The 56,175-nt window shown below is 70.3% G+C and carries 54 protein-coding genes; 26 read left to right on the forward strand and 28 right to left on the reverse strand.

All coding sequences use genetic code 11. From position 1 onward, the window contains the following. Window positions 1–47: 47 nt before the first annotated feature. Complete coding sequence (locus IEY79_RS12520; RefSeq protein ID WP_189107512.1) at window positions 48–260, reverse strand: DUF397 domain-containing protein; 213 nt, start codon at window positions 258–260, stop codon at window positions 48–50. Next, complete coding sequence (locus tag IEY79_RS12525) at window positions 247–1,071, reverse strand: helix-turn-helix domain-containing protein (RefSeq protein WP_189107513.1); 825 nt, start codon at window positions 1,069–1,071, stop codon at window positions 247–249. The genes IEY79_RS12520 and IEY79_RS12525 overlap by 14 nt, the downstream gene beginning before the upstream one ends. A 119-nt stretch (window positions 1,072–1,190) precedes the next feature. On the opposite strand from IEY79_RS12525, the gene IEY79_RS12530 reads away from it, so the two are divergent. Further along, window positions 1,191–1,601, forward strand: coding sequence for an ATP-binding protein (locus tag IEY79_RS12530; RefSeq protein WP_229700837.1), 411 nt, complete (start codon window positions 1,191–1,193; stop codon window positions 1,599–1,601). A gap of 122 nt (window positions 1,602–1,723) precedes the next feature. On the opposite strand, the gene leuE is transcribed toward IEY79_RS12530, so the two are convergent. Beyond that, the gene (gene leuE, locus IEY79_RS12535; RefSeq protein WP_189107514.1) at window positions 1,724–2,386 is read right to left on the reverse strand and encodes a leucine efflux protein LeuE; all 663 of its coding nucleotides are present in this window, start codon (window positions 2,384–2,386) and stop codon (window positions 1,724–1,726) included. A gap of 116 nt (window positions 2,387–2,502) precedes the next feature. Here leuE and IEY79_RS12540 point away from each other — a divergent pair, with 116 nt between their 5' ends. Next, window positions 2,503–2,817, forward strand: coding sequence for an ArsR/SmtB family transcription factor (locus IEY79_RS12540; protein WP_189107515.1), 315 nt, complete (start codon window positions 2,503–2,505; stop codon window positions 2,815–2,817). After that, window positions 2,814–3,206: a VOC family protein gene (locus IEY79_RS12545; protein WP_189107516.1), complete on the forward strand. Its 393-nt coding sequence runs from the start codon at window positions 2,814–2,816 to the stop codon at window positions 3,204–3,206. Before IEY79_RS12540 ends, IEY79_RS12545 begins: the two co-directional genes overlap by 4 nt. A 27-nt stretch (window positions 3,207–3,233) precedes the next feature. Here the strand turns inward: IEY79_RS12545 and IEY79_RS12550 are convergent, their stop codons facing one another. Together IEY79_RS12550 and IEY79_RS12555 are read right to left on the reverse strand one after the other, a co-directional pair. Further along, entirely contained in the window at window positions 3,234–4,841 is a 1,608-nt protein-coding gene (locus IEY79_RS12550) for an acyl-CoA mutase large subunit family protein (RefSeq protein WP_189107517.1), read from the reverse strand. A gap of 65 nt (window positions 4,842–4,906) precedes the next feature. Continuing rightward, window positions 4,907–5,824: a class I SAM-dependent methyltransferase gene (locus tag IEY79_RS12555; protein WP_189107518.1), complete on the reverse strand. Its 918-nt coding sequence runs from the start codon at window positions 5,822–5,824 to the stop codon at window positions 4,907–4,909. A 370-nt stretch (window positions 5,825–6,194) separates the two neighbouring features. Here IEY79_RS12555 and IEY79_RS12560 point away from each other — a divergent pair, with 370 nt between their 5' ends. Then, window positions 6,195–7,070, forward strand: coding sequence for a L,D-transpeptidase family protein (locus tag IEY79_RS12560; RefSeq protein WP_373292526.1), 876 nt, complete (start codon window positions 6,195–6,197; stop codon window positions 7,068–7,070). A 335-nt stretch (window positions 7,071–7,405) separates the two neighbouring features. On the opposite strand, the gene IEY79_RS12565 is transcribed toward IEY79_RS12560, so the two are convergent. The 4 genes from IEY79_RS12565 to IEY79_RS12580 all read right to left on the reverse strand — a co-directional run bounded on the left by IEY79_RS12565 (window position 7,406) and on the right by IEY79_RS12580 (window position 12,337). Then, a complete protein-coding gene (locus IEY79_RS12565) occupies window positions 7,406–8,710 on the reverse strand; it encodes a hypothetical protein (RefSeq protein ID WP_189107519.1) in 1,305 nt (434 codons plus the stop codon). Next, window positions 8,710–9,468 (reverse strand): RNA polymerase sigma factor, encoded by a 759-nt coding sequence (locus IEY79_RS12570; protein WP_189107520.1) that lies wholly within the window; start codon window positions 9,466–9,468, stop codon window positions 8,710–8,712. The genes IEY79_RS12565 and IEY79_RS12570 overlap by 1 nt, the downstream gene beginning before the upstream one ends. Window positions 9,469–9,824: 356 nt before the next feature. Further along, the gene (locus tag IEY79_RS12575; protein WP_189107521.1) at window positions 9,825–10,448 is read right to left on the reverse strand and encodes a hypothetical protein; all 624 of its coding nucleotides are present in this window, start codon (window positions 10,446–10,448) and stop codon (window positions 9,825–9,827) included. Between the two features lie 248 nt (window positions 10,449–10,696). After that, window positions 10,697–12,337: a beta-N-acetylhexosaminidase gene (locus tag IEY79_RS12580; RefSeq protein WP_189107522.1), complete on the reverse strand. Its 1,641-nt coding sequence runs from the start codon at window positions 12,335–12,337 to the stop codon at window positions 10,697–10,699. A 335-nt stretch (window positions 12,338–12,672) separates the two neighbouring features. Here IEY79_RS12580 and IEY79_RS12585 point away from each other — a divergent pair, with 335 nt between their 5' ends. The 6 genes from IEY79_RS12585 to IEY79_RS12610 all read left to right on the forward strand — a co-directional run bounded on the left by IEY79_RS12585 (window position 12,673) and on the right by IEY79_RS12610 (window position 17,468). Continuing rightward, window positions 12,673–13,191 (forward strand): 2-oxo-4-hydroxy-4-carboxy-5-ureidoimidazoline decarboxylase, encoded by a 519-nt coding sequence (locus tag IEY79_RS12585; protein WP_373292535.1) that lies wholly within the window; start codon window positions 12,673–12,675, stop codon window positions 13,189–13,191. 169 nt (window positions 13,192–13,360) lie between these two features. Further along, the gene (gene sdhC, locus IEY79_RS12590; RefSeq protein WP_189107523.1) at window positions 13,361–13,741 is read left to right on the forward strand and encodes a succinate dehydrogenase, cytochrome b556 subunit; all 381 of its coding nucleotides are present in this window, start codon (window positions 13,361–13,363) and stop codon (window positions 13,739–13,741) included. A 3-nt stretch (window positions 13,742–13,744) separates the two neighbouring features. Beyond that, window positions 13,745–14,236, forward strand: a complete 492-nt coding sequence (locus tag IEY79_RS12595) for a succinate dehydrogenase hydrophobic membrane anchor subunit (protein WP_189107524.1) — start codon at window positions 13,745–13,747, stop codon at window positions 14,234–14,236. 21 nt (window positions 14,237–14,257) lie between these two features. Next, window positions 14,258–16,012, forward strand: a complete 1,755-nt coding sequence (gene sdhA, locus IEY79_RS12600; protein ID WP_189107525.1) for a succinate dehydrogenase flavoprotein subunit — start codon at window positions 14,258–14,260, stop codon at window positions 16,010–16,012. Beyond that, window positions 16,012–16,791, forward strand: a complete 780-nt coding sequence (locus IEY79_RS12605) for a succinate dehydrogenase iron-sulfur subunit (RefSeq protein ID WP_189107526.1) — start codon at window positions 16,012–16,014, stop codon at window positions 16,789–16,791. Before sdhA ends, IEY79_RS12605 begins: the two co-directional genes overlap by 1 nt. Before the next feature lie 152 nt (window positions 16,792–16,943). Beyond that, a complete protein-coding gene (locus tag IEY79_RS12610; protein ID WP_189107527.1) occupies window positions 16,944–17,468 on the forward strand; it encodes a hypothetical protein in 525 nt (174 codons plus the stop codon). On the opposite strand, the gene IEY79_RS12615 is transcribed toward IEY79_RS12610, so the two are convergent. Further along, window positions 17,455–18,243, reverse strand: a complete 789-nt coding sequence (locus IEY79_RS12615) for a cold-shock protein (RefSeq protein WP_189107528.1) — start codon at window positions 18,241–18,243, stop codon at window positions 17,455–17,457. The two genes, IEY79_RS12610 and IEY79_RS12615, sit on opposite strands and share 14 nt — an antisense overlap. A gap of 134 nt (window positions 18,244–18,377) precedes the next feature. Between IEY79_RS12615 and IEY79_RS12620 the strand changes: the two genes are divergently transcribed. Next, window positions 18,378–19,067 carry a TetR family transcriptional regulator gene (locus tag IEY79_RS12620; protein WP_229700861.1) on the forward strand — a complete coding sequence of 230 codons (690 nt, stop codon included), beginning with the start codon at window positions 18,378–18,380 and terminating at the stop codon, window positions 19,065–19,067. Here the strand turns inward: IEY79_RS12620 and IEY79_RS12625 are convergent. After that, window positions 19,027–21,534, reverse strand: a complete 2,508-nt coding sequence (locus IEY79_RS12625) for an MMPL family transporter (RefSeq protein ID WP_189107529.1) — start codon at window positions 21,532–21,534, stop codon at window positions 19,027–19,029. The genes IEY79_RS12620 and IEY79_RS12625 overlap by 41 nt on opposite strands. A gap of 150 nt (window positions 21,535–21,684) precedes the next feature. Here IEY79_RS12625 and IEY79_RS12630 point away from each other — a divergent pair, with 150 nt between their 5' ends. Together IEY79_RS12630 and IEY79_RS12635 are read left to right on the forward strand one after the other, a co-directional pair. Then, window positions 21,685–22,416: a response regulator transcription factor gene (locus IEY79_RS12630; RefSeq protein WP_189107530.1), complete on the forward strand. Its 732-nt coding sequence runs from the start codon at window positions 21,685–21,687 to the stop codon at window positions 22,414–22,416. Beyond that, window positions 22,413–23,921: a sensor histidine kinase gene (locus tag IEY79_RS12635; protein ID WP_189107531.1), complete on the forward strand. Its 1,509-nt coding sequence runs from the start codon at window positions 22,413–22,415 to the stop codon at window positions 23,919–23,921. Before IEY79_RS12630 ends, IEY79_RS12635 begins: the two co-directional genes overlap by 4 nt. Before the next feature lie 109 nt (window positions 23,922–24,030). On the opposite strand, the gene IEY79_RS12640 is transcribed toward IEY79_RS12635, so the two are convergent. Continuing rightward, window positions 24,031–25,317 carry a metallophosphoesterase gene (locus tag IEY79_RS12640; RefSeq protein ID WP_189107807.1) on the reverse strand — a complete coding sequence of 429 codons (1,287 nt, stop codon included), beginning with the start codon at window positions 25,315–25,317 and terminating at the stop codon, window positions 24,031–24,033. 35 nt (window positions 25,318–25,352) lie between these two features. Beyond that, window positions 25,353–25,643 carry an SCO4848 family membrane protein gene (locus IEY79_RS12645; RefSeq protein ID WP_189107532.1) on the reverse strand — a complete coding sequence of 97 codons (291 nt, stop codon included), beginning with the start codon at window positions 25,641–25,643 and terminating at the stop codon, window positions 25,353–25,355. 181 nt (window positions 25,644–25,824) lie between these two features. Between IEY79_RS12645 and IEY79_RS12650 the strand changes: the two genes are divergently transcribed. Continuing rightward, complete coding sequence (locus IEY79_RS12650; protein WP_373292528.1) at window positions 25,825–27,114, forward strand: D-alanyl-D-alanine carboxypeptidase family protein; 1,290 nt, start codon at window positions 25,825–25,827, stop codon at window positions 27,112–27,114. Here IEY79_RS12650 and IEY79_RS12655 read toward each other — a convergent pair. Beyond that, window positions 27,111–28,076, reverse strand: coding sequence for a YihY/virulence factor BrkB family protein (locus tag IEY79_RS12655; RefSeq protein ID WP_189107534.1), 966 nt, complete (start codon window positions 28,074–28,076; stop codon window positions 27,111–27,113). The genes IEY79_RS12650 and IEY79_RS12655 overlap by 4 nt on opposite strands. 166 nt (window positions 28,077–28,242) lie before the next feature. Here IEY79_RS12655 and IEY79_RS12660 point away from each other — a divergent pair, with 166 nt between their 5' ends. Together IEY79_RS12660 and dprE2 are read left to right on the forward strand one after the other, a co-directional pair. Then, window positions 28,243–29,682 (forward strand): FAD-binding oxidoreductase, encoded by a 1,440-nt coding sequence (locus tag IEY79_RS12660; RefSeq protein ID WP_189107535.1) that lies wholly within the window; start codon window positions 28,243–28,245, stop codon window positions 29,680–29,682. A gap of 80 nt (window positions 29,683–29,762) precedes the next feature. Next, window positions 29,763–30,518, forward strand: coding sequence for a decaprenylphospho-beta-D-erythro-pentofuranosid-2-ulose 2-reductase (dprE2, locus tag IEY79_RS12665; RefSeq protein ID WP_189107536.1), 756 nt, complete (start codon window positions 29,763–29,765; stop codon window positions 30,516–30,518). 42 nt (window positions 30,519–30,560) lie between these two features. Here dprE2 and IEY79_RS12670 read toward each other — a convergent pair whose 3' ends face one another. Both IEY79_RS12670 and trpS read right to left on the reverse strand, forming a co-directional pair. After that, window positions 30,561–31,157, reverse strand: coding sequence for a 2'-5' RNA ligase family protein (locus tag IEY79_RS12670; protein WP_189107537.1), 597 nt, complete (start codon window positions 31,155–31,157; stop codon window positions 30,561–30,563). Window positions 31,158–31,407: 250 nt separating this feature from the next. Beyond that, a complete protein-coding gene (gene trpS, locus IEY79_RS12675; protein ID WP_373292529.1) occupies window positions 31,408–32,427 on the reverse strand; it encodes a tryptophan--tRNA ligase in 1,020 nt (339 codons plus the stop codon). Between the two features lie 59 nt (window positions 32,428–32,486). On the opposite strand from trpS, the gene IEY79_RS12680 reads away from it, so the two are divergent. The 4 genes from IEY79_RS12680 (at window position 32,487) to rocD (ending at window position 36,297) form a co-directional block, all read left to right on the forward strand. After that, entirely contained in the window at window positions 32,487–33,119 is a 633-nt protein-coding gene (locus tag IEY79_RS12680; protein ID WP_189107539.1) for an RNA polymerase sigma factor, read from the forward strand. Further along, the gene (locus IEY79_RS12685) at window positions 33,112–34,029 is read left to right on the forward strand and encodes a hypothetical protein (RefSeq protein WP_189107540.1); all 918 of its coding nucleotides are present in this window, start codon (window positions 33,112–33,114) and stop codon (window positions 34,027–34,029) included. The genes IEY79_RS12680 and IEY79_RS12685 overlap by 8 nt, the downstream gene beginning before the upstream one ends. 204 nt (window positions 34,030–34,233) lie before the next feature. Then, a complete protein-coding gene (locus IEY79_RS12690; protein ID WP_189107541.1) occupies window positions 34,234–34,950 on the forward strand; it encodes a hypothetical protein in 717 nt (238 codons plus the stop codon). Between the two features lie 141 nt (window positions 34,951–35,091). Beyond that, window positions 35,092–36,297, forward strand: a complete 1,206-nt coding sequence (gene rocD / locus IEY79_RS12695; protein WP_189107542.1) for an ornithine--oxo-acid transaminase — start codon at window positions 35,092–35,094, stop codon at window positions 36,295–36,297. A 157-nt stretch (window positions 36,298–36,454) separates the two neighbouring features. Here the strand turns inward: rocD and IEY79_RS12700 are convergent, their stop codons facing one another. Next, complete coding sequence (locus tag IEY79_RS12700) at window positions 36,455–37,636, reverse strand: glutathionylspermidine synthase family protein (RefSeq protein ID WP_189107808.1); 1,182 nt, start codon at window positions 37,634–37,636, stop codon at window positions 36,455–36,457. A gap of 21 nt (window positions 37,637–37,657) precedes the next feature. Then, a complete protein-coding gene (locus IEY79_RS12705; protein ID WP_189107543.1) occupies window positions 37,658–37,939 on the reverse strand; it encodes a hypothetical protein in 282 nt (93 codons plus the stop codon). Window positions 37,940–38,217: 278 nt separating this feature from the next. On the opposite strand from IEY79_RS12705, the gene IEY79_RS12710 reads away from it, so the two are divergent. Further along, window positions 38,218–38,877, forward strand: coding sequence for a CatB-related O-acetyltransferase (locus tag IEY79_RS12710; protein ID WP_189107544.1), 660 nt, complete (start codon window positions 38,218–38,220; stop codon window positions 38,875–38,877). Window positions 38,878–38,883: 6 nt separating this feature from the next. Here IEY79_RS12710 and IEY79_RS12715 read toward each other — a convergent pair whose 3' ends face one another. Together IEY79_RS12715 and pdxR are read right to left on the reverse strand one after the other, a co-directional pair. Beyond that, window positions 38,884–39,942 carry a protein kinase family protein gene (locus IEY79_RS12715; RefSeq protein WP_189107809.1) on the reverse strand — a complete coding sequence of 353 codons (1,059 nt, stop codon included), beginning with the start codon at window positions 39,940–39,942 and terminating at the stop codon, window positions 38,884–38,886. A 125-nt stretch (window positions 39,943–40,067) separates the two neighbouring features. Continuing rightward, window positions 40,068–41,474 (reverse strand): MocR-like pyridoxine biosynthesis transcription factor PdxR, encoded by a 1,407-nt coding sequence (gene pdxR / locus IEY79_RS12720; RefSeq protein WP_189107810.1) that lies wholly within the window; start codon window positions 41,472–41,474, stop codon window positions 40,068–40,070. 215 nt (window positions 41,475–41,689) lie between these two features. On the opposite strand from pdxR, the gene IEY79_RS12725 reads away from it, so the two are divergent. The 5 genes from IEY79_RS12725 (at window position 41,690) to IEY79_RS12745 (ending at window position 46,122) form a co-directional block, all read left to right on the forward strand. After that, the gene (locus IEY79_RS12725) at window positions 41,690–42,250 is read left to right on the forward strand and encodes a carboxymuconolactone decarboxylase family protein (protein WP_189107545.1); all 561 of its coding nucleotides are present in this window, start codon (window positions 41,690–41,692) and stop codon (window positions 42,248–42,250) included. Window positions 42,251–42,348: 98 nt separating this feature from the next. Further along, on the forward strand, window positions 42,349–43,083 hold the full coding sequence (locus IEY79_RS12730; protein WP_189107546.1) for an isocitrate lyase/PEP mutase family protein: 735 nt from the start codon (window positions 42,349–42,351) through the stop codon (window positions 43,081–43,083). 412 nt (window positions 43,084–43,495) lie between these two features. Next, a complete protein-coding gene (locus IEY79_RS12735; protein ID WP_229700863.1) occupies window positions 43,496–44,323 on the forward strand; it encodes a DUF1996 domain-containing protein in 828 nt (275 codons plus the stop codon). Between the two features lie 92 nt (window positions 44,324–44,415). Continuing rightward, window positions 44,416–45,009, forward strand: a complete 594-nt coding sequence (locus tag IEY79_RS12740) for a DUF305 domain-containing protein (RefSeq protein ID WP_189107548.1) — start codon at window positions 44,416–44,418, stop codon at window positions 45,007–45,009. A 63-nt stretch (window positions 45,010–45,072) separates the two neighbouring features. Beyond that, window positions 45,073–46,122 (forward strand): LacI family DNA-binding transcriptional regulator, encoded by a 1,050-nt coding sequence (locus IEY79_RS12745; protein ID WP_189107549.1) that lies wholly within the window; start codon window positions 45,073–45,075, stop codon window positions 46,120–46,122. 10 nt (window positions 46,123–46,132) lie between these two features. Here IEY79_RS12745 and IEY79_RS12750 read toward each other — a convergent pair whose 3' ends face one another. From IEY79_RS12750 to IEY79_RS12785, 8 genes are all read right to left on the reverse strand, one after another. Beyond that, window positions 46,133–46,489, reverse strand: a complete 357-nt coding sequence (locus IEY79_RS12750; protein ID WP_189107550.1) for a hypothetical protein — start codon at window positions 46,487–46,489, stop codon at window positions 46,133–46,135. Between the two features lie 134 nt (window positions 46,490–46,623). Then, the gene (locus IEY79_RS12755) at window positions 46,624–47,580 is read right to left on the reverse strand and encodes a glycine betaine ABC transporter substrate-binding protein (RefSeq protein ID WP_373292530.1); all 957 of its coding nucleotides are present in this window, start codon (window positions 47,578–47,580) and stop codon (window positions 46,624–46,626) included. A gap of 79 nt (window positions 47,581–47,659) precedes the next feature. After that, window positions 47,660–49,714, reverse strand: coding sequence for an ABC transporter permease (locus tag IEY79_RS12760; protein ID WP_189107551.1), 2,055 nt, complete (start codon window positions 49,712–49,714; stop codon window positions 47,660–47,662). Continuing rightward, window positions 49,711–50,775 carry a quaternary amine ABC transporter ATP-binding protein gene (locus IEY79_RS12765; RefSeq protein WP_189107552.1) on the reverse strand — a complete coding sequence of 355 codons (1,065 nt, stop codon included), beginning with the start codon at window positions 50,773–50,775 and terminating at the stop codon, window positions 49,711–49,713. Before IEY79_RS12765 ends, IEY79_RS12760 begins: the two co-directional genes overlap by 4 nt. Then, window positions 50,775–52,328, reverse strand: a complete 1,554-nt coding sequence (locus IEY79_RS12770; protein WP_189107553.1) for a GMC family oxidoreductase — start codon at window positions 52,326–52,328, stop codon at window positions 50,775–50,777. The genes IEY79_RS12765 and IEY79_RS12770 overlap by 1 nt, the downstream gene beginning before the upstream one ends. Before the next feature lie 122 nt (window positions 52,329–52,450). Beyond that, window positions 52,451–53,959: an aldehyde dehydrogenase family protein gene (locus tag IEY79_RS12775; RefSeq protein ID WP_189107554.1), complete on the reverse strand. Its 1,509-nt coding sequence runs from the start codon at window positions 53,957–53,959 to the stop codon at window positions 52,451–52,453. Between the two features lie 243 nt (window positions 53,960–54,202). Continuing rightward, window positions 54,203–54,691 (reverse strand): phospholipase, encoded by a 489-nt coding sequence (locus IEY79_RS12780; RefSeq protein ID WP_189107555.1) that lies wholly within the window; start codon window positions 54,689–54,691, stop codon window positions 54,203–54,205. Between the two features lie 333 nt (window positions 54,692–55,024). Further along, window positions 55,025–56,014, reverse strand: coding sequence for a malate dehydrogenase (locus tag IEY79_RS12785; RefSeq protein ID WP_147874257.1), 990 nt, complete (start codon window positions 56,012–56,014; stop codon window positions 55,025–55,027). Window positions 56,015–56,175 lie beyond the last annotated feature (161 nt).

Below are 56,175 nucleotides of genomic sequence, written 5' to 3' on the forward strand. Positions count from 1 at the left end.
GACAGTTCATGGCGACGTATCACGACACCATGATCCACCAGCGGTGATCATTTGAAGACACTGCCTAGAGTCCCCGTCCTGACCGCCGAGACGAACGCGGACCAGCCGGCGGCCGGGAAGACGAGCGCGGGGCCCTGCGGGCGCTTGGAGTCCCGGACGGGGACGACGGGGTGGCCGTCGGCGACCTCCAGGCACTCGCCGTTGCCGCCGCCGCTGTAGCTCGACTTGCGCCACCCCGTGAAGCGCTCACTGCTGATCATGTTCGTGTTCCTCCGCTGCGGCCCGGACCAGGGCCAGTGATTCTCCCTGCGACAACGCGTCGCCCAACGCCAGATCGTAGGCCGTTCGACAGTTGGTCACCAGGGCTGGATCGTCCATCAAGTTCCCGGTGTACATACCCTCTACATACGCGACCGGTGCAGCGTCGTTGAAGCTCATCAAGGTGAGCAAACTTTCCATCAGGGAGTGCTCCCCGACCCCGAACGGCAGCACGTGCAGCCGCAGACGTCCCGTCTCGGCCATGCTCGCGATCTTCCTCAGCTGCGTGGCCATGGCGAGCACTCCTCCAACTCGGCGTCGGAGCACGGCTTCGTCCAGCAGCGTCCACAGTACGGGGCCTGACGTGCCCTCAAGGATCTGCGCCCGGTCCATACGGTTGACGACGCGCCGGTCAACGTCGTCCGTCCGGTAGTTCGGGTTGTACGAGCGGAACAACGCCCTTGCATACGCCTCGGTCTGGAGCAGGCCAGGCACGAGCGTGAGCCCGTACTGGCGGATCTCGGTCGCCTGCTTCTCCAACTCCGCCGCGGCGGCGAAGTGATCGGCGAACTTCGAGTCCAGGTCCTCCAGCCACCGCGCGAAGAATCCGTCCGTCCCCAGCGCCTTGTCCAACCGCTTCGCGTCCGCAGGGCTCGGCAGCCGCCTACCCGCCTCGTAGTGGCTGATCAGGGTCGGGGAGCACATCATCTCCCGAGCTACAGCCTCCTGCGTCATGCCCGCCGCGATACGTCGCAGTTTCAGCTCCTCCCCGTACTTCTCCCGGGGACCGCGCGGCACCCGCCCCTCCAGCATGCGTTCAACTCCCGCCCTTGAACTGTGCGTTGTCAAGATCGAACCCCTTCCACGGTAGCGCCCATCACCCCACTCTGTAAGTGAAATGTCACAGAGAGCGACTTGGAGGTGACTTCCCCATGCTGATGAACCCCGATCAAGGGGATTCGGTGGTGCTGCGCTGGAGCCGGCATCCTCGCTGCGTCGGACTCGCCCGGTGGGAGCTGCGGAAGGCCCTCGCCAGGTGGGGGCTCGCTCCGCTCGAAGAGTCCGCCGTGCTCGTACTGTCCGAGCTGCTGACCAACGCCGCGCGGCACGCTTGCGTTTCCCCGGGGCGGGAGATCGAGACCTGGTACCTGCGGCTGTCCGACACGCTCCGTATCGAGGTCCACGACGCCTCGTCCGACTGGCCCGAGGTCCGCGAGCCGGACCTGGAGGCGCCCGGCGGCAGAGGACTCACGCTCGTCGCCGCGCTCGCGGACAGTTGGGGGGTCAAGGACCGCAACGGGCCCGGCAAATCGGTCTGGGCGGAGCTGTCACTTCACCAATGACCCGCCACCGGGTCAACGAGAGGATCCGGCCACGCACCCTGGAGGTACTCGACGACCCGCGTGTCATCCACCCCACGCAGAGGACCAGGCCCGGATACGTATCCGAGCGCGCCCCTGCGCGCCTACGCGCCGCTCAGCGACAGCTTCGCCGCGAAGCCCAGGAACAGCGCGCCGATCGCCGAGGTGGCCGCGGCCGAGAGGCGCTTGCGGCGGCGGAAGGCGGTGGACAGAGCGGTGCCGCCGAAGATCAGCGCCGTCAGGTACAGCAGGCTGACCACCTGCGCTATCACGCCGAGCACCAGGAACGACAGCGCCGGATAGGCGTACGCCGGGTCGACGAACTGCACGAAGAAGGAGACGAAGAAAAGTATCGCCTTCGGGTTGAAGAGACAGATCACGAAGGCGCGCCGGAACGGCCGCTCGTCGTCGCTCGAAACCCCGGGGGCCTCACCCACCGGCTCGTCCCTGACGCCGTCGTGCCGCGTCCGCCACATCGACCAGGCCGTCCGCATCATGCCGACGGCCAGATAGACGAGATAGCCGGCGCCCGTGTACTTCACGACGGAGAAGGCCAGTTCGTTGGCCTGGAGCAGCGAGGCGACGCCCGCCGCCGACAGGACCATCAGCACGGTGTCTCCGCAGAAGACCCCGGCCGCGCCTTTGTAGCCCTCGCGCACGCCCCGTCGGGCGGCCAGCGACAGCACATAGATCGAGTTCGGTCCCGGCAGCAGAATGATCATGACGACGCCGACGACATAGGTCGGCAGATCCGTGGCACCCAGCATGCGGCGGAGTATGGCATGTGCCCCGGAGCCGCAACGAGGGAGTTTCGTCCCCCGGGCGGGCCACCCGTCGGCACCCCGACTTGATAGGCAAGTGCAGGCTTGCCTATGCTGTGGACGTGGCCGACGACCTCTTCAAAGCCTTGGCCGACCCGACCCGCCGCACCATCCTCGACGAGCTCACGGAGAAGTCCGGACAGACCCTGTTCGAGATCTGCTCACGGCTGAGCATGAAGCACCACCTGGGCATCTCGCGCCAGGCGGTCTCCCAGCACCTCGCCGTGCTGGAATCCGCCGGGCTCGTCGAGACCAGGCGGGAAGGCCGCTACAAGTTCCACGACCTGAACACCGCCCCGCTGCGGCAGATCGCCGAGCGATGGCCCGTGCCCCGCACATCCCCCCGACCATCCGCACCGGAGGAGAGCACCCCATGAGAATCCATCTGACCAGCGTCTTCGTCGACGACCAGGCCAAAGCCCTGAGCTTCTACACCGAGATCCTCGGATTCGTGAAGAAGCACGACGTCCCGCTGGGCGAGAAGGACCGGTGGCTGACCGTCGTCTCACCCGACGAGCCCGGCGGCACCGAACTCCTCCTGGAGCCCGCCGGCCACCCGGCCGTCGAGCCGTACCGCTCCACGCTCATCACGGACGGCATCCCGCTCGCCCAGTTCGCCGTCGACGACGTGACGGCGGAGTACGAGCGTCTGAGCGGCCTCGGCGTGCGCTTCACCCAGGAGCCCCTGGAGATGGGCCCCGTCACCACCGCCGTCTTCGACGACACCTGCGGCAACCTGATCCAGATCGCGTCGGCGCCCCGGTAACACCCAAGGCTGATCCGTGGGAGGCGGTCAGAACGTCTCCGTCGGCACATACGCGCCCCACACCTCCCGCAGCGCGTCGCACACCTCCCCCACCGTGGCCCGCGCCTTGAGCGCCCGCTTCATCGGGTGGAGCACATTGCTCGTACCCTCCGCCGCCCGCCGCAGCCCGGCGAGCGCCGCGTCCACCTCACCCCGGTCACGCTCCGCGCGCAACGTGGCCAGCCGGGCCGCCTGCTGGGCCTCGATCGCCGGGTCGACACGCAGCGGCTCGTACGGGTCCTCCTCGGCCAGCCGGTAGCGGTTGACGCCGACCACGACGCGCTCCCCGCTGTCCTGCTCGCGCGCGACCGCGTACGCGCTCCGCTCGATCTCGCCCTTCTGGAAGCCGCGTTCGATGGCCTCGACCGCGCCGCCGAGCTCCTCGACGCGGGCCATCAGCGCCAGCGTCACCTCCTCCAGATCGTCCGTCATCCTCTCGACGGCGTACGAACCGGCGAACGGGTCCACGGTCGCGGTGACATCCGTCTCGTACGCGAGCACCTGCTGCGTACGCAGCGCGAGCCGCGCCGACGTGTCCGTGGGGAGCGCCATCGCCTCGTCGAAGGAGTTCGTGTGCAGGGACTGCGTACCGCCGAGGACGGCGGCCAGCCCCTGCACCGCCACCCGTACGAGATTCACCTCGGGCTGCTGCGCGGTGAGCTGCACACCCGCCGTCTGGGTGTGGAAGCGGAGCATCAGGGACTTCGGATTCCGCGCACCGAATTCCTCGCGCATCACCCGCGCCCAAATACGGCGCGCGGCACGGAATTTGGCCACTTCTTCGAGTATCGTCGTACGGGCGACGAAGAAGAACGAGAGCCGGGGCGCGAAGTCGTCCACGTCCATTCCGGCGGCGACGGCCGTACGGACGTATTCGATACCGTCCGCCAGCGTGAACGCGATCTCCTGCGCGGGCGTCGCCCCCGCCTCGGCCATGTGATAGCCGGAGATCGAGATCGTGTTCCAGCGGGGAATCTCTGTCCGGCAGTACTGGAAAATGTCCGCGATCAGCCGCAGTGAGGGTTTCGGCGGGAAGATGTAAGTGCCACGAGCGATGTACTCCTTGAGTACGTCGTTCTGCACGGTGCCGGTGAGCGAGGCGGCCGGTACGCCCTGTTCCTCGGCGACCAGTTGGTAAAGGAGGAGCAGAAGCGCGGCCGGCGCGTTGATCGTCATCGACGTGGAGACCTGGTCCAGCGGAATCCCGTCGAAGAGGATCCGCATGTCGTCGATGGAGTCGATCGCGACCCCGACCTTGCCGACCTCGCCGCTCGCGATCGGCGCGTCGCTGTCGTGGCCCATCTGGGTCGGCAGGTCGAAGGCGACGGAGAGCCCGGTCGTGCCGTGTTCGATCAGCTGCCGGTAGCGGGCGTTGGACTCGACGGCGGTGCCGAAGCCCGCGTACTGGCGCATGGTCCACGGGCGGCCGGTGTACATCGACGGGTAGACACCCCTGGTGTACGGGTACGAGCCCGGCTCGCCGAGCCGCTCGGCCGGATCCCACCCGGCCCGCGCGCCGGGGCCGTAGACCGGCTCGATCGGCACCCCGCTCTCCGTTCGCCGGGCCGCTCCCCTCTCGCCGGGCTCGGGTGCCATCCGCTCCGCCTCCATCGCTCGCTCGCGCTCGGGGGTACCGGCCCCGCGCTCGGGGTGCCGTCCCCTTACATCTTGCGGGCGCCCGCCTCCCGCAGCCGTGCACGCGAGCGCATCACGGCGCGTGTCACCAGCGGCGGCAGCAGGTCGATGACGAAGCGGCGCACCCGCGCGCGCGGCGACCGCCGGGCGGGCCCGGGGGCGGGTTCGGGCGCCGGAGGCTCTTCGTAGTACCTGGAGCGGGGGAACGGCGGCGCCTCCATGCCGCGTGCCTTCAGCCGTACGAGTTGGTGCCCGGCGGCCTCCTCGACGCTCACGTCGCAGTCGGTACGGCTGTCGGCCAGGGCGATCATGGCCTTCCGCAGCGGCTCGGGGTCGCCCCAGGTGGCGTACAGCTTCTGTGTGGTCAGACAGACCGGGCGCAGACCGCCGTCGAGCACCGCCTCCCAGGTGGCGAGGGCGACGCCCGGCGTGTGCTCGGAGCGGAAGTCGTCGAGGACGACGATGCCGCCGGGCAGCAGGATGTCGCGGGCGGCGACGATGTCGCCGCGGACGTGCTCGTACAGGTGCGAGGCGTCGATGTGGACGAATCGGCACGACCGCGGCTCGACCTCACCGGGGACGATCGAGCTCGGTCCGTGGAGCACGCGCGGGAGCGTGTCGTGGAAGGAGAGGTAGTTCCGTTCGAATGCCTCGCGCGTGAGCGTCCGGTAGGACCGCGACGTCTCCGCGTTGTTCGCGGCGTCCGGGGCGTCGGACTCGAAGAGATCACAGACGGTGAAGCGGTCGCCGTCGCGCAGATGGTGCCCGAGGAAGATCGCGCTCTTGCCCATGAAGACACCGAGTTCCAGCAGATCACCGGGCTCTCCGCGTTCCTCCTGCCGGTCGAGCAGTGTGCCGAAAATCAGCCGGTCGAGATTGGGGAACCAGCCGCGCACGTCGGCGAGTTCGCCTGGGCGCGGCTTGTCGTCGTGAACTGTCGTCATGGCGATATGAACCTTCGGGTGGTCGGGACGCGCTTCTCGTGGGCTCCGGTCTGGGATTTCCGGTTTCGCATGGTTGCGCGCCACGGCGTCGATCAGGAAGGCTCACGGTCGAGGCATGCTTTTCTTTCGCGGATCGGCAATGTGAAATTCATCTACAGGTAAGTTTTCCGCGACGACGGGACCGTCCGGGCAACCGGAACGGGTCCTGAGTTGTCTCATGAGATACATGCCGGCTCAGCCGGCCCGGAGATAATCGCCATCGGACAGCTCAGTGGCAGACAGGGGGACGAACGTGCCCAGAACATCCACGCGGCCCGGAACGCTGACGCGGACAGAACCGCGGCGACCGCGCACGGCCACGCTCCGCGCCGTGCTCGCCACCGGTGCTGTGCTCGCTGTCACCGTCGGCTGCTCGGCGCAGGTGGTGACCGATCCGGCCGGTGGCGCCGACGACAAGGCGGGCACCGGCAGCGGCGTCCGGATCGAGCCGGCGGGACCGGCGTCGAGCAGCCCCTCGGCGAAGCCCGCCGCGGCGTCGAAGCCGCCGGTCACACCCTCCGCGCAGCCGTCGAAGAGCGCGACCCGGAAACCGGCGCCGCCGAAGCCCGAGCCCAAGACGGTGATGGCGAGCGGCTCCGAGGGCGACCAGGTACGTGAACTCCAGGCCAGGCTCCGGCAGATCGCCCACTTCAACCGCGCGCCCACCGGCTACTACGGCTCGGTCACCGCCGATGCCGTGACGTCGTTCCAGGCCAAGCGCGGCCTGCCGCTCACCGGCACGACCGACACGGTCACCTGGGAGCGGCTGCTGGGGATGACGAAGAAGCCGACCGCCGCCGAGCTGCGTCCGCCGGCGGTGGAGAAGCCCGCGCCCAAGCCGGACCCGCGGTGCATGACGGGCCGGGTGATGTGCATCAGCAAGACGAGCCGGTCGCTGTCCTGGATGATCGACGGCAAGGTGATGTCGACGATGGACGTCCGGTTCGGCTCGCAGTACACGCCGACCCGCGAGGGCACGTTCAAGGTCGGCTGGAAGTCCCGGCACCACGTCTCGACGCTGTACGACACCCCGATGCCGTACGCGATGTTCTTCAGCGGCGGCCAGGCGGTGCACTACTCGGCGGACTTCGCGGCCAGGGGCTACAGCGGGGCCTCGCACGGATGCGTCAACGTACGGGACGAGAAGAAGCTCTCGTCGCTCTTCGACCAGGTGCGGACCGGCGACAAGGTCGTCGTCCACTGGTGACGGTGCCGGTGACGGGCCGGCCGCGGTGTGCGGCCCGGAGTGGTGGGAGTTGAGAGGCGCGGGCGGGACCGGGGGAACGTATCCCGCCCGCGCCAATTGTGCGTCGAGCCGAAGGTACGGGGGGAACCCCGGCTCAGACGCGGCCGATGACCAGTCGGCTCACTCTTTACTGCGTCACTGCGTGGAAAAACGTCACACCCGCGTCCCGGACGCCGATCCTGGCCGAAAATCGAGGGAAGCGCGGGTGGTTCGGGCGGATGCGGGCGCGATGACCGGAATGGGTTTCGGGAGCGGATGACGGGAACCGGCCATGTGAGTGGGTGCCCCGCACAGGGCTACGGGGCCGCTTGGTCCGTACCGGGACCGGAGCCCGCGTCGGAGCCCGTACCGATGTCCGCGCCGGAGTCCGTACCGGCGTCCGGTGTCACCGGGAGCAGGGGCGGCAGGTTCGCCCCCTCGGGGTCCGGGTCCATCCCGATGGTCTCGCCGTAGTCGCCGCCGGGCCAGCCGGTCGAGGGCTCTCCGGAACCGCCGCCGGTGCCACCGCCGTCGGTGCCACCGTCGCCGCCGCCACCGTCCGTGCCGCCGTCGCTGCCGCCGCCGTCGTCGGGGCCGCCGTTCTGCGGCCCGTCGCCACCGCCGCTGCCGCCGTCGCCGCCACCGGTACTGCCGCCGTCGTCGCCGTGGCCGTGACCGGGAGCACCCTCGTAATGGCCGTCGCCGCCCGAGCCGCCGCTCAGCAGTTCGTCACAGAACCGGGTGACACCTGCGGGCCCTTTGGCCACGTCCTCCAGCAGCTTCTTCTTTCCCCCGGCGATCGTGCCGTCGCGGTACTCGTGGCAGGCCTGGACGAGCCTGGCGTACCACTTCTCGCCGTTTCCGCCCTTCCAGCCGTTACCGGAAGCCTGCCCCTTGTCGCCCTTGCCCTTGTCGCCCTTCGGGCCGCCGTCCCCGGCCGTACCGGCCGTCGGGTGCGTGCCCGTGGCGCCGGGCACGACAGAGCCCGCGCCGTCGCCGCCCGACGGCTCGCCCGGAGGGGGCGGCCGGCTGACGCCGGTGCTCGGCGAGTCGGACACCAGGGGTTCGGGAGTCACCGCGCCCGAGACGGAGTTCGCCGGCCGGGGCGAACTCTCACCGGCGGACGGCGCGTACAGATAACCGGCTCCGGCGGCCACCCCGCTCAGCGCGCATCCGGCCATGGCCGCGGCCAGCCCCAGCCGGATCGGGCGTCCGAAGCTCGGCAGACGTACCCGACGGCGCTGTTCGGGGACAAGGCGTACGGTTCCGATCCCGTCGGTGTCGGCGGTGGAGCCGGCGGTGTCCGTGACCCGGTTCCGCGAAACGGCCCGTCCCGCCCCGCCTGTCCCGACGGCCTGCCGGAACGCGGCCAGCGCGGCGGCCTCGCCGGGCAGTTCGCCCGAGGCCGCGGCAGCGCCGGCGCCCGTGTCCCGGCCCTCACTGTCGCCCCCGCCGTCGCCCTCGTTCGGGCTCGGGCTGGCTACGCGCGCGGCTTCCGCCAAAACCCTGGCGAGCCGGTCGGCCTGCGCCTGGGCGTGTTCGTCGGCGGTCTCGACCGGCCTTCCGCGCAGCAGAAGCTCCGCGACGCCGTGGTTGAGCCACGTCTCACGCTCGTGCGCCATCACATGTCCTTCTGCGTCCCCGGCGGCGAATGCGTCACACCAGCGGGTTCGGGAGCGACCTGGTGACGGCCGCGCTGCGGCGGTACGGATCCGAGCTCCAGGCCGTTGACCGCGCCACCGTGCGGGGTGGCACCGTGCGGGATGCGCCCGGCGGGGTCCGCCGAGGTGGAACGGTCGGATCCGTCGGGGCCCTCCAGCGGTTCCGGGTCGTCGGCGCCGAGCAGTTCGGCCAGCCGCTTGAGCCCGCGGTGCGCCGCCGTCCGTACGGCGCCGGGCCGCTTGCCGAGCGTCCGGGCCGCGCTCTTCGCGTCGAGCCCGACCACGACGCGCAGGACGACGGCCTCCGCCTGGTCCTGCGGCAGTTGCGCGATCAGTGCCATGGTCGTGTCGGTGGACAGGGCCTCCATCGCCTCGTCGGCGGTGTCCGAATCGGCGGGCTTGCCGGCGAGCTCGGTCTCGTCGCTGCCGGCCGCCGGGCGCCTGCCGCGCATCCGTATGTGGTCGAGGGCGCGGTTACGGGCGATGCGCGCGGTCCAGCCGCGGAAGCGGTCGGCGTCGCCGCTGAAGCGTTCGAGGTCGCGGGCTATCTGGAGCCAGGCCTCAGAAGCCACGTCCTCGGCATCAGGCTCGCCGACGAGCGTTCGTATATAGGCCAACAACCGCGGGTGCACTGCGCGGTACACAGTCCGGAACGCAGTCTCGTCCCCGTCCTGTGCCGCGAGCACCGCGGCGGTGAGCTCCGCGTCGTCCCCCAGCACTCCACACAACCTGTCTTGAATCGCGGCTGGTCACTGCCGCGCGCCCCCACGCGCTCCTGCACGCTACGGCCTCTCGGATGCCCAAGTCCATAATTTGTACAACTCGCAACAACTACCTGACCGACGCCGGTGTGACAGAAAACGCTCTCCTGACGCTGACATGAGTACGGGGCCGCAGAGCGTCCCCGCCGGAAGACGACCGGGGCCTCTCCTGTGGGGGGTGGCGGCCCCGGTCGTCCTCTCCACCCCCCGCGCGCACAGCCGTGACCCGCACGTCCGCCGATTTCCCGCGGACGTGGAGCGGCCCCCTGGCGCCGCCGACATCCGCGGACGCGCTGACCGTACGAGCCCCCGGGTCAGCCCTGGGCCCTGGTCCGGCGCGAGACGACGGCGCGCAGCACCCGCCGGCCCTCGATCGAAAGGTCGAGCGCCTGGCGCAAGCCCGCCGCGCCGGCTGTCTCGGACAGGATCTCCAGGATCTGGATCTGCCGGCGCAGTTCACCGGAGACCAGCGGCCCGGCGGTGAACGGTCCGATGCCGGGCTTCCCTTCGCCGCCGTCGGCCACTCCCGTACGGCAGCGCTCGACCCAGTCGCTGTAGGCGCCGGCCGCGACGGTGCCAGCCGCGCCGATGGCCCGGTCCCCCACCACGTCGAACTGCTGGTGGATCTCCAGCGCCACCACCGAGCAACTGTCGGACCAGGCGCGCAGCGGTTCGGCCGACCACTCGGAAGGCGCGGCGGCGAGCATCTTCCGTACGAGGACGGCCGTTTCGTCGCTGATGACGGCCGCCTCCATGGTCTCCCTGGCCGCCGCGAGGCGCGGGGCCCAGGTTTCGGCGCCGTCGGCGATGCCCGACCAGAGCGGGCGCAGTACCTCGCCCTCGTCGGCGAGCAGCGGCAGGCAGCGGTCGAGGCAGGCGACGCCACTCGCGGCGAGCCCTCGCTCATCCGCCTGAACGATCAGTTCCACCAGGCTCATTCACGTCTCCCGTCGCGGGCAGAATACTGCTCATTAAAGCGCCCGGCGGCTGAAAAACGTCACTGATGGCTCAGAAAAACCGGTTCGGTTCGCGAGGAAGACACACCCAACGACCGCTACGTCCTCAATCGCCGGACGGGTGCAATCAAGCCCGTCCGGCGACTGAGGACAGAACGCAGCAAGCCCGTCCGGCGACTGAGGACAGAACGCAGCAAGCCCGTCCGGCGACTGAGGACAGAACTCCGGTTCTACTCCGTCACTTCGTTCGCCAGCGATCTGAACTGCGGCCAGGTGAGCCCCGGTTTGACCGGGTTCCACACCTTCTGCGACAGCGCCGCCAGCGGCAGCCGGATGCCGTCCGCCACCTGGTCCTGCGTCTGGGCGGTCGCGATGTCGCCCCACACCGCGAACCGGGCGCCGAGGATCTGCTTCGAGTACTTCTCCGGCACCGGTGTCGTGCCGCGCAGCACGAGCGGGGTCCACTGCTCGTAGATCCGCTGACCCGTCGGGTACACGAAGTCGTTCGGCTGGCCGAGCACGTAGTAGAGGAACTCGTCGTTGAGGTTCACCACCGGCCGGCCCTCGCGCAGATAGTCCAGCGGCGGTCGCGCACCGATCTCCTTGCCGGTCCAGTAGTCGACCTGGAGGTTCTGGTCGGCCTTGACGACACCGCCGGCGAAGAAGCCGTCGTTCCAGGCCTGAACGTCCTTCTTCTTCGCCCGCACGACGGCCGCGCGGTCGTTCATCCAACCGGTCGCCAGGTCCTGGACCTTGGCGTCGGCGCCGTACTTCTTCCGTGCGGCGGCGGCCAGTTGGGGGAAGGACGCCTCGGGGTTCCGGACCACGAGCGCCTGGTACTCGTCCGCGCCGATGTGCCAGAACGGCCCGGGGAACAACGTGTCGTACTCACGCAGCAGTTCGTCCACGATCTTCGCGGACGCGGGCTTCGAGATGTCGATGGCACCGCGGGTGGGCTGCCCGTTCACGTTCCGGAGCTGGAGCTCGGGGTGGGGTGCCATCACGGCGCCCAGATGCCCCGGCGAGTCGATCTCCGGGATGATGTTGATGTGCAGCCGGCCGGCGAGGGCGATGATCCTGCGGACCTGGGCCTTGGTCAGATGCTGCTCCGAGACGATCTCGGGGTGGGTGTCCGACGCGATACGGAAGCCCTGGTCGTCGGAGAAGTGCAGGCCCAGCTGGTTGAGTTTGAGGTCGGCCATCTCGCGCAGCCGGTCCTCGATCCAGCCGGGTGTGTAGTACTTGCGCGCGATGTCCAGGTTGAGTCCCCGCTGCGGGCGGTCGGGGCGGTCCCGTACGACGCCCTCCGGTATCCCCCCGTCGGCGCGTACCGACTGCTTGAGCGTGCGCGTCCCGTAGAAGACCCCGGCCTCGTCCGGCCCGGCGATCCGGACGCGTCCGTCGCGTGCGGTGAGGGTGTACGACTCGGGGCCCGCCTGCTTGCCCGATTGCAGGGCCAGCTCGACATCACCGGCCTTGGCCGCGACCGCGCCCCGGTAGTCGATCTTCAGCTCCGAGGCCAGGAGCTTCCCCTCGTCGGCCAGCTTCGCGCTGTTCTTCGCGATGACGACGCCGCTGCCGCCGCCGGGCCGCCAGCCGGGCCCGCGGGCAGCCTCGTGCTGCCGTACGGAGGGCACGGTGCGCGGGGCTTTGGAGAGCGCGAAGGTGCTTGAGGGGTCCGGTGCGGCCGGACGGGTGTCGGACCGTGCCGACGACGCCTCGCTGGTGGCGGCCGGCGCCGTGGCGGCGGTGCCCGCCGACGCGCCGTGACCGGGCCGGGTGGTGTCGGGCCAGGCCACCACCGTGAGAGTGACGGCGGCCGCCACGACAGCGGCGCCGCCCACCAGAGCCCCCGGGGAGTTCCACCTCATCCGTGACCATCCCTAATAGAAGAAAAAGGAAGGAAGTAGGGCGAACGTCCCATGTCCGCGCCCGTCGCGCGAGCCGGAGACGTCACGTCCGGGTGAAATTCGCGCATCTGTCGGGCGCCCGCCACCGGCCATGGATAGCGTGACGAAACATCCGTCTCGTCCTTATCGGCCCTCACTCCCGCCCCTACTCCTATCACCTCCCGTCACCCGTTCGGCCTGCGGTCCCGCGCCGCCCGAGCTGTGACGCAGCGTCCGAGGAGCCCACGCTGTCCAGCGATTCCCACGCCGGTCTGGCGCGCTTCAACGCCGCCCCGGCAGACACCGTCGAGCACGCGCTGCTTGCCTGCTGCGGAAACCGCCGCTGGGCCCGCCGGCTCGCCGACCACCGCCCGTACCCGACCGTCGACGCGCTCCTCGCCGCCACCGACGAGGCGAGTTACGACCTGTCCCTGGCCGACCTCGCCGGAGCACTCGCCCACGAGACGCCGGCGGAACCGCACCACGGGGTGCCACTCGCCGCCCGGACGGCGCTGCGGGCGGCGCATGCCGCGTACGAGAGCAGTTTCGGCCACGCGTTCGTCATCAGCCTCGACCACCACCGGCCCGAGGAACGCCTGAACCACGTGCTGACCCGGATCCGCGAGCGGCTGGCCCACGACCCCGACGAGGAGCGCGCCGTCGCCGCCGAGGAACTGCGCCGGCTCGCGCACTCCAGGGTCGCGCGCCTGGTGGGCCGGTCCGGGAGCCACCCCGAGGGGCGCGCGGCGGGCCGCCAACCGGAACCGCCCGCTCCCCGCGTTTCGCAGGAATCGAACGACTACGGCCGTCCGGATAGCCCGTCCGTGGCTGTTTGACTGCCTGTTTGATCACACGAGCGGGCCCCCGGGCAATCGAGCCGACAAAGCGTCGCTACGATGGCCAGGGCCGGTGGACCGTACCCGGCCGGGCGCGACCGACACCACTGTGCTTCATCGAGTAGAAGATGGCGGCCGGCCCCGATCCCCGCTCCCGGAGGGCTTTTCCGTGCCGGCTGGAACGCTGTACCGCGGCCGGGAAGGAATGTGGTCATGGGTGGCTCATCGAGTCACCGGCGTCGCCATCTTCTTCTTCCTGTTCGTCCATGTACTGGACACCGCACTCGTCCGCGTCTCCCCCGAGGCCTACGACGATGTCGTAGCGACCTACAAGACGCCCATCGTCGGCGTGTTGGAGTACGGCCTCGTGGCCGCCGTCCTCTTCCACGCGCTCAACGGCCTGCGCGTGATCGCCGTGGACTTCTGGTCCAAGGGCGCGCGCTACCAGAAGCAGATGCTCTGGAGCGTCGTGGGAGTCTGGCTCGTCCTCATGCTGGGCGCCATCTACCCCGTGCTCGGTCATGCCGCACGCGAACTCTGGGGGAGCTGACCGATGTCCGCAGACACCACCGCGACCGGCTCCACGGCCGCGATCAGTCCCGTCGAGAGCGTGAGCGTCTTCGACGTCGACCACCCGGCTCCGCTCATCGAGCCGCCGCGCAAGCGCACCGCGAAGACACCGAAGGCCACACGCGGCAACTTCGAGATGGCCGCCTGGCTGTTCATGCGCCTGTCCGGCGTCGTCCTCGTCGTCCTGGTCATCGGCCATCTGCTCATCCAGCTGGTGCTGGACGGCGGCGTCGCCAGGATCGGGTTCGCCTTCGTGGCCGGCCGCTGGGCGTCCCCGTGGTGGCAGACCTGGGATCTGCTGATGCTGTGGCTGGCGATGCTGCACGGCGGCAACGGCATGCGCACGATCATCAACGACTACGCGGAGCGTGCCAACACCCGCCTGTGGCTCAAGGGTCTGCTGTACACCGCCACGGTGTTCACCATCCTTCTGGGCACGCTGGTGATTTTCACCTTCGACCCGAACATCCGCTAAGGCCCGGGGCTGACGAGAGCAATGAAGATCCACAAGTACGACACCGTCATCGTCGGCGCCGGCGGCGCCGGCATGCGCGCGGCCATCGAGTCGACCAAGCGCAGCCGTACCGCCGTGCTGACGAAGCTGTATCCCACCAGGTCCCACACGGGCGCCGCGCAGGGCGGCATGGCCGCCGCGCTCGCCAACGTGGAGGAGGACAACTGGGAGTGGCACACCTTCGACACGATCAAGGGCGGCGACTACCTGGTCGACCAGGACGCCGCCGAGATCCTTGCGAAGGAGGCCATCGACGCGGTTCTGGACCTGGAGAAGATGGGTCTGCCGTTCAACAGGACGCCGGACGGCACCATCGACCAGCGCCGCTTCGGCGGCCACTCCCGTAACCACGGCGAGGCCCCGGTCCGCAGGTCCTGCTACGCGGCGGACCGCACCGGCCACATGATCCTCCAGACGCTCTACCAGAACTGCGTCAAGGAGGGCGTGGAGTTCTTCAACGAGTTCTACGTCCTGGACCAGTTGATCGTGGACATCGGCGGCGTCAAGACGTCGGCGGGCGTGGTCGCGTACGAGCTGGCCACCGGCGAGATCCATGTCTTCCAGGCGAAGGCGGTCATCTACGCGTCCGGCGGCACCGGCAAGTTCTTCAAGGTGACGTCGAACGCGCACACGCTCACCGGTGACGGCCAGGCGGCCTGCTACCGGCGCGGACTGCCCCTGGAGGACATGGAGTTCTTCCAGTTCCACCCCACGGGCATCTGGCGCATGGGCATCCTCCTCACGGAGGGCGCCCGCGGTGAGGGCGGCATCCTCCGCAACAAGGAGGGCGAGCGCTTCATGGAGAAGTACGCGCCCGTCATGAAGGACCTCGCCTCGCGTGACGTCGTCTCGCGGTCGATCTACACCGAGATCCGCGAGGGCCGCGGCTGCGGTCCCGAGGGCGACCACGTCTACCTCGACCTGACGCACCTGCCGCCGGAGCAACTGGACGCCAAGCTCCCGGACATCACCGAGTTCGCGCGTACGTACCTGGGCATCGAGCCCTACACGGACCCGATCCCGATCCAGCCCACCGCGCACTACGCGATGGGCGGCATCCCGACCAACGTCCAGGGCGAGGTCCTGCGCGACAACACGACGGTCGTACCCGGTCTGTACGCGGCCGGCGAGGTCGCGTGCGTGTCGGTGCACGGCGCCAACCGGCTGGGCACCAACTCGCTGCTCGACATCAACGTCTTCGGCAAGCGCTCCGGCATCGCCGCCGCCGAGTACGCGGCCAAGCACGACCACGTCGAACTCCCGGAGAACCCGGCCGAGCTGGTCGAGGCGCAGGTCGAGCGGCTGCGTTCCTCGACGGGCGACGAGCGGGTGGCGGACATCCGCCGCGAGCTCCAGGAGACCATGGACGCGAACGTCATGGTCTTCCGCACCGAGCAGACGATCAAGACGGCCGTCGAGAAGATCGGCGAGCTGCGCGACCGCTATCTGCGCGTGTCCATCCAGGACAAGGGCCGGCGCTTCAACACGGATCTGCTGGAGGCCGTCGAGCTGGGCAACCTGCTCGACCTGGCCGAGGTGATGGCCGTGTCGGCGCTCGCCCGCAAGGAGTCGCGCGGCGGTCACTACCGCGAGGACTTCCCCAACCGGGACGACGTGAACTTCATGCGCCACACCATGGCGTACCGCGAGGTCGGCGACGACGGCACGGAGTCCATCCGTCTCGACTACAAGCCGGTCGTCCAGACCCGCTACCAGCCGATGGAGCGTAAGTACTGATGGCAACTCCCCTACTGGACAAGGTCGAGGACGAGGCCGCGGCATCGCCGTACATCACGGTCACGCTGCGGATCCGCCGCTTCAACCCGGAGATCTCCGACGAGGCCCGCTGGGAGGACTTCTCGATAGAGATCGATCCCAAGGAGCGTGTGCTCGACGCCCTCCACAAGATCAAGTGGGACGTCGACGGGTCGCTGACCTTCCGGCGCTCCTGCGCGCACGGGATCTGCGGCTCGGACGCGATGCGGATCAACGGCAAGAACCGTCTCGCGTGCAAGACGCTGATCAAGGACATCACGTCGTTCGACAGGAAGACCGGCGCGACGAAGCCGATCACGGTCGAGGCCATAAAGGGCCTCACGGTCCTCAAGGACCTGGTCGTCGACATGGAGCCGTTCTTCCAGGCGTACCGGGACGTGATGCCCTTCCTGGTCACCACCGGGAACGAGCCGACGCGTGAGCGGCTCCAGTCGGCGGAGGACCGCGAGCGGTTCGACGACACGACGAAGTGCATCCTGTGCGCGGCATGCACGTCGTCGTGCCCGGTGTTCTGGAACGACGGGCAGTACTTCGGCCCGGCGGCCATTGTCAACGCGCACCGGTTCATCTTCGACTCGCGTGACGAGGCGGGCGAGCAGCGTCTTGAGATCCTCAACGACAAGGACGGCGTGTGGCGTTGCCGCACGACGTTCAACTGCACCGACGCCTGCCCGCGCGGTATCGAGGTCACCAAGGCGATCCAGGAAGTGAAGCGCGCGCTGATCACCCGGCGCTTCTGAGCACCCGGCGCCCGCCAGCGCGGTGAGGGCCCGTTTCCGTACAAAGCCGTAACGGTCAGTACGGTACGGGCCCTTTCTGTGCCAGGATTCAACTGGGGCCTGTCGTTCGACCCGGGCCCTCGACCAAGCAGGAGCAGGGGAAGCGGGGAGACATGAGCCAGGCGAATCCGAACCCGAATCCCGACGGGGACGGGGCCTATGGATGGGGCCCCACTCAGCCGGGCTACGGGTATCCCAATCCGGCGCCGGGGTACGGCTATCCGGGGCAGGGCGGTCCGGGGTACGACCCGACGCTGGCGGCCGGCCAGCTCGTTCCCACGTCCGGCGGCGGCACGCCGCTGGTGTCGATCGGGGACATCACCGTCATGAACGACGGCATCGTGACGCCGTCCGGCACGCTGCCGCTGCGCGGCGCGGTGTGGAACGCGACGGACATGTCGCGGACCGAGGAGAAGATCCCGACGCACGCCATCATCCTGGCGATCATCTTCTTCATCTTCTGTCTGCTCGGTCTGCTCTTCCTCCTGATGAAGGAGAAGAAGACCACCGGCTTCATCCAGGTCACGGTGACCAGCGGCGGCAAGCACCACTCGACGATGCTCCCCGCGACCGGTCCGGACAGCTTCCAGATCGTCATGGGGCAGATCAGCTACGCCCGTTCGCTCAGCTCGATGTAACGCCGGAGGGCGCGGCGCCGGGGGGTGCCGTGCCTCCGGGCACGGTCCCGTCCGGCGTGGTCCCTTCCGGCGCGGTGCCCTCGGGCCAGACGGCCACCGCACGGCGGCGGTAGCCGTTCCGCTCCGATTCCTCCACGGAGAAGGTGACGGCCTGACCGACCGTCGGCTCCACACAGTCCTCGCCGGCGACGGCCGAGAAGTGCGCCCACACGTCCTCCCGGAGGTTGGCGGCGTCCAGCACGCCCCACCCCTCCTCCTCGTGCCACGCGCGCACCCGCCCGGCCAGCGGTACGCCGAAGTGGTGGTGCAGGGCCAGGACGTCCCGTTCGTCGTCCTCGTCGATCGCGTACCCGGTGTGCGAGGCGATCTGGTACTCCGCCGTGCAGCAGCCGACCCGGCGGCCCCTGACCCGGCCGCTGCCGGTCAGCGACCCCACCGGATAGGGCAGCCCGCCGGGCCCGTGGATCTCGACGCCCCGCTCGTCCGTCCGGGTGGCGCCCAGGTCCACCACGTGGACGTCGACCGTCCGGCCGGCGTCGTCCACCAGCACGTGGTTGTACGGCCCGTCCTCGCGCAGCGGCCGGAAGCCGTGGTCGCGCACCGTCCGTTCGTGGTGGGCCAGGCTCTCGGCCCGTACGACGATGTCCAGGTCGGCGTGCGGGCGGGTCTGCTCGCACAGGAGGGCGTCGACGCCCCAGCCGCCGTCGAGCCAGACCTCGACACCCGCCCGGTCGAGCAGGTCGAGGAAGGCCAGCACATCCTCCGCACGCATCATGGTCCCGACTCTTCCCGAAGAGGCGGCGGACGGCATCATATTTCGACGGGTGGTGCGGTGTGCCTCCACCGTTCAGGCCCGCTCGGCGTGAGGGAAGCGACGAGCCCCCCGAGGAACCGAAGGACAGAGACGACATCAACGCCTCCCGGAGCGAGCAGACCCGCACACTCATCCTCGAAACCGCGCTCCGCCTCTTCGAGGAGAGGGGCTACGACCGGACGACCATGCGGTCCGTCGCCCAGGAGGCCGGCGTCTCCGTCGGGAACGCGTACTACTACTTCTCCTCCAAAGAACATCTCGTCCAGGGCTTCTACGACCGGATAGCCGCCGAGCACGAGGCCGCCGTGAAGCCGGTCCTCGCGGACGAGACCGATCTGGCGGTCCGTCTGACGGGCGTACTGCTGACCTGGCTGGACATCGCGGAGCCGTACCACCGCTTCGCCGCGCAGTTCTTCAAGAACGCCGCCGACCCCGACAGCCCGCTCAGCCCCTTCTCACCGGACTCGGCCCCGGCCCGCGAGGCCGCCGTCGCCATCCACGAGCGGGTGCTCGCCGGGTCGTCGGCCCGGATCGATCCCCAACTGGCCCAGCAGCTGCCGCACCTGCTGTGGCTGATGCAGATGGGTCTGGTCCTGTACTGGGTGTACGACCGGACGGAGGACGCCGGGCGCAGCCGCAGGCTGGTCGTGCGTGCCACCCCGGTGGTCGCCCGCGTCATCTCGCTCTCCCGGTACCGGCTGCTGCGCCCCGTCGTACGTCAACTCCACGAACTGCTGGTGGAGTTCATGCCGGGTGCGACGGTGACGCGGCCTCCGAGGGGCTGAGCGTCAGATCGTGGATCAGGGGCTCGCCGCCGACCAGGATGTGGCGGGTCCACGGTTCATGGTGGTCGGAGGTCACGGCGAGGAGATACGAGCCGCCGGCCGGGGCGCTGAGGATGTACCCGCCGTCGGCGAGGGTCGCGACCCGGTCGAGCTGCTTGCCGGCGGGTGAGACCAGGGTCAGTACGGCGTCGGCGACGGGGGTGCCCTCCTCGTCGAGGACGAAGCCGTGCACGACGGTGATGCCACCGGTGGCCGGGCCCTTGTCCGCGTCCCTGTCGGGAAGCCGAACCGTCGTCAGCGGGGCCGGCTCCGGGGGCTCCACCGCCAGGTGCGGCAGCCGCTCCTCCAGCCACCCCGGCAGCCACCAGTTGGCCCTGCCGAGCAGGTGCATCGCCGCCGGGACCAGCGCCGTACGCAGCACGAACGCGTCGAGGGCGACGGCGGCGGCCAGTCCGACCCCGGCCACGGCTCCCTCGGTGTCGCCGCTCAGTACGAACGCTCCGAAGACGCAGATCATGATGAGGGCGGCGGAGTTGATGACGCGGCTGGTCTCGGCGAGCCCGACCCGTACCGCGCGGGCGTTGTCCTTGGTGTGCACCCACTCCTCGTGCATACGGCTGACGAGGAAGACCTGGTAGTCCATCGAGAGCCCGAAGAGCATCGACAGCATGATCACCGGCAGGAACGCGGTGATCGGGCCCTCCCTCCCGAAGCCGAGCAGTTCGGCGCCCCAGCCCCACTGGAAGATCGCGACCAGTACTCCGAAGGACGCGGCGGCGGCCACCAGGTTCATCACGGCGGCCGTCAGCGGCACCACGACGGAGCGGAAGGCGAGGAGCAGCAGCAGAAAGCCCAGGCCGATGATCGTGGCGATGAACAGGGGCATCCGGTCGGCGGTGACCGAGGAGAAGTCCTTGAACACGGCGGTCACCCCGCCGACATGGGCCTCCATGCCGGAGCCGGGGACGATGTCGTCGCGCAGCCGGTCGATCAGCTGGTCCGTCCGCACGTCCTGCGGCGAGGTGGTGGGGACGACGTTTACGACGGTCACGGAGACCTTCGAGGCGGGCGGCAGGGGCATCGCGGCGGCCATCGCCACCCCGTCGTCGGCGGCGACCCGTTCGACCAGCGCTTCCACGGCCGCTTTCACGTCCGGGTCGCCGGGGGCGCCGAGTCCACCCGTCTCCACGACGAGCTGGAGCGGTCCGTTGAAGCCGGGGCCGAAGCCCTCGGCGAGCAGGTCGTACGCCTGCCGGGTCGTCCGGTCCTCGGGATGGTTGCCCTGGTCGGTCGCGCCGAGCCGCAGCGACAGGACGGGGATCGCCAGCGCGGCCGTCAGGACGACCGCGACGGTGGCGACGGCCCTGGGGCGCTTCTGCAGGGTGGCCGACCAGCGGGCCGCCGCGCCCTTCGCCTCGGCGGGCTCCGGCCCCTCGGCCGCGAGCCTGCGGCGCTGCCGGCGGCTCAGCACCCGCTCGCCGAGGAGTCCGAGCAGCGCGGGCAGCAGGGTGATCGCGGCCAGCACGCTCAGGACGACGGTCAACGACGTGGCGACGACGACGCCTTCGAGAAAGCTCATCCGCGTCACGAGCATGCCGGCGAGCGCGACGCAGACGGTGCCGCCCGCGAAGAGCACCGCGCGGCCGGCCGTGTTGAGCGCCTGGACGGCCGATTCCTCGGGCGATCGGCCGCCGAGGAGGGCTCTTCGGTGCCGGGTGACGATGAACAGCGCGTAGTCGATGCCGACCCCGAGACCGATCAACGAGCCGAGCAGCGAGGCCACTTCGGGCACGTCGACGGCATGGCTCAGCAGCAGGGTCGACATGAGCCCCGTACCGACGCCGAAGATCGCCACGGTGATCGGCAGCAGCATGGAGAAGAGCGAGCCGAAGGCGAGGAAGAGCACGACGCCTGCGGCCAGGATGCCGACCAGCTCGGACATTCCGGTGGGCGGTGCGGAGATGCGGTCGATCGCCTGTCCGCCGAGCTCGACCTGGAGACCGGCGCGCTCGGCGGCCCCCGCGGTGTCCACGACGTCCTGGACCAGCTCCTTCGGTACGGCGTCGGCCTGTTGGGCGAAGGTCACCCGCGCGTACGCCGTCCGCCCGTCCTCGCTGATCTGCGCCGCCCCGCCGGGGCCCGCGCCGTAGGGGCCGACGACGTCACCGACGCCGGGCAGGGAGCCGATGCGGTCGAGTGCCGGTTCGAGCCGGTCGCGTACGGAACTGTCGCCGACAGCCCCCGAGTCGACGCGCCACACCACGTTGACCGTGTCGCCCGCGCTCTGCGGGAAGACCTCGGCCATCCGGTCGTACGCCCGGGAGGAGTCGGTGCCCGGGATGCCGAACATGTTCGCGTAGTTGCCGCCCGCCGCGGTCCCGGCCGCCCCGAGGCCGGCCAGCGCCGACACCCACAGCACCAGGACCAGGAGCTTGTGCCGGTAGCACCACCGTGCCCATGCCTCCACGATCTGTTTCCCTCCGCTGATGGTCGGCCGCTTCGGACAGACCCAGAATCGGCTGGGGGCACCGCCCGGCGCGGTGTCGTCGGCATGACTCTCAAGGAACTCCAAGACGGCGCACGGCGATCGGCGCGGGGGCGCGCGGATACTGGTGCCATGACGGATGCAGCCCTGACGGACGCCGGCACGACGGACGCGGCGGCCACCGTGCTCCTCGTCGAGGACGAGCCGAGCATCGCCGACGTCCTGACCATCGCCCTGCGCTACCACCGGTTCGAGGTGATGGTGGCAGGCTCGGTACGGGAGGCGGCGGAGGCCGTACGGCGCACACGCCCCGACGTGGCACTGCTCGACGTGATGCTCCCGGACGGCGACGGCCGCGACATCGCCCACCAACTACGGCTGTCCCGGCCGGAGATGGCGGTGGTCTTCCTCACCGCGCGGGACGCGCCGGCGGATATCGTCGGCGGGCTGTCCCTCGGAGACGACTACATCACCAAGCCGTTCAACGTGGACGAGGTGGTCGCCCGGGTCCGCGCGGTGCTGCGCAGGACCCTGCCGGGCGACCGGATCGCGGTGCGGCCACCGCTGCGGTACGGCGATCTGGAGCTGGACGAGGCGACGTACACGGTGCGAAGAGCCGGGCGTGCGGTCGACCTGACCCCGACCGAGTACGCGCTGCTGAGGTTCCTGGTGCGCAACGCCGGTGCGGTGGTGACCAAGGAGCAGTTGCTGCGGCATGTCTGGCGGTACGAGCACGCGGCGGAGTCCACGGTGGTGGAGACCTACATCAGCTATCTGCGGCGCAAACTCGACGCGTACGGGCCCCCGTTGATCATGACGAGACGCGGGGTGGGCTACGGTCTCGCAGGCCCGGGTCCGCGATGAGGCGGCCCGCCGTCGCGTGGTGGGGCGTGGTGTCGCGCGGGGCGGGCCGGATCGGCCGTCCGCGGTCCCCGCGCGGGCCCCGGCCCAGTACGCACTCGCTGCGTACGAAGCTGACGCTGATCAACGTGGTGCTGCTCGCTCTGGGCATCACGATAGCGACCGGGGTCAGCCTGTTCGGGCTGCGGCACTATCTGCTCCAGAACATCGACTCCGAACTGACCATGTCCCGCAACGGGTTGCAGCGTACGGAGTTGACGGTCAGTCAGATCGAGTCGCTGAGTTCGCTCGCGACGATAGTGGAGCACATCTCCCCGCGCCGGCCGGGCGCGGGAATGCTGCCGGCCCCCGACTCGGTCTTCGTCCTCGTCGACGCGCAGCGCAGGCCGATCAACTTCGCCGGGGTCGTCGTGACCGAGCGGCAGCGCGCGCTGGCGCGGGCGGTCACCGACCCCACGGCGCTGAGCCAGGAGGGCGGCGTCCGTGACGTGACGGTGGACGGCGACCCGTACCGGGTGGTGGGAGCCCGCCTCAGCGACGGCTCCACCGTGCTGATGTCGACCTCCACCAAGGCGGTGCAGAGGAGTCTCTTCCTGGCGTTCAAGTTCGACGCCGCGATCGGCGGTCTGCTGCTCGTACTGCTCGCCCTGATCACCCTGATGGGCGCGAACCGTACGCTGCGGCCGCTCGGGGACATGGTGGAGACGGCGACGGCCATCGCCGAGGGCGACCTGACCCGCCGGGTGCCGGGCCGCCGCGACCCGGTGACCGAGATCGAACAGCTGCGGCTCGCCCTCAACGCCATGCTCCAGCAGGTCGAGTCCGCGTACGTGACGCGCGAGCGCAGCGAGACGCAACTGCGGCGGTTCGTCGCGGACGCCTCGCACGAGCTGCGTACGCCGCTGTCCGCGATCCGCGGCTACCTCCAGCTGTACGAGAAGGGCATGCTCGGCGAACCGGCGGAACGCACCCGCGCCCTGGCCCGGATGACCGGCGAGGCGGACCGGATGGGCCGCCTCGTCGACGAGCTGCTCACCCTGGCCAGGCTCGACCAGCGGCCGGTGCTGCGGCTGCGCCCGGTGGACCTGAGCCGGCTGGTCCGCGACGCGGCGGACGATCTGCGGGCGCAGCAGCCGGACCGGCCGCTCGACGTGGCGGCGGCGGGCTCGATGCTCGTGCGGGCGGACGAGTCCGGGCTGCGGCAGGTCATCGGCAATCTGCTGGCGAACATCCGCACCCACACACCGGCGGACGCGCCCGTCCGGGTGGAGCTCGACCGCTCCGGCGAGGGCCTGGTGCGGCTGTGCGTCACCGACGACGGCCCGGGGATGACGCACGAGGACGCGGACCGGATATTCGACCGTTTCTTCCGGGCCGGTGGTGGCGGTGCCGGCAGCGGCCTCGGGATGGCGATCGTCCACGCGGTGGTCCGCTCCCACGGCGGCGACGTGGCGATCCGGACGGCACCGGGAGCGGGTCTGGCGGTGACGGTCACGCTGCCGAGATGACGTACGGGGCGCCCCGCCCTCCCCGTACGCCGTCCCCGGCACTCCGCGTGTCGGCGTGTCCGCCTGTCCGCCTGTCCGCCTGTCCGCGTGTCCGCGTGTCCGCGTGTTTCTAGGCCTGGCGGGACGCCAGCTGGACGACCGTGACGTCCGAGGGCGCGCCGACCCGTACCGGCGGGCCCCACGCCCCGGCCCCTCGTGTCACGTAGAGCGCCGTGTCGCCGTACTGCTCCAGACCGGCCAGGGTGGGGTTGGACGCCTGCGCGATGTAGTTCACGGGCCACATCTGACCGCCGTGGGTGTGCCCCGACAGCTGGAGGTCGATGCCGTGTTTCACCGCGTCGTGGATGACGACGGGCTGGTGCGCGAGGAGTACGGATGCCCGCGCCGGGTCACGTCCGTCGAGCGCCTTCTTGAAGTCGGGCCCCTGGCCCTCCTCCTCGCCCGCGAGGTCGTTGACGCCCGCCAGATCGAACCCGGCGATCTCCACGCGGGCGTTCTCCAGCGGGTGCACGCCCAACTCGCGTACGAGGTCGACCCATTCGGCCGCGTCGCCGAAGTACTCGTGGTTCCCGGTGACGAAGTACGAACCGTGCCGGGCCGCCAGCTGGGCCAGCGGCTCGGCGGCCGGACCCAGGTCCGCGACGGTCCCGTCGACCATGTCGCCGACGATCGCGACGAGATCGGGGTTCGTGGAGTTGATCGTGTCCACGACGCGCTGCGCGTGGGCCCTGCCCAGCAGCGGGCCGAGGTGGATGTCGCTGACGACCGCGATCCGGTAGCCGTGCGCGGCGCGGGGCAGCTTCGCGAGCGGCACCGTGACGCGCTTGACGCTGGGGCCGCGCAGCACGTTCGCCGTGCCGTAGCCGACCGTGGCGAGCGCGGCGGCGGCAGCGGCGCCGCCGACGACGCGGGAGACGAAGAGCCGCCGGGAGGGATCGGCCGCCGGGGTGGCCGGAGAGACCTCGGCGGTGTCGGTACCGGGGGCGGGCGGTGCGGTCGACCCGGTCGCGGCGCCGACGGTCACGGGCTCCTCGGCCGGCGCGGTGGCCGTCGCCGTACCCCCCGTACCCCCCGCCGCCCCCGCCGCCGTCGCCGCCCGGCGGTCGAGCACCCGGCTCAGCAGCGGCCGTACGGCTTCGCCCACCAGCAGCGCCAGCAGCAGGTACAGCAGCGTCGCCAGCCACATGTACGCGGGCCAGCCGAAGATCTGCTTCAGGGAGAACGGCACGTCGCCTCGGCCCATCCCCACGCCGGCGAAGGTCAGGACCGGCAGCAGGATGATCACGGCGGTGCCCGTCCTGCGGGCCGTACCTCCCGCCGCCGTCGTGTCGCGGACCAGGCGCCGCCATATGTAGTAATGCGCGCCTGCCACCAGTGCGACGGCGACGAGCGCCATCAGGACTACCACGACGATCACGAGCCGATTCCCCTTTATCCCTGTCGCTGTCTCTGTACTACGTGCTCGTCACCGCGTTCGTTCCTCAACTCGCCCCGCCAGGCGCGGACTCCACGGAACCCCACCGCCCCGACTCCCGTCCCCAGAAGAAAGGACGTGATGGCGAGCAGCAGATGGACCCAGAAGTAGCCCGTGGGGTCGCCGGCGTCGTCGAAGGCGAGTCCGCTGCCGTCCTGCCACAGATTTTTTACGAAAGTGATCCAGATGAACCAGCTCCACACCCCAAAAGCGAGCAGAAACCAGGACACGGGACGGCTGAGCTTCATGGATCCAGTATCGCCGGAGGCCTCCCCGCCGCTTCGCCGGGGGCTGCCCGGCCGGGAGAGCGGAGAGGGCACCGGCGCGGAAGCTCGCCGGTGGCCGGAAAGTGGTCTGTCCCGGCGGTGGAAGCGGCCGGTCCGGCCGCCGGTGTTCGGATCACCCGTCAGGCCATGTACGTTTTCGACCGTGTCCGCATTGAGAAAGACCGCATTGACGGTCCTAGCCGCCGCGTTGCTGCCAGTTCTGACCGCCGGGCCCGTCCTCGCGGACGACGCGAACGCGGAGAAGTCCGAGGACAAGCAGCCGAAGCCACCGGCGGCGATGTCGACGGTCGGCGGCACTCTTCTCGGCAAGCCCGGCACCCAGGTGAATCTCGCGCCCGGCGTGCCCGTCCTGCCGAAGAAGCTGACGGGCAAGTCGTGGATCGTCGCGGACGCCGAGAGCGGCGAGGTACTCGCCTCGCACAACGCGCACTGGCAGCTGCCGCCCGCGTCGACTCTCAAGATGCTCTTCGCCGACACGGTCCTGCCCGTGCTGCCCAAGACCCAGTCCCACAAGGTGACGCCCGAGGACCTCGCGGGAATCGGCGAGGGCAGCAGTCTGGTCGGGGTGAAGGAGAACAGCACGTACACCGTCCACGATCTGTGGATGGGTGTCTTCCTGCGCTCGGGCAACGACGCGGTGCACGTGCTGTCCCAGATGAACGGCGGCGTCCGCAAGACGGTCGCCGACATGAACAAGCACGCGGCCGAGCTCCAGGCCCTCGACACGCGTGTCGTCTCGCCGGACGGCTACGACGAGAAGGGGCAGGTCTCCAGCGCGTACGACCTCACCCTGATCGCCCGCTCAGGGCTGCAGAAGAAGGACTTCAGGGAGTACTCGTCCACGGTCCGGGTGCAGTTCCCGGGCGAGGAGAAGAAGCCGAAGAAGGGCAAGAAGGCCCCGAAGCGGGAGACCTTCGAGATCCAGAACACCAACCGGCTGCTGACCGGGGACTCCGGCCTGGAGCCGTACAAGGGCATCGCCGGGGTCAAGAACGGCAACACCACCAACGCGGGCTCGACCTTCACCGGCGTCGCCGAGCGCGACGGCAAGGTCCTGCTGGTCACGGTCATGAACCCGTCCGAGGAGGAGGGCCTGGCGGTCTACCAGGAGACGGCCCGGCTGCTGGACTGGGGCTTCACCGCCGCCGGGAAGGTCGAACCGATCGGTGAGCTGGTGAAGCCCGGATCGGCCGACGGCGGCTCCGACAAGGAGGCCGTCGGGGACGACTCGGGCGACAAGGGCGAGGCCGGCGGCAGCGGCGGCACGGACCAGGCCGGGCTGGGCGACAAGGCTTCCGCGTCGGGGTCGAGCGGCGTGGGGATCGCGGTGGCCATCGCGGGCGGCGCGCTGCTGCTGCTCGCGGCGGCCGTGTTCCTGGTGAACCGCCGGTGGCCGCTGCCGGACCTGGTCAAGCGTCTGCCGGGCCGTTAGCCACCGGCGTACCGGGTCGCGCCGGGCGGCGGGGTGTCGTCGGCCCTCGGCGCGCCCGGCTCCCCGCCCGTCTCGCCTTCCGGCGGTCCGTCCGGCCGCTCGTCCCGGTCCGGCTTGCTCGGCGTCGCCGTCCAGGCCGCGCAGAACAGCATCAGCTTCGCCGTGAAGTTGATCCACAGCAGCAGCGCGACGGGCACGCCGAAGGCGCCGTACATGCTCTTGCCGGCGACGTCCCGCACATAGCCGCCCAGCAGCAGCTTGAGCACTTCGAAGCCGAGCGCGCCGATGACGGCGGCCACGACCAGCCGTCGCCGCGGCGGCCGAACGCCGGGCAGCAGCGTCAGTACGTACAGCAGGATCAGGAAGGCCGCGGCGGCGGCGAGCGCGATCGCCGCGATCTGGAGCAGCACACCGCCGACGCCGTCCTCACTGATGCCGAGCTGACGGGCGGTCCAGCTGATGGCCGTGGAGCCGAGGGCCGACGCGCCGACCGAGGCGAGGCCGGTGACGCCCAGGCCGAGCAGGATGACCGCGTCTTTGCCCTTCAGTACGAAGGGGTTGCCCTCGTCCACGTCGTCCAGCTCCCAGACGGCGCGCAGACACTCCCGCATCTGGCCGACCCAGCCGATGCCGGTGAACAGCAGCAGGGCGCCGGCCACCAGTCCCACCGTGCCCGCGTTGTCGACCAGCGAGTTGATGTCCAGCTGGTCGGAGATGCCCGGGACCTGCTCGGTGATCTTCTCCTTGAGACTGTCGAGCTGGTCCGTGCTGAGCAGCGCCGCCCCGATCGCCGCGCCGACGGTGATCAGCGGGAAGAGCGCCAGGAAGCTGATGAAGGTGATCGCCGCCGCGAGCCGGGTCCAGTGGGTGCGTTCGAGGGTCTCGAAGGAACGCCAGGCATGGGTCAGCATCAGCCTGGCCACGAACGGGCCGACGACGGGGAGTTTTTTCAGCCAGTCCATGACGGAGACCTGCCCTCGGATCGGAGAACCAACGGTCAGGTACCCCGAAAGCCGATCCTCACCTCATCATTCATCGACACCCATCCAACCACCCATTCATACGAGTACAGCAGCAAATACGGCTTACAACGCAAAGAATGACGTTTAGGGCGATAACGTCTCGACCATGCCTGCCGAGATCGCCGACCCTGTCACCGGCTGGGGCCGCACCGCCCCCACGGCCGCCGCCCGTCTCGTCCGGCCGCGTTCTTATGAGGAGGCGGTCCGCGCCGTACGCGACTGCGGTACGCGCGGCGGCATCCCGCGCGGTCTCGGCCGCGCGTACGGCGACGCGGCACAGAACGCGGGCGGCTCCCTCATCGACATGACCGCCCTGGACCGGGTCCTGTCCGTCGACGCCGGGGCCGGGATCGTCGAGTGCGAGGCGGGGATCAGTCTGCACCGGCTGATGGAGGTGCTGCTGCCGCTGGGGTGGTTCGTGCCGGTGACGCCCGGGACCCGCCATGTCACGGTCGGCGGGGCGATCGGCTCCGACATCCACGGCAGGAACCACCGGGCGTCGGGCTCCTTCTCCCGGCACGTACTCTCCCTGGACCTGCTCACCGCCGACGGCGACGTACGTACGGTCGTCCCCGGTACGCCCCTGTTCGACGCGACGGCGGGTGGCATGGGGCTGACGGGGGTGATCCTCAGCGCGACCTTCCGGCTGCACCCGGTCGAGACCTCCCTGATGTCCGTCGACACCGAACGTGCCACGGACCTCGACGATCTGATGGACCGTCTCACCACGTCCGGCCGGCGCCACCGCTACTCGGTCGCCTGGATCGATCTGCTGGCCGGCGGCTCCTCCTTGGGACGCTCCGTCCTGACGCACGGCGAACACACGACACTTGACACGCTGTCCGCACATGCCGCGCGGGGGCGCGGCGGCTTGGGCGGCTGGGGTGGCTGGGGTGGCTGGGGCGAGTGGGGCAGCCGGGGCGCGGCGGCGCGCGCCCGCAGACAGCCGCTCGCCTTCCGGCCCGGACAGCTGCCCGCCGCGCCCTCCTACGTAGCCCAGGGGCTGCTGGGACGGACGACGGTCGGGCTCTTCAACGAGCTCTGGTACCGCGGCGCCGGGCGCCGGCGGACCGGTGAACTCCAGCGCATCTCCGCGTTCTTCCACCCCCTGGACGGGGTGCCGCACTGGAACCGCCTGTACGGGCGCGGCGGCTTCGTCCGATACCAGTTCGCCGTCGGGCACGGCCAGGAGGAGGCGCTGGTCCGGATCGTGCGGCGCATCGTCCGGCGCGGCTTTCCCGCCCCTCTCGCCGTACTCAAGCGTTTCGGCGCGGGCGATCCCGGCTGGCTGTCCTTCCCCATGGCCGGCTGGACCCTCTCCCTCGACATGCCCACCGACCGGACCGGACTGGGTCCCTTCCTGGACGAACTGGACGAGGACGTCGCCGCCGCCGGGGGCCGGGTCTGCCTCGCGAAGGACTCGCGGCTGCGGCCCGAACTGCTGGCCGCGATGTATCCGCGGCTGGACGAGTTCCGGGCGCTGCGGGCCGAACTCGACCCGCGCGCGGTCTTCGTCTCCGATCTCTCCCGCCGGCTCTCGATCTGACGCCCCGCCCCACTGGCCCCGACCCCACTGATCCCTCTGTGACGCTCGCCCCGCACCCTCGCTGCAAGGAGCACCGCACCATGAAGGACGCCTTCGGCATCCCGCAGTCCCTGCTCGTCCTCGGTGGGACGTCCGAGATCGCGCTGGCCACGGCGCGCCGGCTGATCGCGCGCCGTACGCGTACGGTCTGGCTGGCAGGCCGCGCGTCATCCGCGCTCGACGCCGCCGCCGACCATCTCCGTGCCCAGGGCGCGGACGTCCGCACCGTCGACTTCGACGCGCTCGACCCGGGCTCGCACGCCGAGGTACTGGGCAAGGTCTTCGCCGAGGGCGACATCGACATGACACTGCTCGCCTTCGGCCTGCTCGGCGACCAGGCGCACGACGAGGCGGATCCGGCCTCCGCCGTCAGGGTCGCGCAGACCAACTACACGGGGGCGGTCTCGGCGGGTCTGGTGTGCGCGGCGGCGATGCAGACGCAGGGGCACGGTTCGCTGGTGGTGCTCTCGTCGGTGGCCGGTGAGCGGGCGCGGCGTGCCGACTTCATCTACGGGTCGAGCAAGGCGGGCCTGGACGCGTTCGCGCAGGGTCTCGGGGACGCGATGTACGGCACGGGGGTGCATGTGATGGTCGTGCGGCCCGGCTTCGTACGGACGAGGACGACGGCCGGGCGGGAGGAGACGCCGCTGGCGACGACCCCGGAGGCGGTCGCGGTGGCCGTGGAGCTGGGGCTGCGGCGGCGCTCGGAGACGGTGTGGGTGCCGGGCGCGCTGCGGGTGGCGATGTCGGTGCTCCGGCATCTGCCGAGGTCGCTCTTCCGGCGGCTGCCGGTCTGACAGGCGCCGGGCTTCCGGCCTCCTTGGGAAGGTGGCGGGCGGCTACTGGCGCAGGGACGAGGTGGCGGGCAGGTCGGCGGGGGTGCTCTGCGAGGGCACTCCCGTGATCTCCGTACCGCCGCCGAAGGCGTACTCGTGCAGCATCCGCCACACGCCGTCCGCACCCTGCTCGTAGAGCCCGAAGGACGCGCAGCTCCAGTGGGCCGTGTAGTCGGCCAGCTCCTCGTACGCCCGGTCCATCGCCTCTTCGGAGATGCCGTGCGCCACGGTCACATGGGGGTGGTACGGGAACTGGAGTTCCCGCACCAGCGGCCCGGACGCGTCCCTGACCCGCTTCTGGAGCCAGGTGCACGCGGCGGCGCCCTCGACGACCTGGACGAAGACCACCGGGGACAGCGGGCGGAAGGTGCCCGTGCCGTAGAGCCGCATCGGGAAGGGGCGGCCCGCCGTGGCGACCGAGGCGAGATGCGCCTCGATGGTCGGCAGCGTCGTGGCGTCGACCTCGGTCGGCGGCAGGAGCGTGACGTGGGTGGGGATGCCGTGCGCGGCGGGATCGCCGAAGCCCGCGCGGCGCTCCTGGAGCAGGCTGCCGTACGGCTCCGGGACCGCGATCGAAACGCCGAGCGTTACGGTCCCCACGTCGTTCTCCTCAGTCCGTGTGTGTGCGGGTGGTGCGTGGTGAGGCGTTGGTGCGTGCTGCCTCGGGCGGGGCGGATGGCCACACCCTGGATGCGGTGCGGCCGATTCCGTCCCTGGTCAGTGTGACGCTCGCACCGCCCGGCTGGCCAGGGTCCTTGGTCAGCAGTACGCGGACGGCACGCATGCGGTAAAGGGCCGGGGGCCGACCGGGGCGGGCGGGCCGGGATCGGCCGGCCCGCCCAGGAGGGGTTCAGTGCTTGGCGGGCAGGAAGCCGATCCGGTCGTACGCCTGGGCCAACGTCTCCGCGGCGACCGCCCGGGCCTTCTCCGCGCCCTCGGCCAGGATCGAGTCCAGCGTCTCGGGATCGTCCAGATATTCCTGGGTGCGGCTGCGGAACGGTGTGACGAAGTCGACCATGGCATCGGCCAGGTCCACCTTCAGTGCGCCGTATCCCTTGCCTTCGTACCTCTGCTCAAGATCCGCGATGTCCGCGCCCGTGAGGGTGGAGTAGATCGTGAGGAGGTTGCTGATGCCCGGCTTGCCCTGGGCGTCGAAACGGATCTCGGTGCCGGTGTCGGTGACGGCGCTCTTGATCTTCTTCGCCGTGACCTTGGGGTCGTCGAGCAGATTGACCAGGCCCTTCGGCGTGGACGCCGACTTGCTCATCTTGATCGAAGGGTCCTGGAGGTCGTAGATCTTCGCGACCTCCTTGACGATGTGCGGCTTCGGGATCGTGAACGTGCTCCCGAAGCGGGTGTTGAACCGCTCGGCGAGGTCACGTGTCAGCTCGACGTGCTGGCGCTGGTCCTCGCCGACCGGGACCGAGTCCGCCTGGTAGAGCAGGATGTCGGCGACCTGGAGGATCGGGTAGGTGAAGAGCCCGACGGTGGCGCGGTCGGCGCCCTGTTTCGCCGACTTGTCCTTGAACTGCGTCATACGGGAGGCCTCGCCGAAGCCCGTCAGACAGTTCATCACCCAGCCGAGCTGGGCGTGTTCGGGTACGTGACTCTGGATGAACAGCGTGCAGCGCTGGGGGTCGAGACCGGCGGCGAGGAGCTGCGCCGCCGCGAGCCTGGTGTTGGCACGCAGGTCGGCGGGTTCCTGCGGAATGGTGATCGCGTGGAGGTCCACGACCATGTAGAACGCGTCGTGGGTTTCTTGCAGCGCCACATACTGCCGGATCGCACCGAGGTAGTTCCCGAGATGGAACGAGCCTGCGGTGGGCTGGATACCGGAGAGCGCGCGAGGACGAGTGGCCATGCTGAACATTCTCTCAGGTGGTGCCGTCAGGTCGGGAACGGATCTCCGGTGAGCGGTGTATCAAAGGCGTGAGAACACGGGAGGGGACCCTGGAGGGGGGCCGCATCCTGACGGTTGCGGATGAGTCGGCTGTGATCGCGCGTGTGCGTTCCGGGGAGCGGGAGGCGTACGCGGAGCTGGTGCGCGCCCATACGGGGATCGCGCTCCGGGTGGCGGTGGCCTGCGGCGCGGGTGCGGATGCGGAGGATGTGGTGCAGTCCGCGTTCATCAAGGCGTATCTGTCCCTGGGGAGCTTCAAGGACGGCGCGCCGTTCCGGCCCTGGCTGATACGGATCGTCGCCAATGAGACGAGGAACACCGTGCGGTCGGCTGTCCGGCTGCGGGCCGTGGCGGGGCGCGAGGCGGCGCTGCTGCGGGGTGAGCCGCGGATACCGGATTCGGCCGATCCGGCGGTGGCCGCGGTGGAGGAGGAGCGGAGCGCCGAGCTGTGGGCGGCGCTCGACGAGCTGAGCGACGACCACCGCGATGTGGTGGCGTGCCGCTACTTGCTGGAGATGAACGAGGCGGAGACGGCGGAGGCGCTGGGCTGGCCGCGGGGCACGGTGAAGTCGCGGCTGAGCCGCGCGTTGAAGCTGATGGGCGGGCTGCTGGCGCCCGCGTCGGAGAAATCGGAGAGGGGAGGAGGTGAGGGGCATGAGTGACGGCGAGCGTGAGGACGAGGACGGGCGCGAGGCTGGGGACGGGCGCGCGGGAGATCTCGCGGAGGCGCTTCGTGCGCTGGGTCGCGGCATGCGGGTTCCGGATGTCGACGGCGAGACGATGGCCGAGCGTGTACTGGCACAGCTCCTCGCCGACGCGGCGCCCGCGCCGACGCCCGCGCCGGCTTCGGACTCCACTCCGGTCTCGGCTCCGGTCTCGGCTCCGGTCCGGGGGTGGGCGGCTCGTGGCGTACGGCTCCGTCGTCTGGTGCGGCGCAGATGGCGTCCCTTGGTGGCCGGTCTGTCGGGGCTGCTGGTCGTGCTGGTGCTGACGCCGCCGGTGCGTGCGGCGGTGGCCGACTGGTTCGACTTCGGCGGGGTCCAGGTGCGGTACGACCCGAAGGCGACGCCCAGTCCGAGCGGGCGGGTGCCTGGGTGCGCGGATCCGATGCCGATCGAGGAAGCGACACGGAAAGCGGGATTCACGCCCCGGATCCCGGCCGAGCTCGGGGCGCCCGGCCAGGTGTCGCTGGACTGGGTGTCGGCGGACCGTCCGGTCATCAGTCTGTGCTGGACGGGCTCGGACGGAGGGACCGTACGCCTGGACGAGTTCCGGGCCGGCCTCGATCTGATGTTCACCAAGCAGGTGCGGCACATGCCGGAGTGGGTGCCCCTCGACGCGGGGGGGTCGAACGAGACCGCAGCCCTGTGGTTCGCCGATCCTCATCTTCTGCGGTTCCGCATGATCGATGGGCGAGGGGAGAGCTGGTTCCATTCGGCGCGGATGACGGGTCCGACGTTGCTCTGGGAGGAATCTGGCCCGGCAGGGAGCACCGACGAACGGCTGACGCTGCGGCTGGAGGGCGTGGACTCCCAGACTCGCGCGACGGCCGTCGCGCAGTCGATGCCCTGACTCGGCCGAGGCCCCTCCCCCACTCGCGGGCGCTCGGAGAACTGGTCGGACACCCCGAGAAAAAGGGGCGGGAATGCGGAACCGGTTGGGGTCGGGCGGTGTACAGGAAGTGATGCGAAGGCGGTCCGGAGGGTCCGGAGCGGGCGTCGAGCAGGGGGAATGATGCGACTTCCATGTACGGGCACGGTCCGACGGTTCGCGACCGTGATCGCGGTGACGGCGCTGACCTGGGTGTTCGCTCCGAGTGCGGTGGCCGGTGGGCCGACGAGCGTGCTGATCGCCTCTCCGGAGAGCCACGAGACCGCTGCTCTCTACTACAGCGACGCGGAGTACGAGGCGCTGTCGAAGCAGCTCGACGCCCAGGAGATCCAGACTCTGCCGGACGGCCAGAAGAAGCGGCCGCCGGCGGTCGACGCGGCGATCGGCTCCCGGCAGATCAATGTGACGTGGATGGTCCACGATGTGTCCCCCTGGCGGCTGGACCAGGTGTATCCGAGCTCGGATCCGTCGACCATCTGGATATACACGTCGACGGACACCCAGGGAGCCCAGTCCGGCGTCTGGCACAAGGCGAAGCAACCGGCCGCGCTGCACGCGCTGTTGAAGAACGTCGGCGTCATGGGCGAGCCGCGGGGCTCTGACGGTGCGGCGGTACCTCCGGCTGAGGACGCGGACAGCCCGGCCGCGGGCGCCGACGCCGGATCTCAGGACCAGGAGCAGACACCGGGGAAGCGGTCCGAGGCGGCGGGGGCTTCCTCCGCCGGCACGGACGGCTGGTGGTGGGCGATACCGGCTCTGGGAGCAGGTGTGGTGCTGGGTCTGGTGCTGCGCCCACTGGCGGGCCGACTGCCCCGCCCGCCGTTCGGGCGGGGAGGGGAGAGGCCCGGGGCGGGCCCCCGCCAGCAACTGCTGGACACATGATCCAAGAGGCCCCGCTCATGGGGTTGTCTCCCAGGCCACGCCGAAGGCAAGGTTTCTTCGTCCACACTGGCGAGTGACGATAGAAACAGGGGCACTACCCCGCCCCGACCGGATGGCTTGTCCCGACCGAACGGAGAACCCGTGGCGACAACGGAGAGTGCCATCGCCTCTGCGGAGGCGCACAGCGCGCACAACTACCACCCGCTGCCCGTCGTCGTCGCATCGGCGGACGGTGCATGGATGACCGATGTCGAGGGACGCCGCTTCCTCGACATGCTCGCCGGCTACTCGGCGCTCAACTTCGGCCATGGCAACCGACGTCTGATCGACGCCGCCAAGGCCCAGCTGGAGCGGGTGACGCTCACCTCACGGGCGTTCCACCACGACCGGTTCGCCGACTTCTGCACCCAGCTCGCCGAGCTGTGCGGCATGGAGATGGTGCTGCCGATGAACACGGGCGCGGAAGCGGTGGAGACCGCCGTGAAGACGGCCCGCAAGTGGGGCTACCGGAGGAAGGGGGTGCCGGACGGCACCGCCAAGATCATCGTCGCGGCGGACAACTTCCACGGGCGTACGACCACGATCATCAGCTTCTCCACCGACGAGGAGGCCCGTGCGGATTACGGGCCCTACACGCCCGGCTTCGAGATCGTTCCCTACGGGGATCTCACGGCACTCGATGCGGCGATGACGGACAACACCGTCGCCGTCCTGCTGGAGCCGATCCAGGGCGAGGCCGGGGTGCTGGTGCCGCCGCCGGGCTATCTCGCAGGTGTACGTGAGCTGACCCGGGCACGGAATGTGCTCTTCATCGCCGATGAGATCCAGTCCGGGCTGGGCCGGACCGGAAAGACCTTCGCCTCCGAGCACGAGGGCGTGGTGCCCGACATGTATGTGCTGGGCAAGGCGCTCGGCGGCGGGGTCGTGCCGGTGTCGGCCGTGGTGTCGTCGGCCGAGATCCTGGGGGTTTTCCGGCCCGGGGAGCACGGCTCGACCTTCGGCGGGAATCCGCTGGCGTGTGCGGTGGCCCTTGAGGTGATCGCGATGCTCCGCACCGGCGAGTATCAGCAGCGGGCGGCGGAGCTGGGTGATCATCTCCACCACGAACTGGGGCTGATGACGACCGGTGGCGCGGTGGAGCAGGTGCGCGGCCGGGGTCTCTGGGCGGGCGTGGACATCTCCCCCTCGTACGGCACGGGCCGGGAGATCTCCGAGAAGCTGATGGATCGGGGTGTGCTGGTGAAGGACACCCACGGGTCGACGATCCGGATCGCCCCTCCGCTGGTGATCAGCAAGGAAGACCTGGACTGGGGCCTGGAGCAGCTGCGGGCGGTCCTGACCCGCTAGGGCGTCTCCGCGAAATCCCGCCCGACCCGGCGGGCGGACGGCGCTACTTCGCGGACACGCCCGAGGACCGGCCCTTCGGGGCCAGGTATCGGAGGCCGGCGGTCCTCGCCGCCGGCCACCGGCCCGCACCTCTCACTCGCCGGCCGGCGCCTCCGGCCTAGAGGATGACGTGCGGGAGGAAGCGGGCGTACTCATCCGTGATCAGGCCCGACGATTCGCGGATGCCGAGACCCGCCGCCTCGTTCTCGACGACCCAGGCGCCGAGCACGACGCGGTTGCCGTCGAAGTCGGGCAGTGGCGCCAACGCCTGGTAGCAGCAGGCCTCTTGGCGTACGACCGGGTCGTGGCCCGGCTCGTGGACGGTGACTCCGGCACCCTCGCGGCCGAGCAGGGGCTTGGAGACATAACCCCCGTCGAGGGCGAGTTCACGCGGCCCGTCGAGATAGGCGGGCAGCAGATTCGGGTGGCCGGGATTGAGCTCCCAGAGGATCGCCAGCAGCGCCTTGTTGGAGAGCAGCATCTTCCAGGCGGGCTCTATCCAGCAGGTGCTGCCGGTGCCACCGCCGTTGTCGAGCGTGTCGATGACCTGGGGGCCGAAGCGGTCCGTGGTCAGCCACTCCCATGGATACAGCTTGAAACAGCTGCGGATGAAGCGCAGCCGCTCGTCGACGAAGCGGCCGGACAGCTTGTCCCAGCCGATCTGTTCGACGGACAGGGCCTCGGTGTCGAGGCCCGCCTGCTGGGCCGTCTCCCGGAGATAGGCGACGGTCATCAGGTCCTCGCCCAGCTCGTCGCCGTCGGAATGGGCGAAGTGCAGGGGGCCCGGAGGAAGGAGATGGGCCTGGTGGCGCCAGGCTTCGATGAGGCGTTCATGGAGGGAGTTCCACTGGTCGGCGCCGGGGAAGCGTTCCTCCATCCAGAACCACTGGGGGCTGGCGGCCTCGACCAGGGAGGTGGGGGTGTCGGCGTTGTACTCCAGCATCTTCGCCGGACCGGTGCCGTCGTAGCGGAGGTCGAACCGGCCGTAGATGGAGGGCAGTTCGCTCCGGCGGTGCCAGGACTCGGCGACCAGCGCGGCCAGCCGGGGGTCGGTGATGCCGAGATCGGTGAAGCGGTCGTTCTTGACGATGTGCTCGGCGGCGGCGAGGCACATCGCGTGCAGTTCCTCGACAACGACTTCGAGAGCCTCGATCTCGGGGAGGGAGAAGACGTAGTAGGCGCTCTCGTCCCAGTACGGACGCAGGGAGTCGTCCGGGTAGCGGGTGAGCGGATAGACGAGGCCCTGCTCCTCGACGGTCTGCTGCCAGCCGGGGCGTGGCTCTATGGTCCGACGTTCCATCATGGCGCTGCGACGCCCCGCTCAGCCGCCGCCGGTGCCCGAGCAGCCGAAGCCGCCGCGGTCGACCGCCGACTTGTCGAAACTGCCGTCGTGGACACGGCCCTTGGTGCTCTTGCCGCCGTAGTAGTACGCGCCGGTGCCGTTGCTGTCGCAGTCGGAGCTGGACAGTTCCTCATAGGTGTTCCGGTCGGCGCAGCGCCGGTCAGGTTCCGAACTGCAGGAGGTGATCGTCAGTGCGAGTATCCCCATGCCGCCGAGCACCACCGTGCTCGACCGCAGCCTGCGTTGTTTCGTTGCCGCCATGGCGCTGTCCTCCCCCGTCCGCCGGCCGATCCATCGACCCGCCAGTCCCGTGCTCGCCGCACACATTAGATGCCTGGCCTCCGCACGGACCAGGCGGTGCGTGAACTCTCCTCAACTCCATGCCATTTGCTCCCTTTGGAAGGGTCTGCCTTGCTGCTGTTCAGAGGTCCGCCCAGGGAGGGGCGGGTGCGGTGGGGGCGAGGATTAATCGGTGTCGTCGCGATCACCGGCTCGGGCAGGATGCGGAGGCTCGCCGTCTACGAGGAGAACGATTCACCATGCCCGCTGTACCCGGCCGCCCCGCCGATCCGACCGTGCTCCATCCGATGCCCGGCCAGTCACGGGTGGTGCTGCTGAAACCGCTGATCACATCCGAGTTGATCGAGGTCGGGGACTTCTCGTACTACGACGACCCGGACGAGCCGACGGCGTTCGAGACGAAGAACGTGCTGTATCACTACGGGCCGGAGAAGCTGGTCATCGGGAAGTACTGCGCGCTGGGCGAGGGGGTGCGGTTCATCATGAACGGCGCCAATCACCGTATGGACGGGCCCTCGACGTTCCCCTTCCCGATCATGGGCGGTTCATGGAGCGAGCACTTCGATCTCATCACCGGGCTGCCCGGCCGGGGCGACACGGTGGTGGGCAACGACGTCTGGTTCGGCTACCGCAGCATGGTCATGCCCGGTGTCCGGATCGGCCATGGGGCGGTGATCGCCTCGGGGGCGGTCGTCGTCGACGACGTACCGGACTACGGCATCGTCGGCGGCAATCCGGCCAAGCTCATCCGCCGCCGTTACGACGACGCCGACGTCGACCGGCTGCTGACGATCGCCTGGTGGGACTGGCCCCTCGACCACCTCACCGCCCACCTGCGCACGATCATGTCGGGCAGCGTCGACGCGCTTGAGGCGGCGGCCCCGAAGCCCACGGCCTGATCCCCCCTAGGACGTGGCGGTCCTGAGGGCACGCTCGACCTCGGCTCTCGGGAACGGGGTCAGCCTGCTCTCCTTGAGAAGACGGCGGTGGAAGTCCTCCAGGACGAGAGCCGACCCCGCGTGCCGGCCGACGAGCGTGGCGACGTCGGCGCGCACACCCTCGGGACGGCGGCCCGCCGGCCAGTCGCGCAGGAGCCGGGCGTGCCGCGCGCAGTCGCGCTCGCCGTCGAGCAGATGGTGGCGGAGCAGATGCGTGGTGATGTAGCAGCGGTCGTACGAGAGATGGTCGGCGAGGAAGTCCGTCTCCGCCGGGGCGAGTTCGAAGTGTGAGCTGAGGGCGAGCCCGAAGTCGGCGAAGTAGATCAGCCGTCCGTCGGTCAGGACGTTGCGGAAGTGCGCGTCGAAGTGGACAAGACCACGGGCGCTCATGAAGTCGGCGCCCCGGGTGAGGACGGACTCGGCCCAGAGGTACGGCGACGCCTGGCCCTCCACCGGGGGCACGGCCCGCCGGTCGCCCAGCCAGGCGCCGAGCGTCCGCGGCACATGCTCCATGAACAGCACCAGGGCGGCCGTGGACCGGCCGATGGCCTCCAGCCGGCGGCGTACGGCGGGCGAACCGTCCCAGTGCGCGACAGCCTTGTCGATGCCGCCGAACTCGTCCATGAAGCCGTCGGGACGGGAGTCGGGGAGAACCCGCCAGTGGTACAGGAGCGGGAAGCCCGGGTAGGCGTCGGCGTCGCCGATGACCCAGTTGGTGGTCATGATGTGGGTGGCGAGTTCACGCCAGGCTCCGAAGCCGGAGGAGCCGATGCCGTACTGGTAGAAGAGCGGCAGGTCGAAGAGGTTGGCGGTCGACCGGGCGTGCGCCGGGCGCAGTTCGAGATCGGTCAGAGGGACCCGTTTGACGAAGACACGAGTCCCGTCGACGTCCAGCTCCACCGACCGCCCGCCCACCCCTGACCCGAGCGGGACGCCACTAGCCACGACCTCGGCGAGCCGCCGGTCGCTGAGCAGGGACAGCGCGGTGCCGACCGCCCCATGGGCGGCCAGACGCGAGCGGCGCACGACCGATGCGGTGGACGCGGCGTCGGCATCGGCGTCGGTCCCTGGTGCCTGGGCGTGCGTGGAGGCGAAGGGCGGCAAGGGATCGTTCAAGGTCGGCTCCTCATCGGTCGGCCTTCGGGTCGTGGTCACGGCAGCACCCGGCAGAGCGCGTCCAGCGCGCCGGCCCAGGCACTGTCCGTCGGGGCGCCGTAGCCGACCACCAGGGCGTCGCGGCCCGGTGGGACCGACGGGTGCCGGTAGACGGAGAGACCCTCGACCGCCAGACCTTCGCGGGCCGCCGCCTCGATCGTGATCCGTTCGTCGGTGCCCGGCGGCAGTTCGACCACGGCGTGCAGCCCGGCCGCGATGCCGGTCACCCGCGATTCCGGCGAGTGTTCGGCGATCCTCTCCACCAGTTGGTCGCGTCGGCGGCGGTAACGCACCCGCATCGAGCGCACATGGCGGTCGTAGGCGCCGGAGGAGATGAACTCGGCCAGGGTGAGCTGGTCCATGGCACTGGGCACCGCCATCAGATCACCCTTCGCCCTGATCACCTCCCCCACCAGCGCCTCGGGCAGCACCATCCACGCGAGCCGCAGCCCCGGCGCGAGGGACTTGCTCGCCGTGCCCATGTACACGACGCGTTCCGGGTCCAGCCCTTGGAGGGCGCCGACGGGCTGACGGTCGTAGCGGAACTCCCCGTCGTAGTCGTCCTCCAGGATCAGCCCGCCCGCGCGCCGCGCCCAGTCCACCACCGCCGCACGCCGGTCCGGATGGAGCGCGGCACCGGTCGGGAACTGGTGCGCCGGAGTCATCAGCACCGCGTCGACGCCTCGGGGCCCTCCCCGTTCGGACACCAGCTCCCCGGTATCCGTGCCGAGTTGGTCGATCGGCAGCGCGGGGGTACGCAGCCCGGCGGCCGTCAGGGCGCCCCGGTGGAAGTCGAGCCCGTACGACTCGACGGCCACCGCCCCCGCCACCCCCCGCGCCCGCCCCACGGGCCGGGCCGGCATCCTCCCCCGGTCCCCTTCCCCCGCACTCCCCCGGCGGGCCACGAGGACCTGGGCCATCAGCGTCAGGCCGTGGACGAACCCGGAGCAGAGGACGACGCGCTCCGGGTCGGCGTACACGCCACGCGTGCGGGCCAGATAGTCGGCGAGGACGGTGCGAAGTTCGACGCGCCCGCGCTGCTCCCCGTAGTCGAACGCCTCGTGCGACGCGGCTGTCAGCGCCCGGCGGGAAGCGGCGAGCCATTCGCCGCGCGGGAACGAGCCGAGGTCGGGCGACCCGGGCCGCAGATTGTGCGTGGGCCTCCCGTGGACGGGCCGGGCCGGCGAACCTCCCGGCGCCCGCGTGCGAGGCGCCGCCCGCCGCGCGACCCGCGTCCCCGACCCCTGCCGCGCCGTGAGCCAGCCTTCGGCGACGAGTTCGGCGTACGCGTCGGCGACGGTGTTGCGCGCGATGCCCAGATCGACGGCGAGCGTACGGGACGAGGGCAGCCGGCTGCCGGGGACGAGCCTCCCGGTCCGTACGGCTTCGCGCAGGGCGTCCATCAGCCCCGCACGGAGCCCGGTGCCGCGCAGCTCAAGATGGAGATCGGCGCCGACGGTGACCGCTCCGCCCGTGACCCCGGTGACCTGCCGCCCGGCGCGTTCGGCCAGCTCGGTCTCCGGGGCGGCCGGCTCCTCGCCGCGTGGCGTATTGGCCCACGATTCCATCATGAGAATGGACCATACCGCTGCGCCACCCGGCGCGTAGCGTCGTGCGCATGACGACCAACGCGACCGACCGGCACTCCACCGCTCCCGCCGCCTCCGCCCCGGGCGCCGACGCCCACCCGCACGCGCACGACCGCCTCCCGGTGCACGAGCCCCGCATGGCCTGGGCGAAGGTCGCGCCCGACATCTACCAGGCGATGTTCGGACTTGAGCAGGCCGTCCGGCGGGGTATCGATCCCGTGCTGTACGAACTGGTGAAGATCCGCGCCTCCCAGATCAACCACTGCGCCGTCTGCCTGGACATGCACACCAAGGACGCGCTCGCCGCCGGGGAGTCGGTGGAGCGGATCATCCAGCTCAGCGCGTGGGAGGAGTCGCGGCACTTCTACTCGGCGAAGGAGATGGCCGCGTTCGAGCTCACCGAGGCGGTCACCGTGCTGACGGACGGCTTCGTGCCCGACGAGGTGTACGAGCGGGCGGCGGCACACTTCGACGAGACCGAACTCGCCTATCTGATCTCCGCGATCACCGTCATCAACGCGTGGAACCGCTTCGGAGTGTCGACGAGGACGCCCGCCGGCTACTACGCGCCGAGGACCGCCAAGAACTGACCCTCCCGTCCGCCCCTCCCGTCCGCCCTCGCGCGGACAGGACCCCCAGTGGCCCGCGCCGTGCACGCCCTCCTCACCCCCGGGATCCCGATTCAGCCATGACGCTCCTGACGACCTTCCGCACTCTGCACCACGACCGTGCCGCCGAAGACCCGCTCGTACTGCCGGGGCCCTGGGACGCGGGCAGCGCCCGCGTGTTCGTGGAGGCCGGGTTCCCCGCGCTCGCCACGCCGAGCGCGGGGGTCGCCGCGTCGCTCGGTTACGAGGACGGTGCGACCCCGCCGGACGAGATGTTCGCGGCGGTGGCCCGTATCGTGCGGGCCGTCTCCAGCTGTGACACGACCGTGCCCGTCAGCGCCGACGTCGAGGGCGGTTACGGGCTGGCGCCGGCCGAACTGGTCGCCCGCCTCCTCGACACGGGCGCCGTGGGCTGCAACCTGGAGGACTCGTCCGAGGGCGGCCTCAAGGACCCCCGGCGCCACGCCGATTGGCTGGCGGAGGTCCGCGCGGCGGCCGGGGACCGGCTGTTCCTCAACGCGCGCGTCGACACCTTCATCCGTGGCGTGAGCGACCCGGCGGAGGCGGTCGCCCGGGCCCGTCTGTACGTCGCCGCCGGCGCGGACTGCGTGTACCCGATCGGCGCCCCGCCCGAGGCCATTCCGGCGCTCCGGGCGGGGATCGACGGTCCGATCAACGTCGGGTCGGCGCCCGGCGGTGCGGCCGAACTGTCGGAGCTGGGCAGGCTCGGCGCCACGCGCATCACCTTCGGTCCGGGGCTCCAGCGGCAGGCGATGGCGGCGGTACGGGAGGGCGCGGCCCGACTGCGCGACTGACCGGGCACCGGATGTGCCGGATCCCCGGCGGGGCAACGGCCCGCCGGGGATCCGGCAGATCCGGCACAGGCCCATATCCCCCATCTCGGACGGGCCCGTCGAGAGAGCGCTCTCCAACATCAACCTCGATCAACTCCACTGAATTTGGCGCTACTTGACCGACGTTGCCGCATCTATTGACACCCTCGCGACCCGCTCCTACGTTCACGGCCAGAGAGCGCTCTCTGACACATCAAGGAACTCCCCCAATTCCTCCGATTGGAGTGCCGTGCTCCACAGACCCAGCCGCACCCCCCGCACCCCCCACGCCTCCCGCATCACCTCACCCCTCCGAACGGGACTGGCCACCTGGCGCCGACGGGTGGTCGCCCTCGCCCTCGTCGCGCTCACCGCGTCGCTGCTCCAGGCCAACATGAGCAGCGCGAACACCGCATCGGTCTCGGCCGAGAACGCCCAGTCCGGGACCAAGGGCGCCGCGGTCGTCCGGGTGTCGGAATTCCTCGCCGAATGTCCCTACAGCCACCGTCTCCCGGACGACCCGATCGTGGCCCCCGGGCTGCCCGGCGGCTCGCACATGCACAGCTTCTTCGGCAACGACACGACCAACGCCCGCTCCGACGTCAACAGCCTGGCGCGCGGGCGCACCACGTGCGCGCCCCAGGAGGACCTCTCGTCGTACTGGGTCCCGACCCTGTACGACGGCACGCGGGAGGTGGAGCCGACCGGCACCACCTTCTACTACCTGGGTGAAGGCGTACGCGACGACATCATCGCCCAGACGCAGCCGCTGCCGTACGGACTGCGGATCGTGGCGGGCAACGCCAAGGCGACCGGCCCCAACGACAACACACGGGCGCGCTGGTCGTGTCTGCACCACGGTGAGGTCAACCCGTCGACGGACTTCGTGAACTGCCCGGCGGGGGCGATGCTGGAGTCGTATCTGGACTTCCCGCAGTGCTGGAACGGCCGGGACCTCGACTCGGCGGACCACAAGAGTCATATGTCGTACCCGGTGGCGGGTGCCTGCCCGTCGACCCACCCGGTGCCGGTGCCGAAGCTGCGTCAGGTGCTGAGGTATCCGGTCAACGGCGATCCGGCGCGGTTCAAGCTCGCGTCGGGCCGGGGCTACACGATGCACGGCGACTTCTTCAACGTCTGGCCCGTGGGGGAGATGGAGCGGCGCGTACGTGACTGCATCCGTCCCATCATCAAGTGCGGTGCCGACGGCCGGCCTTCCTGACCGGACCACGCCCGGTGCCCGCCCGGGGCCGCACGGCCCCGGGCGGGCACCGAGCCCGTTCCCCCCTCACCCACACCCCCCAAGGACTCTCCATGAAGGCGATACGCGGTACGGCGGCGGCGCTCCTCGTCCTTCTCGCGGTGACGGGCTGTTCGTCCGCCCCGCCGGGGGACGAGAAGTCGCCCGCGGCCTCGACTCCCCTGCGAACGGAGACCGCACAGCCCACCGGGGTCCCGACCCTCTCCGGGGCCACCGACGCCGCGTGGGTCCAGCTCATGACCCCCATGAACGAGGGCGCGGTCGAACTCCTGGCGATGGCCACCGACCGTTCCACCGACCCCCGTCTGCGGAGCTGGGCGAAGGATCTCGCCGACGGTCACCGCGCCGAACTCCGCCGTATGCGGGCGCTGTTGAAGGAGCTGGGGCTGCCGTCGACGAATGTGCACGAGGGCCATGAGATGCCGGGCATGGTGACGCCAGGCGATCTCACGCAGGCGCGTGCCTCCCGAGGCGCGGCCTTCGAGAAGGTCTTCGTGGTCCAGATCCGCGAACATCTGGAGCAGTCCGCGCGTGTGTCGCGCTCCGAGGTCGACGCGGGCAGCGTCGCGACGGCGAAGAAGCTCGCCGCGGCGCTCGTCGAGGCGAGGGAGGGCGAGCTCGACGGCCTGGAGAACATCGCCACGTAGGGCGGGCTCCGGCTGCCCGAGGGCCCACTCCGGGCGTCGAGTACCAACCGGTATAAAGGCTGCATGACTGCCGACACCTCCCCGCCCGCGCGCCCGACCCTGGAGGACGTGGCCGCCGTCGCAGGCGTCTCACGCGCCACGGTGTCCCGCGTGATCAACGGAGCGACGACGGTGGATCCGGCGCTGCGCACGGTCGTCGAGGAGGCGATCGCCACGACGCACTACGTCCCGAACCGCGCGGCGCGGTCCCTGGTGACCCGGCGCACCGACTCGATCGCGCTGGTGGTCTCCGAGCAGGAACGGCGGCCGGTGGCCGAGCCGTTCGTGGGCCGGATGTTCTCGGATCCGTATTTCGGCCGGGTCGTGGGCGGACTGCTGGACGTGCTGCGGCCGGCCGGTGTGCAGATGGTGCTGATGCTGGCGGACGACGCGGCCTCGCGCGAGCAGTTGCTCTCGTATCTGCGCCAGGGCCATGTGGACGGCATCGTGCTGATCTCGTCGCACGCCGGTGATCCGCTGCCCCGGCTGGTCCACGAGACACGGCTGCCGGCCGTCCTCGCGGGCCGGCCCGGTCAGCCGTCGCCCCTCACCTACGTCGAGGCGGACCAGGCCGCGGGCGCGCGGCTGGCCGCCGGGCATCTGGCGGGGCTGGGAAGGCGCAGGATCGGTACGGTCGCGGGGCCGCAGGACATGCCGGCGGGACAGGAACGGCTCGAAGGTTTCCGGGCGGCGATGGCGGCTTACGGGATCGAGGACGTCGCGGTCGCGGAGGGCGACTTCACCCACACGGGCGGCGCGGCGGCGATGCGGCGCCTGCTGGCCGAACACCCGGACCTGGACGGGGTGTTCATCGCCTCCGACCTGATGGCGCTGGGCGCGCTGCCGGTACTGCTCCGGGCGGGCAGACAGGTGCCCGACGAGGTGGCCGTCGTGGGCTTCGACGACAGCAACGCGGCACTGACCTGTGATCCGGCGCTGACGACCGTACGTCAGCCGGTCGAGGAGATGTCCTCGGAAATGGCCAGGCTGCTGCTGAAACAGATCGCCGCGCCGGGCGATCCGCTGCCGTCGATGATCTTCACGCCGACGCTGGTGGTGCGGGAGTCGGCGTAAGGCTCCCCGCTCAGGCGGTACGGCCCCGGCCCTCCTCGTCCTCCAGCGCGGCGGCCTCCTTCGACAGCCGTACGGCCTGCAGAAGGCTCAGCCCCGGCTCCGCCTCGCGCAGCGCCTTCACCGCCCGTACCGAGTCGGCGGGCCCCTCCACACCGGCCTCGGTTATCTGCCTGCGTGCCCAACTCCCGCGCAGCTCACCGTCGGTGGCCTCCTGCGCGGCGGCGAGCAGCGCGGCGGCCCGCTCCAGGCCCGGCCGCTCCTCCGGTCCCGCGGTCTCCAGCGCGCGGTCCACGGCCTCGGCGACCTCGTCGGCGTCGCGCACGACGAGTACGGCGAACTCCTGCTTCTTCTGTCCGAATAGCGTCATTCCCGGATCCTCGCCGCCCCCGGGCGCCCGCCTCAAGGGAGTTGAGCCACTTCTGAGGTACGTACGGGCGGCCGGGCGGCCCGGAGCCGAGGGGGCTCCGGGCCGTCCAGAAGGTCGGTGGCGCCGGGGTGGGGCTACTTCTTCGGGAGCCAGGCCTCCCACGTCGACTTGTTCTCCTTGACCCACTTCTCGGCCGCGTCCGGGCCGCTCATCTTGTCCTTCGCGATCGCCTTGGCGACCGCGTTCTGCTCCTCGGTGCTCCACTTGAAGTTCTTGATGAACTCGGCGGCGTCACCGCCGTCCTTCGCGAAGTCCGCGTTGAGGTACTTCTGGAGCGGGGTGTTGGCGTACGCGCAGTCCGTCGCCGTCTCCGGAACGTTGCAGCCCTCCTCGTACGCGGGCAGCTTCACCTCGACCAGGTCGATGTCCGCGTTGAGCCACTGCGGGTCCCACCAGTAGGTGATGAAGGGCTCCTTGTCGCGGTACTTCTGCTGGATCTCCTTGATCTGGGCGGCCTCGTTGCCGGTCTCCTTGATCTTGAGATTCAGTTTGAGGTTCTTGACGAGGTGCTCGTCGTACGTCGTGTACGAGGGCGCCGCGCCCAGGAACTCGCCCATGTCGCCGCTGTTCGCGGAGCGGAAGTCCTTGGTGAACTTGTTGAGGTTCTTGGCGTCCGTGACCTCGGGGTTCGCGTCCGCGTAGTACTTCGGGACGAACCAGCCGATGTGGCCGACGACGCCGAGGTCGCCGCCCTTGACGATGGTCTTCTTGTCCTCGATGTAGAGCTTCTCCTTCTTGGGCGAGCCGCCCCAGTCCTCCAGGATCGCGTCGGCCTTGCCGTTGTTGAGCGCGTCGAAGGCGACCGGCTCGTCGAGCTGCTGGAGCTCGACCTTGACGTCCAGCTCCTGCTCCATGATCACCTTGGCGACCTCGGCGTTGGCGCGCGCGCCGACCCAGGAGGGAACAGTCAGGGTGATCTCGTCGGACGCGGACGCCGAATCGGTCTCGGCGGCGCACGCGCTGAGCGCGAGCATGCCGAGCGCGCCGACTCCGGCGACCAGGGTGGTGCGTATCCGCTTGCTGTGGGTCACGTCGTGGTTCTTTCTGTCGCGGTTTCAGTTGTCTTCAGTTGTCTTCGGTCGTCTTCGGTCGTCTTCGGTCGTGTGCAGCTCAGACCAGGGCGCGTTCCCTCGCCGCCGCGCTCGGCTGGGAGATCCGGTCCAGCAGCAGGCCGAGGCAGACGATCGCGATCCCGGCCGTCATACCGAGCCCCAGATCGCCCTTGGCCAGGCCCCTCACCACGTCGACGCCGAGCGCGCCGCCGCCGATCATGCCGCCGATGACGACGATGGCCAGGACCAGCACCACGCCCTGATTGACGGCCAGTTGGAGGGCGGGCCGGGCCAACGGAAGCTGTACCTGGCGCAGTTGCTGCCCCGTACCGGCGCCGAGTGAGCGCGCCGCCTCCAGGGCGGAGGGGTCGATCTGCCGGATTCCCTGGGTGGTGATGCGTACGACGGCGGGCAGGGCGTAGACGACGGCCGCGGCGACGGCCGCCGTACGGCCGCCGCTGAACAGCGCGATCACCGGGATCAGATAGATGAACTGCGGCATCGTCTGCATGATGTCGAGAACCGGCCTGATCACCCGCTCGACCCTCTCGACACGCGCCGCGAGGATGCCGATGGCGAAGCCGAGCAGCAGGGTCACCACGAGCGCGGCGAGGACCTGGGAGAGCGTGTCGAGCGAGCGGTCCCAGAGGCCCATGGCGCCGATCGCGGCCAGCGACAGCACCACCGTGACGACGGCCTTCCAGCCGGTCCGCAGTGCCAGCACACCGGCGACGAGCAGCAGCGCCCACCAGGGCGTGGCCAGCAGCGCGTCGCGCACCGGGTTGATGACCCAGTTCGCGAACCCTTCGGACCAGGTGAGGGTGCCGCCCAGCACCGGTACGCCGGAGCCGAGTTCGCGCTCGATCCAGTCGACCACGGTGTTGACCGGTTCGCTGATCGAGACGGTCCAGGCCTCGGGCCACTCCTTGCGGCCGAGTACGGCTCCGAGCACCGCGCCGCCGGCGACGGCCGCGACGATGCCGGGCCAGAGCGCGTACCACTTGGCGTGCCGGCCGGCGTCGGGGTCTTCGAGCTGTTCGCCGGCCGCCGCCGTCGTACGGTCCAGCCAGATCGCGAGCAGCACGACGGCGATTCCGGCGGGCAGCGCGAGGCCGACGTCGACGGTGGAGAGCGCCGTGAAGATCTCGTCGCCGAGCCCGCCCGCGCCGATCATCGAGGCGAGGACGACCATCGACAGACACATCATGATCGTCTGATTGAGGCCGAGCAACATCTGCTTGCGGGCGAGCGGCAGCCGCGCCGTCGTCAGCCGCTGCCAGGAACTGGCGCCGAGCGAGGCAGACGCCTCAAGCGCCGCCGCGTCAGCGCCCCGCAGCCCGAGCGCGGTCAGCCGGGCCATCGGCGGCGCCGCGTAGATGACGGTCGCGACGAAGACGGACGGGATGCCGATGTCGAAGAGCAGCACGAACGGCAGCAGGTACGAGAAGGCGGGCAGCACCTGCATGGTGTCGAAGACCGGCCGCAGCACCCGCTGGCAGCGGTCGGACAGCCCGGCCGCGAGCCCGAGCAGCGCGCCGACGACGGCCGAGACGATGACGGCGACGACCATCAGCGCCAGCGTCTCCATCGCCGGTTCCCACATGCCGAGCAGCCCGATCACCGCGAAGGTGGCGAGCGCGGTGGCGGCGGTGCGCAGCGCGCGGCGGCGCAGGCCGGCGCCCCCCGCGTACCAGGCGATCAGTACGGCCGCCACCGTCACACCGATGAAGCCGAGGCTCTCCAGCACGCTCAGTACGCCGTCGACGGAGCTCTCGGCGGAGTTGCTGATGTGCAGGAGGAAGTAGAGGAAGAGGGGGTGGGTGGTGCGGTTGTCGACGAGCCAGCGGTTCAGGTCGTCGAGCGGCGAGCGCACGTCGACGGTCAGATCGGCCGGCCAGGCTCCGCTTCCGCCGACGACCGCGCTGACGACCGCGACGAGGACGGCGGCGACGAGCAGCATCGCGCGGGGGTTGCCCGCGAGGCGGGACCAGGGGCCGGGGACGCCATCCGCGGACGGACCGATCCTGCCTGTGCGTACGTCGTTCAGGCCGCCGCGCGTGTCCTGGCCGGCCTGGTCGGTCTTCTCGGACACCGGGTTGGGAGCGGCGCTCATACCGCCGCCACCTCCTTGGGTTCCGCGTCGTCGTCCAGCCCCGCGACGACGGCCAGCAGTTCCTCGTAGCCGACGACGCCGAGCGTCCGGCCGTCTTCCACGACCCGGCAGTAGTCGCCGCTGCGCGCGACGGCCTCGATCGCGTCGGAGACCAGCGTGTCGGGCTTGAGCGCGACGCCCGACCCGCTCTCGCCGTCCCGCGCGGGGCGCATGGCGCGGCGTACGGAGATGACCTGCTCGCGCGGGACGTCGCGGACGAAGTCGCGTACGTAGTCGTCGGCCGGGTTGGCGACGATCTCCTCCGGGGTGCCGAGCTGCACGATCCCGCCGTCGCGCATCAGCGCGATGCGGTCGCCGAGGCGCAGGGCCTCGTTGAGGTCGTGGGTGATGAAGACCATCGTGCGGCCCTCCTCACGGTGCAGCCGGATGACCTCTTCCTGCATGTCGCGGCGGATCAGCGGGTCGAGCGCGCTGAACGGCTCGTCGAACAGCAGGACCTGGGGATCCACGGCGAGCGCGCGGGCGAGACCGACGCGCTGCTGCTGGCCGCCGGAGAGCTGGCCGGGGCGCCGTTCCTCCAGCCCTTCGAGGCCGACCAGGGCGGCGACCCGGGCGGCCTTGGCCCGGCGCTCGGCCCTGGGCATGCCCTGGATCTCCAGGCCGTAGGCGACGTTGTCGAGCACGGAGCGGTGCGGCAGCAGACCGAAGTGCTGGAAGACCATGGCGGCGCGGTGCCTGCGCAGTTCGCGCAGCCGGTTCTTGTCCATGGCGATGACGTCCTCGCCGTCCATGGCCAGCTGTCCGCTGGTCGGCTCGATGAGCCGGGTCAGACAGCGTACGAGGGTGGACTTGCCGGAGCCGGAGAGGCCCATGACGACGAAGACCTCGCCCTTGTGCACGTCGAAGGAGACGTCGCGGACGGCGGCCGTGCAGCCGGTGCGTGCCCTCAGCTCCTCGGCGGACAGGGCCGCGTACTCGGCGTTGCCCGGTATTCGGTCGGCCTTCGGTCCGAAGACCTTCCAGAGATCGCGTACGGAGAAGACCGGTTCGGTGGCGGTCATCACGCATCACCTCCCGGTGCGGTTGTGTTGGCTGTCGCGGTGAGCAGTTCGGAGCATTTCTCGCCGACCATCAGGACCCCGATCATCGGATTCACGGCCGGCATGGTGGGGAAGACGGAGGCGTCGGCGATTCGGATGCCCCTGAGGCCACGGATCGTCAGATCCGGTCCCACCACCGCCTGTTCGTCGTCCGACGCGCCCATCCGGCAGGTGCCCGCGGGGTGGTAGACCGTGTGGGCGCAGCGGCGGGCGTACTCGCTCAGCTCCTCGTCGGAGGTGATCTCCGGCCCCGGACAGACCTCGCGGGTCAGCCAGTTGGCGAGCGGTTCGGCCGCGGCGATCCGCCGGGCGATCCTGATGCCGTCCACCAGGGTGCGGCCGTCGTGGTCGTCCTCGTCGGTGAAGTACCGGAAATCCAGGGCCGGTTTGACCTCGGGATCCGCGCTGGTGAGGAAGAGCCGGCCGCGGCTGCGGGGCTTGGGGATGTTCGGTGTCATCGAGACGCCGTGCGGGGGGCGTTCGTAGCCCAGGCGCTCGGGATTGTCGGTGAACGGGATCTGGTAGAAGTGGAACATCAGGTCCGGGCCCTGGTGGTCCGGGTCGCGCCGGACGAAGAGGCCCGCGTCGGAGTCCATCGCCGAGTTCTCGGGGATCGGCCCGTCGGTCTCCCAGACGATGACCGACTCGGGGTGGTCGAGCAGGTTCTCCCCGACGCCCGGCAGCTCGTGTGTGACGGGGATGCCGAGCGCCTCCAGATCGGCGCGCGGCCCGATGCCGGAGTGCAGGAGCAGCCGGGGTGTGTCGACGGCGCCGGCGCAGACGAGGACTTCGCGCCGGGCGCGTACGTACGACTCCGTACCGTCCGCCGCCCGTACGCGTACGCCGGTCGCGCGGGTGCCGTCCAGCTCCAGCCGGTACGCCCAGGTCTCCAGCAGCAGGTGGAGGTTGGGGCGGTCCAGGAAGGGGTGCAGATACGCCACCGACGCGGAGGACCGCTTGTTGTCCTCCGGGTGGTAGGCGAGGTCGAAGAAGCCGGCGCCCTCGTGGAAGGGTTTCCTGTTGAAGCCCTCGACGCGGGGGACGCCGAGCGCCGCCTGCGCCGCGTCGACGAAGTCGCGGGCGATGGGGTTACGGTCCCGCTCGTCCACCGGAACGATGTTGTTGAGCAGCCGCCCGTAGTACGGCTCCATGGACGCCGCGTCCCAGCCGTCGGCCCCGGCCGCCGCCCACTCGTCCCAGTCGGAGGGCAGCGGTTTGAAGGCGATCAGGGTGTTGTGCGAGGAGCAGCCGCCGAGCACCCGGGCGCGGCTGTGCCGGATGTGGGAGTTGCCGCGCGGCTGCTCGGTCGTCGGGTAGTCGTAGTCCAGCTCGCCGCCCAGCAGCCCCATCCAGCGCCGGAGGGTCAGCACGTCGGGACGGTCGATGTCGGACGGCCCTCCCTCGATGACGGCGACGGTGACGTCCGGGTCCTCGGTGAGCCGGGAGGCGATCACCGATCCGGCGGTGCCGCCTCCGACGACGACGTAGTCGTATGCGGCGTCGTGTTCGGCCATGGGTGTCGTCTACTCCACTTCACTGGGGTGATTCAAGGTTCTTGCGCGCAATGAGGCGTAATGTGACTGAGCCGTAAGGCAGTTGGTGATTTTCCGGCGTCCGCCGGCGGTCGGCGGCCGGTTCAGCCGGCGAACCAGCGCAAGGGCCGTGGCGCGAGGTTCTGGTAGATGTGCTTGGCCTCGCGGTACTCGGCGAGCCCGGCGGGCCCCAGTTCGCGCCCGATGCCGGACTTGCCGAAGCCGCCCCACTCGGCCTGCGGCAGATAGGGGTGGAAGTCGTTGATCCAGACGGTGCCGTGCCGCAGCCGTCCGGCGACGCGCCGCGCGCGCCCGGGGTCCGCCGTCCAGACGCCGCCGGCCAGGCCGTACTCGGTGTCGTTGGCGAGCGCGACGGCCTCGTCCTCCGTACGGAAGGTCTCGACGGTCAGCACGGGGCCGAAGACCTCCTCGCGGACGACCCGCATCTCGCGGTGGCACTGGTCGAGGACGGTCGGCTCGTAGAAGTACCCGGCGGCGGGGCGCGATTCACCGGGCTCGGGCCGTTTTCCGCCGGCCCGCAGCACGGCACCCTCGGCCAGCGCGGACGCCACGTACTCCTCGGTCTTCGCCAACTGCGACGCCGATACGAGCGGTCCGCACTCGACACCCTCGCCGGTGCCCCGGCCGAGACGGATCCTCGCGGCACGGCGGGCGAGTTCGGCGACGAAGCGCTCGCGCAGCGATTCCTCGACGATGAGGCGCGAACCGGCGGAGCAGACCTGGCCGCTGTGGATGAACGCGGCGTTCAGTGCCTGGTCGACGGCGGTGTCGAAGCCCTCCTCGGTGGCGCAGGAGTCGGCGAAGACGACGTTCGGGTTTTTGCCCCCGAGTTCGAGCGCGACCTTCTTCACCCCGGGCGCGGCGGCCGCCATCACCTTCGTACCGCTGGCCAGTCCGCCGGTGAACGACACGAGGTCCACGTCCGGGTGCTCGGCCATCCTGGCGCCGACGGGGTCTCCGGCGCCGGTCACCAGGTTGGCGACACCGGCCGGCAGCCCGGCCTCGGTGAGCAGGTCGATCAGGGCGACGGTGCTGAGCGGGGTGATCTCGCTCGGCTTGACCACAAAAGTGTTGCCCGCGGCGAGCGCCGGGGCAATCTTCCAACTCGCCTGGAGGAGCGGATAGTTCCAGGGGGTGATGAGCGCGCAGACACCGACGGGTTCGTGCACGACGACGCTGTGCACGTCGGCGGACCCGGCGTCCACGACCCGTCCGCCGCCTTCGTTGCTCACGAGATCGGCGAAGTAGGCGAAGGCGTCGGCGACACAGTCGACATCGACACGCCCCTCCTCGACGGTCTTGCCCGCGTCCCGGCTCTCCAGCGCCCCGAGGGCTTCCCGGTCGCGCCGCAACAGCCCGGCGACACGTCGCAGCAACGCGGCCCGCTCGGCGACGGGGGTCCGGGGCCAGGGGCCCGCGCCCCCGTCGAAGGCCTCGCGCGCGGCGTCGACAGCGGCGTCGACATCCTCGGCCCCGCCCTCGGACACCACCGTGAACGGCGTCGCGTCGGCGGGGTCGATGATGTCGCGTGTGGCGCCGGAGGCAGCTTCGCGCCACTCTCCGTCCACAAAGATGGTCTGTTGTGCCGACACGTCGCGTTTGGCCTTCCGTTCCCGATACCCACTACCACCAGCAACGACTGGCGACCTGGGCCCCTGCCCCAAGACCGCGGAAGCATGCGTGTTCGATGACCGGAAGTGGTCAGCGTCACTCGCGACCCGAGGGTTTCGCCGGCCCGCGCGCTCACCGGCCCGGAGAGCGCGAAGGCCCCTCACTGGCGGGCGAGGGGCCTTCGGGTGTCGGGCAGCGGTGGGTCACACCGCCGTACGCGTGGGTCAGACGACCGACTTGTCGCCGTCGACCAGCGCGGAGCGGCCGAAGATGCTGACCGCCTGGTAGTACGTCCACGCCGTGGCGTTGCACGAGGTCTTCGTGGCGCCCGAGTAGCCGTTGCACACCCGCTTCAGGTCCTCGTAGAACGCGCTGTCCAGCCGCGACTTGTTGGCGTCGAAGGAACCGGCCGCCTTGTAGTTGCGGTAGCCGAAGTCGTGGCGCGCGCAGGACGTCTGGAACGGGAAGCCGAAGGGGTTGTCGGGCGAGGACGAGCAGTAGTCCGTGGACCAGTCGAAGCCGTACGCGGACCAGGCGCCCTGGTTGTTGCGCGCGGACACGAAGGAGTTGTAGCTGGCGGCGCTGGTCTGCGTCCAACTGCTCAGGACCTGCGGCTTGTCGGCCGGCGCGGCGGCGGCCGAGCTCGCCGACATCAGCGTGGCGGGGAGGGCGAGGGCAAGAGCGGCGAGCGGCATGGCCAGACGACGGCGCATTTCGAAAACCTCCGGTGGGGAGACAGGTTGACGCCCCGTGCCCGGTGGCACGGAGCCTTACCTCAGAGCGTGCGGAGCGGGCGCCGCATGGGTCTACGCGCGATGACCGCCGCCGGAATGGTCCCCCAGAAACGCCGAGATGTAACCATGCCCATGACGAAACAAGAGGAAAACAGGGGGCCAACTCGGCGACATACGTCGCAACTTGGTGTTCGGCGGACGCGTCCCCCGCGACGAACCCCTATCCGTCTCCCGGCACGACAGAAGCTCCCGGCGGCCACGTGGGCGGCTGCCGGGAGCTTCTGTCGTAGGTCGATCAGCGGGCCGGGGAGGTCAGAGAAGACCGAGCTCGCGGACCGCGTCGCGCTCCTCGGTGAGCTCCTTCACCGACGCGTCGATGCGCGCGCGGGAGAAGTCGTTGATGTCCAGGCCCTGGACGATCTCGTACGCGCCGTTCTTCGTGGTCACGGGGAACGACGAGATGATGCCCTCCGGGACGCCGTACGAGCCGTCCGACGGAATGCCCATGGAGGTCCAGTCGCCCTCGGGGGTGCCGTTGATCCACGTGTGGACGTGGTCGACGGCGGCGTTGGCGGCCGAGGCCGCCGAGGACGCGCCGCGGGCCTCGATGATCGCCGCGCCGCGCTTGGCGACGGTCGGGATGAAGGTGTCGGCGAGCCACTGCTCGTCGTTGACCGTCTCGGCGGCGTTCTTGCCCGCGATCTCCGCGTGGAAGATGTCCGGGTACTGCGTGGCCGAGTGGTTGCCCCAGATCGTCAGCCGCTTGATGTCCGTGACCTGCGCGCCGGTCTTAGCGGCGAGCTGCGAGATCGCGCGGTTGTGGTCGAGGCGGGTCATCGCGGTGAAGCGCTCGGCCGGTACGTCGGGGGCCGCGGCCTGCGCGATGAGCGCGTTGGTGTTGGCCGGGTTGCCGACGACGAGGACCTTGATGTCGTCGGCGGCGTTGTCGTTGATGGCCTTGCCCTGCGGCTTGAAGATGCCGCCGTTGGCGGAGAGCAGATCGCCGCGCTCCATGCCCTTGGTACGGGGGCGGGCGCCGACGAGCAGCGCGACGTTGGCGCCGGAGAAGGCGGCGTTGGCGTCATCGGTGATCTCGATGCCGCGGAGCAGCGGGAAGGCGCAGTCGTCGAGCTCCATGGCGGTGCCCTCGGCGGCCTTCAGGCCCTGCGGGATCTCCAGCAGACGCAGGCTGACCGGCACATCCGCGCCGAGCAGTTGACCGGAGGCGATGCGGAAGAGCAGCGCGTAGCCGATCTGGCCGGCTGCGCCGGTGACGGTGACATTCACGGGAGTGCGGGTCATGGCGGTCTCCGTTAGACAGCGGTGGAACGGCGGGCGGCAGGGGCCCTGCCCCTGGTGCGGGCCATCTCTCCGACGGCGGGGTGAATCATGTCTTGACGTGAAGAGACAACCGTTCGCCAGGCTATCCGACGACGAGCCCGCGGAACGCGACGGGGCGTGGG

This window comes from Streptomyces camponoticapitis (genome assembly GCF_014646115.1).
Taxonomy (GTDB): domain Bacteria; phylum Actinomycetota; class Actinomycetes; order Streptomycetales; family Streptomycetaceae; genus Streptomyces; species Streptomyces camponoticapitis.

Coding starts and splice junctions, on each gene's coding strand:
- IEY79_RS12520 (WP_189107512.1), bottom strand. CDS start 260: ATGATCAGCAGTGAGCGCTTCACGGGGTGGCGCAAGTCGAGCTACAGC.
- IEY79_RS12525 (WP_189107513.1), bottom strand. CDS start 1,071: ATGCTGGAGGGGCGGGTGCCGCGCGGTCCCCGGGAGAAGTACGGGGAG.
- IEY79_RS12530 (WP_229700837.1), top strand. CDS start 1,191: ATGCTGATGAACCCCGATCAAGGGGATTCGGTGGTGCTGCGCTGGAGC.
- leuE (WP_189107514.1), bottom strand. CDS start 2,386: ATGCTGGGTGCCACGGATCTGCCGACCTATGTCGTCGGCGTCGTCATG.
- IEY79_RS12545 (WP_189107516.1), top strand. CDS start 2,814: ATGAGAATCCATCTGACCAGCGTCTTCGTCGACGACCAGGCCAAAGCC.
- IEY79_RS12550 (WP_189107517.1), bottom strand. CDS start 4,841: ATGGCACCCGAGCCCGGCGAGAGGGGAGCGGCCCGGCGAACGGAGAGC.
- IEY79_RS12555 (WP_189107518.1), bottom strand. CDS start 5,824: ATGACGACAGTTCACGACGACAAGCCGCGCCCAGGCGAACTCGCCGAC.
- IEY79_RS12565 (WP_189107519.1), bottom strand. CDS start 8,710: ATGGCGCACGAGCGTGAGACGTGGCTCAACCACGGCGTCGCGGAGCTT.
- IEY79_RS12575 (WP_189107521.1), bottom strand. CDS start 10,448: ATGAGCCTGGTGGAACTGATCGTTCAGGCGGATGAGCGAGGGCTCGCC.
- IEY79_RS12580 (WP_189107522.1), bottom strand. CDS start 12,337: ATGAGGTGGAACTCCCCGGGGGCTCTGGTGGGCGGCGCCGCTGTCGTG.
- IEY79_RS12595 (WP_189107524.1), top strand. CDS start 13,745: ATGTCCGCAGACACCACCGCGACCGGCTCCACGGCCGCGATCAGTCCC.
- sdhA (WP_189107525.1), top strand. CDS start 14,258: ATGAAGATCCACAAGTACGACACCGTCATCGTCGGCGCCGGCGGCGCC.
- IEY79_RS12605 (WP_189107526.1), top strand. CDS start 16,012: ATGGCAACTCCCCTACTGGACAAGGTCGAGGACGAGGCCGCGGCATCG.
- IEY79_RS12610 (WP_189107527.1), top strand. CDS start 16,944: ATGAGCCAGGCGAATCCGAACCCGAATCCCGACGGGGACGGGGCCTAT.
- IEY79_RS12615 (WP_189107528.1), bottom strand. CDS start 18,243: ATGATGCGTGCGGAGGATGTGCTGGCCTTCCTCGACCTGCTCGACCGG.
- IEY79_RS12630 (WP_189107530.1), top strand. CDS start 21,685: ATGACGGATGCAGCCCTGACGGACGCCGGCACGACGGACGCGGCGGCC.
- IEY79_RS12635 (WP_189107531.1), top strand. CDS start 22,413: ATGAGGCGGCCCGCCGTCGCGTGGTGGGGCGTGGTGTCGCGCGGGGCG.
- IEY79_RS12640 (WP_189107807.1), bottom strand. CDS start 25,317: ATGGCGCTCGTCGCCGTCGCACTGGTGGCAGGCGCGCATTACTACATA.
- IEY79_RS12645 (WP_189107532.1), bottom strand. CDS start 25,643: ATGAAGCTCAGCCGTCCCGTGTCCTGGTTTCTGCTCGCTTTTGGGGTG.
- IEY79_RS12655 (WP_189107534.1), bottom strand. CDS start 28,076: ATGGACTGGCTGAAAAAACTCCCCGTCGTCGGCCCGTTCGTGGCCAGG.
- IEY79_RS12660 (WP_189107535.1), top strand. CDS start 28,243: ATGCCTGCCGAGATCGCCGACCCTGTCACCGGCTGGGGCCGCACCGCC.
- dprE2 (WP_189107536.1), top strand. CDS start 29,763: ATGAAGGACGCCTTCGGCATCCCGCAGTCCCTGCTCGTCCTCGGTGGG.
- trpS (WP_373292529.1), bottom strand. CDS start 32,427: ATGTTCAGCATGGCCACTCGTCCTCGCGCGCTCTCCGGTATCCAGCCC.
- IEY79_RS12685 (WP_189107540.1), top strand. CDS start 33,112: ATGAGTGACGGCGAGCGTGAGGACGAGGACGGGCGCGAGGCTGGGGAC.
- IEY79_RS12700 (WP_189107808.1), bottom strand. CDS start 37,636: ATGGAACGTCGGACCATAGAGCCACGCCCCGGCTGGCAGCAGACCGTC.
- IEY79_RS12705 (WP_189107543.1), bottom strand. CDS start 37,939: ATGGCGGCAACGAAACAACGCAGGCTGCGGTCGAGCACGGTGGTGCTC.
- IEY79_RS12710 (WP_189107544.1), top strand. CDS start 38,218: ATGCCCGCTGTACCCGGCCGCCCCGCCGATCCGACCGTGCTCCATCCG.
- pdxR (WP_189107810.1), bottom strand. CDS start 41,474: ATGGACGCCCTGCGCGAAGCCGTACGGACCGGGAGGCTCGTCCCCGGC.
- IEY79_RS12725 (WP_189107545.1), top strand. CDS start 41,690: ATGACGACCAACGCGACCGACCGGCACTCCACCGCTCCCGCCGCCTCC.
- IEY79_RS12730 (WP_189107546.1), top strand. CDS start 42,349: ATGACGCTCCTGACGACCTTCCGCACTCTGCACCACGACCGTGCCGCC.
- IEY79_RS12735 (WP_229700863.1), top strand. CDS start 43,496: ATGAGCAGCGCGAACACCGCATCGGTCTCGGCCGAGAACGCCCAGTCC.
- IEY79_RS12740 (WP_189107548.1), top strand. CDS start 44,416: ATGAAGGCGATACGCGGTACGGCGGCGGCGCTCCTCGTCCTTCTCGCG.
- IEY79_RS12745 (WP_189107549.1), top strand. CDS start 45,073: ATGACTGCCGACACCTCCCCGCCCGCGCGCCCGACCCTGGAGGACGTG.
- IEY79_RS12750 (WP_189107550.1), bottom strand. CDS start 46,489: ATGACGCTATTCGGACAGAAGAAGCAGGAGTTCGCCGTACTCGTCGTG.
- IEY79_RS12760 (WP_189107551.1), bottom strand. CDS start 49,714: ATGAGCGCCGCTCCCAACCCGGTGTCCGAGAAGACCGACCAGGCCGGC.
- IEY79_RS12765 (WP_189107552.1), bottom strand. CDS start 50,775: ATGACCGCCACCGAACCGGTCTTCTCCGTACGCGATCTCTGGAAGGTC.
- IEY79_RS12770 (WP_189107553.1), bottom strand. CDS start 52,328: ATGGCCGAACACGACGCCGCATACGACTACGTCGTCGTCGGAGGCGGC.
- IEY79_RS12780 (WP_189107555.1), bottom strand. CDS start 54,691: ATGCGCCGTCGTCTGGCCATGCCGCTCGCCGCTCTTGCCCTCGCCCTC.
- IEY79_RS12785 (WP_147874257.1), bottom strand. CDS start 56,014: ATGACCCGCACTCCCGTGAATGTCACCGTCACCGGCGCAGCCGGCCAG.